This window comes from Luteimonas sp. TWI596 (genome assembly GCF_039674105.1).
Classification (GTDB): Bacteria; Pseudomonadota; Gammaproteobacteria; order Xanthomonadales; family Xanthomonadaceae; genus Luteimonas.
On record NZ_JBDJMU010000010.1, the window covers coordinates 54083 to 110089 of the forward strand.

At 69.8% G+C, this 56007-nt stretch carries 49 protein-coding genes and 1 riboswitch (1 of these 50 running past the window's edge); of the genes, 24 read left to right on the forward strand and 25 right to left on the reverse strand.

From position 1 onward, the window contains the following. Positions 1–879: the 3' portion of a pre-peptidase C-terminal domain-containing protein gene (locus ABE487_RS09495; RefSeq protein WP_346451162.1), read on the forward strand. The gene continues 1443 nt to the left of window position 1, outside the view; 879 of the gene's 2322 nt are visible here — the last part of the coding sequence; the start codon falls outside the window, past its left edge; its stop codon occupies positions 877–879. Between the two features lie 204 nt (positions 880–1083). Beyond that, positions 1084–1488: a hypothetical protein gene (locus ABE487_RS09500; protein WP_346446917.1), complete on the forward strand. Its 405-nt coding sequence runs from the start codon at positions 1084–1086 to the stop codon at positions 1486–1488. A gap of 15 nt (positions 1489–1503) precedes the next feature. Here ABE487_RS09500 and ABE487_RS09505 read toward each other — a convergent pair whose 3' ends face one another. The 3 genes from ABE487_RS09505 to wrbA form a co-directional block, all read right to left on the reverse strand. Beyond that, positions 1504–1992 carry an asparaginase domain-containing protein gene (locus tag ABE487_RS09505; RefSeq protein ID WP_183427466.1) on the reverse strand — a complete coding sequence of 163 codons (489 nt, stop codon included), beginning with the start codon at positions 1990–1992 and terminating at the stop codon, positions 1504–1506. Between the two features lie 109 nt (positions 1993–2101). Continuing rightward, positions 2102–2449 carry a DUF2069 domain-containing protein gene (locus ABE487_RS09510; RefSeq protein ID WP_346445060.1) on the reverse strand — a complete coding sequence of 116 codons (348 nt, stop codon included), beginning with the start codon at positions 2447–2449 and terminating at the stop codon, positions 2102–2104. After that, positions 2446–3039 (reverse strand): NAD(P)H:quinone oxidoreductase, encoded by a 594-nt coding sequence (wrbA, locus tag ABE487_RS09515; protein ID WP_346445062.1) that lies wholly within the window; start codon positions 3037–3039, stop codon positions 2446–2448. The genes ABE487_RS09510 and wrbA overlap by 4 nt, the downstream gene beginning before the upstream one ends. A gap of 109 nt (positions 3040–3148) precedes the next feature. On the opposite strand from wrbA, the gene ABE487_RS09520 reads away from it, so the two are divergent. Both ABE487_RS09520 and ABE487_RS09525 read left to right on the forward strand, forming a co-directional pair. After that, on the forward strand, positions 3149–4423 hold the full coding sequence (locus ABE487_RS09520) for a YihY family inner membrane protein (protein ID WP_346445064.1): 1275 nt from the start codon (positions 3149–3151) through the stop codon (positions 4421–4423). After that, on the forward strand, positions 4420–4974 hold the full coding sequence (locus tag ABE487_RS09525) for a TlpA disulfide reductase family protein (protein WP_346451163.1): 555 nt from the start codon (positions 4420–4422) through the stop codon (positions 4972–4974). The genes ABE487_RS09520 and ABE487_RS09525 overlap by 4 nt, the downstream gene beginning before the upstream one ends. Before the next feature lie 39 nt (positions 4975–5013). Here ABE487_RS09525 and ABE487_RS09530 read toward each other — a convergent pair whose 3' ends face one another. Beyond that, a complete protein-coding gene (locus ABE487_RS09530; RefSeq protein ID WP_346451164.1) occupies positions 5014–6429 on the reverse strand; it encodes a serine hydrolase domain-containing protein in 1416 nt (471 codons plus the stop codon). Positions 6430–6513: 84 nt separating this feature from the next. Here ABE487_RS09530 and ABE487_RS09535 point away from each other — a divergent pair, with 84 nt between their 5' ends. Together ABE487_RS09535 and ABE487_RS09540 are read left to right on the forward strand one after the other, a co-directional pair. Then, positions 6514–7116: a LemA family protein gene (locus tag ABE487_RS09535; RefSeq protein WP_346451165.1), complete on the forward strand. Its 603-nt coding sequence runs from the start codon at positions 6514–6516 to the stop codon at positions 7114–7116. A gap of 92 nt (positions 7117–7208) precedes the next feature. Next, the gene (locus ABE487_RS09540) at positions 7209–9119 is read left to right on the forward strand and encodes a M48 family metallopeptidase (protein WP_346451166.1); all 1911 of its coding nucleotides are present in this window, start codon (positions 7209–7211) and stop codon (positions 9117–9119) included. Here ABE487_RS09540 and ABE487_RS09545 read toward each other — a convergent pair whose 3' ends face one another. Then, a complete protein-coding gene (locus tag ABE487_RS09545; protein WP_346451168.1) occupies positions 9120–10712 on the reverse strand; it encodes a GMC family oxidoreductase N-terminal domain-containing protein in 1593 nt (530 codons plus the stop codon). Positions 10713–10828: 116 nt separating this feature from the next. Here ABE487_RS09545 and ABE487_RS09550 point away from each other — a divergent pair, with 116 nt between their 5' ends. Then, complete coding sequence (locus ABE487_RS09550; RefSeq protein ID WP_346451170.1) at positions 10829–12175, forward strand: MFS transporter; 1347 nt, start codon at positions 10829–10831, stop codon at positions 12173–12175. A gap of 31 nt (positions 12176–12206) precedes the next feature. Here the strand turns inward: ABE487_RS09550 and ABE487_RS09555 are convergent, their stop codons facing one another. Beyond that, entirely contained in the window at positions 12207–12620 is a 414-nt protein-coding gene (locus ABE487_RS09555) for a hypothetical protein (RefSeq protein WP_346451172.1), read from the reverse strand. A 73-nt stretch (positions 12621–12693) separates the two neighbouring features. Then, entirely contained in the window at positions 12694–15177 is a 2484-nt protein-coding gene (locus tag ABE487_RS09560; protein WP_346446900.1) for an acyl-CoA dehydrogenase, read from the reverse strand. Between the two features lie 180 nt (positions 15178–15357). On the opposite strand from ABE487_RS09560, the gene ABE487_RS09565 reads away from it, so the two are divergent. Then, positions 15358–15978: a TetR/AcrR family transcriptional regulator gene (locus ABE487_RS09565; protein ID WP_346451173.1), complete on the forward strand. Its 621-nt coding sequence runs from the start codon at positions 15358–15360 to the stop codon at positions 15976–15978. A gap of 447 nt (positions 15979–16425) precedes the next feature. On the opposite strand, the gene ABE487_RS09570 is transcribed toward ABE487_RS09565, so the two are convergent. From ABE487_RS09570 to ABE487_RS09580, 3 genes are all read right to left on the reverse strand, one after another. Next, positions 16426–19287: a TonB-dependent receptor gene (locus ABE487_RS09570; RefSeq protein WP_346451175.1), complete on the reverse strand. Its 2862-nt coding sequence runs from the start codon at positions 19285–19287 to the stop codon at positions 16426–16428. Between the two features lie 212 nt (positions 19288–19499). Further along, the gene (locus ABE487_RS09575; RefSeq protein ID WP_346445085.1) at positions 19500–20351 is read right to left on the reverse strand and encodes a hypothetical protein; all 852 of its coding nucleotides are present in this window, start codon (positions 20349–20351) and stop codon (positions 19500–19502) included. Between the two features lie 105 nt (positions 20352–20456). After that, positions 20457–21362 carry an Hsp33 family molecular chaperone HslO gene (locus ABE487_RS09580; protein WP_346445086.1) on the reverse strand — a complete coding sequence of 302 codons (906 nt, stop codon included), beginning with the start codon at positions 21360–21362 and terminating at the stop codon, positions 20457–20459. A 129-nt stretch (positions 21363–21491) separates the two neighbouring features. Here ABE487_RS09580 and mtgA point away from each other — a divergent pair, with 129 nt between their 5' ends. Together mtgA and ABE487_RS09590 are read left to right on the forward strand one after the other, a co-directional pair. Further along, positions 21492–22199, forward strand: coding sequence for a monofunctional biosynthetic peptidoglycan transglycosylase (mtgA, locus tag ABE487_RS09585; RefSeq protein WP_346445088.1), 708 nt, complete (start codon positions 21492–21494; stop codon positions 22197–22199). Between the two features lie 8 nt (positions 22200–22207). Further along, entirely contained in the window at positions 22208–23200 is a 993-nt protein-coding gene (locus tag ABE487_RS09590) for a glycosyltransferase family 2 protein (RefSeq protein ID WP_346445114.1), read from the forward strand. A gap of 3 nt (positions 23201–23203) precedes the next feature. Here ABE487_RS09590 and ABE487_RS09595 read toward each other — a convergent pair whose 3' ends face one another. The 4 genes from ABE487_RS09595 to ABE487_RS09610 all read right to left on the reverse strand — a co-directional run bounded on the left by ABE487_RS09595 (position 23204) and on the right by ABE487_RS09610 (position 28453). Then, positions 23204–25183: an AsmA family protein gene (locus ABE487_RS09595; RefSeq protein ID WP_346451176.1), complete on the reverse strand. Its 1980-nt coding sequence runs from the start codon at positions 25181–25183 to the stop codon at positions 23204–23206. Between the two features lie 115 nt (positions 25184–25298). Continuing rightward, positions 25299–25952, reverse strand: a complete 654-nt coding sequence (locus tag ABE487_RS09600) for a hemolysin III family protein (protein ID WP_346445092.1) — start codon at positions 25950–25952, stop codon at positions 25299–25301. Positions 25953–26036: 84 nt separating this feature from the next. Then, entirely contained in the window at positions 26037–27641 is a 1605-nt protein-coding gene (locus ABE487_RS09605; protein ID WP_346445093.1) for a peptide chain release factor 3, read from the reverse strand. A 71-nt stretch (positions 27642–27712) separates the two neighbouring features. Next, positions 27713–28453 (reverse strand): M23 family metallopeptidase, encoded by a 741-nt coding sequence (locus ABE487_RS09610; protein ID WP_346451178.1) that lies wholly within the window; start codon positions 28451–28453, stop codon positions 27713–27715. A 364-nt stretch (positions 28454–28817) separates the two neighbouring features. Next, positions 28818–28946: riboswitch (SAM riboswitch) on the forward strand. Between the two features lie 96 nt (positions 28947–29042). On the opposite strand from ABE487_RS09610, the gene ABE487_RS09615 reads away from it, so the two are divergent. From ABE487_RS09615 to ABE487_RS09630, 4 genes are all read left to right on the forward strand, one after another. Beyond that, complete coding sequence (locus ABE487_RS09615; protein ID WP_346451180.1) at positions 29043–30101, forward strand: homoserine O-succinyltransferase; 1059 nt, start codon at positions 29043–29045, stop codon at positions 30099–30101. Then, the gene (locus tag ABE487_RS09620; protein ID WP_346451181.1) at positions 30098–31333 is read left to right on the forward strand and encodes an O-succinylhomoserine (thiol)-lyase; all 1236 of its coding nucleotides are present in this window, start codon (positions 30098–30100) and stop codon (positions 31331–31333) included. The genes ABE487_RS09615 and ABE487_RS09620 overlap by 4 nt, the downstream gene beginning before the upstream one ends. Continuing rightward, on the forward strand, positions 31330–32418 hold the full coding sequence (locus ABE487_RS09625) for a homoserine dehydrogenase (RefSeq protein WP_346451183.1): 1089 nt from the start codon (positions 31330–31332) through the stop codon (positions 32416–32418). Before ABE487_RS09620 ends, ABE487_RS09625 begins: the two co-directional genes overlap by 4 nt. A gap of 139 nt (positions 32419–32557) precedes the next feature. Further along, on the forward strand, positions 32558–33292 hold the full coding sequence (locus ABE487_RS09630; protein WP_346445098.1) for a DUF1521 domain-containing protein: 735 nt from the start codon (positions 32558–32560) through the stop codon (positions 33290–33292). A gap of 81 nt (positions 33293–33373) precedes the next feature. On the opposite strand, the gene ABE487_RS09635 is transcribed toward ABE487_RS09630, so the two are convergent. Then, a complete protein-coding gene (locus tag ABE487_RS09635) occupies positions 33374–34756 on the reverse strand; it encodes an L-serine ammonia-lyase (protein ID WP_346445099.1) in 1383 nt (460 codons plus the stop codon). A gap of 49 nt (positions 34757–34805) precedes the next feature. Between ABE487_RS09635 and ABE487_RS09640 the strand changes: the two genes are divergently transcribed. After that, entirely contained in the window at positions 34806–35039 is a 234-nt protein-coding gene (locus ABE487_RS09640) for a glutaredoxin family protein (protein ID WP_346451184.1), read from the forward strand. Positions 35040–35056: 17 nt separating this feature from the next. Here the strand turns inward: ABE487_RS09640 and ABE487_RS09645 are convergent, their stop codons facing one another. From ABE487_RS09645 to ABE487_RS09655, 3 genes are read right to left on the reverse strand one after another with little or no spacing between them, the layout of a single operon-like run. After that, positions 35057–35617, reverse strand: a complete 561-nt coding sequence (locus ABE487_RS09645) for a YceI family protein (protein WP_346451186.1) — start codon at positions 35615–35617, stop codon at positions 35057–35059. A gap of 3 nt (positions 35618–35620) precedes the next feature. Then, on the reverse strand, positions 35621–36199 hold the full coding sequence (locus ABE487_RS09650; protein ID WP_346451187.1) for a cytochrome b: 579 nt from the start codon (positions 36197–36199) through the stop codon (positions 35621–35623). Then, entirely contained in the window at positions 36196–36861 is a 666-nt protein-coding gene (locus ABE487_RS09655) for a YceI family protein (protein WP_346446881.1), read from the reverse strand. Before ABE487_RS09655 ends, ABE487_RS09650 begins: the two co-directional genes overlap by 4 nt. A gap of 151 nt (positions 36862–37012) precedes the next feature. Here ABE487_RS09655 and ABE487_RS09660 point away from each other — a divergent pair, with 151 nt between their 5' ends. The 5 genes from ABE487_RS09660 to pdeM all read left to right on the forward strand — a co-directional run bounded on the left by ABE487_RS09660 (position 37013) and on the right by pdeM (position 46605). Further along, positions 37013–40564: an ATP-binding protein gene (locus ABE487_RS09660; protein ID WP_346451189.1), complete on the forward strand. Its 3552-nt coding sequence runs from the start codon at positions 37013–37015 to the stop codon at positions 40562–40564. Positions 40565–40644: 80 nt separating this feature from the next. Continuing rightward, a complete protein-coding gene (locus ABE487_RS09665; RefSeq protein ID WP_346445115.1) occupies positions 40645–41649 on the forward strand; it encodes a ligase-associated DNA damage response exonuclease in 1005 nt (334 codons plus the stop codon). Positions 41650–41674: 25 nt separating this feature from the next. After that, positions 41675–43381: an ATP-dependent DNA ligase gene (locus ABE487_RS09670; RefSeq protein ID WP_346445105.1), complete on the forward strand. Its 1707-nt coding sequence runs from the start codon at positions 41675–41677 to the stop codon at positions 43379–43381. A gap of 61 nt (positions 43382–43442) precedes the next feature. Further along, positions 43443–45941, forward strand: a complete 2499-nt coding sequence (locus ABE487_RS09675) for a ligase-associated DNA damage response DEXH box helicase (protein WP_346446217.1) — start codon at positions 43443–43445, stop codon at positions 45939–45941. Beyond that, a complete protein-coding gene (gene pdeM / locus ABE487_RS09680; RefSeq protein ID WP_346451190.1) occupies positions 45934–46605 on the forward strand; it encodes a ligase-associated DNA damage response endonuclease PdeM in 672 nt (223 codons plus the stop codon). Before ABE487_RS09675 ends, pdeM begins: the two co-directional genes overlap by 8 nt. Positions 46606–46608: 3 nt before the next feature. Here pdeM and hemE read toward each other — a convergent pair whose 3' ends face one another. From hemE to ABE487_RS09705, 5 genes are all read right to left on the reverse strand, one after another. Further along, positions 46609–47682 carry a uroporphyrinogen decarboxylase gene (gene hemE / locus ABE487_RS09685; RefSeq protein WP_346451192.1) on the reverse strand — a complete coding sequence of 358 codons (1074 nt, stop codon included), beginning with the start codon at positions 47680–47682 and terminating at the stop codon, positions 46609–46611. Between the two features lie 44 nt (positions 47683–47726). Then, on the reverse strand, positions 47727–47987 hold the full coding sequence (locus tag ABE487_RS09690) for a WGR domain-containing protein (protein ID WP_346446871.1): 261 nt from the start codon (positions 47985–47987) through the stop codon (positions 47727–47729). A 68-nt stretch (positions 47988–48055) separates the two neighbouring features. Beyond that, the gene (aroB, locus tag ABE487_RS09695; protein ID WP_346451193.1) at positions 48056–49150 is read right to left on the reverse strand and encodes a 3-dehydroquinate synthase; all 1095 of its coding nucleotides are present in this window, start codon (positions 49148–49150) and stop codon (positions 48056–48058) included. An 89-nt stretch (positions 49151–49239) separates the two neighbouring features. Then, positions 49240–49800, reverse strand: coding sequence for a shikimate kinase (locus tag ABE487_RS09700; RefSeq protein WP_346451195.1), 561 nt, complete (start codon positions 49798–49800; stop codon positions 49240–49242). Positions 49801–49868: 68 nt separating this feature from the next. After that, positions 49869–50678, reverse strand: a complete 810-nt coding sequence (locus ABE487_RS09705) for a kinase (RefSeq protein WP_346451196.1) — start codon at positions 50676–50678, stop codon at positions 49869–49871. 59 nt (positions 50679–50737) lie between these two features. On the opposite strand from ABE487_RS09705, the gene pdxH reads away from it, so the two are divergent. Further along, a complete protein-coding gene (pdxH, locus tag ABE487_RS09710) occupies positions 50738–51376 on the forward strand; it encodes a pyridoxamine 5'-phosphate oxidase (RefSeq protein ID WP_346451221.1) in 639 nt (212 codons plus the stop codon). A gap of 117 nt (positions 51377–51493) precedes the next feature. Then, positions 51494–52111, forward strand: coding sequence for an NAD(P)-dependent oxidoreductase (locus ABE487_RS09715; protein WP_346446867.1), 618 nt, complete (start codon positions 51494–51496; stop codon positions 52109–52111). 55 nt (positions 52112–52166) lie between these two features. On the opposite strand, the gene ABE487_RS09720 is transcribed toward ABE487_RS09715, so the two are convergent. Together ABE487_RS09720 and proC are read right to left on the reverse strand one after the other, a co-directional pair. Then, complete coding sequence (locus tag ABE487_RS09720; RefSeq protein ID WP_346451198.1) at positions 52167–52640, reverse strand: DUF4426 domain-containing protein; 474 nt, start codon at positions 52638–52640, stop codon at positions 52167–52169. Further along, complete coding sequence (proC, locus tag ABE487_RS09725; RefSeq protein ID WP_346451200.1) at positions 52633–53475, reverse strand: pyrroline-5-carboxylate reductase; 843 nt, start codon at positions 53473–53475, stop codon at positions 52633–52635. The genes ABE487_RS09720 and proC overlap by 8 nt, the downstream gene beginning before the upstream one ends. A gap of 170 nt (positions 53476–53645) precedes the next feature. Between proC and ABE487_RS09730 the strand changes: the two genes are divergently transcribed. Together ABE487_RS09730 and ABE487_RS09735 are read left to right on the forward strand one after the other, a co-directional pair. Then, positions 53646–54683, forward strand: a complete 1038-nt coding sequence (locus ABE487_RS09730) for a type IV pilus twitching motility protein PilT (protein ID WP_337244275.1) — start codon at positions 53646–53648, stop codon at positions 54681–54683. 106 nt (positions 54684–54789) lie between these two features. After that, positions 54790–55920, forward strand: coding sequence for a PilT/PilU family type 4a pilus ATPase (locus ABE487_RS09735; RefSeq protein ID WP_346451201.1), 1131 nt, complete (start codon positions 54790–54792; stop codon positions 55918–55920). The last annotated feature ends 87 nt before the right edge of the window (positions 55921–56007 follow it).

Here is a 56007-nt window from a genome sequence, read left to right on the forward strand (position 1 = left end):
TACGCGATCGATGCCGACACGCTGACCGTGACCTTCACTGACACCTCGAGCGCAGGCGAGGACGCAATCGACAGCCGCGCCTGGACGTTCGGCGACGGGGCCAGCTCGACCCAGGCCAGCCCGGTGCACACCTATGCCGAGGCCGGGACCTACACGGTCACGCTGACGGTCACCGACACCGAGGGCCGCAGCCACAGCCGCAGCGAGACGCTCGAGGTCGGCGACACCGGGCCGGACGCGATCGCGATCGAGAATGGCGTGGCGGTCCCGGGCCTGGGCGGCGCGGCGGGCAGCGAGCAGCTCTACAGCCTCGTCGTGCCCGAAGGCGTCAGTGGCCCGCTGCTGATCACGACCTCGGGCGGCACCGGCAACGTTTCGCTGTACGTCAGCCGCGACGCCGAACCTACGGTGGAGGCGTTCGACTTCCGTTCGCAGCGTCCGGGCAACAACGAGTCGGTCCGCATCGTCGACCCCGAGGCCGGCACCTACTACATCAAGCTGGTCGGCGCCGCGGCCTTCGCCAACGTCACGCTCCAGGCGCGCCATGCCGAGCCCAGCGACGGGGGCGGCCAGGGGTCGTTGCGCAATGGGGTGCCGGTGACCGGCATCTCGGGCGAGGCGGGCAGCGCGCAGTACTGGACGGTGCAGGTGCCGGCTGGCGCCACGAACCTGACCGTCACGATGACAGGCGGCACCGGCGATGGCGACCTGTACGTGCGCCGTGGCGAACAGCCCACCACCAGCGAGTACGACTGCCGGCCCTTTCGCTTCGGCAACGAGGAGACCTGTACGTTCGTCAATCCGCAGGCCGGCACGTGGCACGTGATGGTGCATGCGTACTCGGCGATCTCGGGCGTCACGCTGACGGCGACGTACTGAGTGAGGTCGGCGCCCGGTCGCGGTGGTCGCTGGCAGCCAGGCCTGCGCGCGATCGTCGATCGACCGGGCGATGCGGCCATTCGCGGCGGTCCAGCGGGGTCGTCCGGCATGTCGCACAACCGTCTTGCGGCCTTCATCCCGGCATCGCCGGGATGAGGGCATGCTTGATCCCGCCGCAGTCCGCGGTTTCGACAGGGCAGGGCCATGCGTCCGATTTCAATGGGCTACGCGATCCTCGCCGTGGCGGTGCTGTGCGCACCGGTCGCGGCGCTGATGGCCTCGCGTGGCCCCGACGCGCCCACGCCGCACAATGAGCCCGCCATGCAGCAGCGTTTCATCGTCAAGTACCGGGCCGGCACCGAGCCGGCGCGCGACCCGCATGCGGTGCAGGCGCACCTGGACCAGGTCGCCGAGGCGCTGCCGCGGAGCGGCAAGGCGGGCTCGACGCTCAAGCTGTCGTGGCTGCGGCGCCTGGCGGTCGGGGCGGATGTGTTCTCGGTCGATCCCGCGCTCGATGCGGACGGCACCCGGCGTCTGCTCGACGCGCTGCAGGCCGACCGCGAGGTCGACTACGCCGAACCCGACGGCATCATGACCATCCAGCGCTGAGGCGCGGCCGCTCGCTCAGGCCACCGGCTCGAAGCGATTGGCCTCGACATTCTTGCGGACCTTGAGCGGATCCCAGATCCGGCCGTTCATCGCCACATAGACCCCCGGCGGCTTGGACTGTACGGCGCCCACGGCGGTGCCGATATTGAACTCCGCATCCGAGCCGCGGAAGCGCGCCGGGCTCAGCGCCCCGGTCAGCACAATGGTCTTGTCGGTGATCGAGGCCAGTACCTTCGCGGTCTCGACCATCGAGTCGGTGCCGTGGGTCAGCAGCACATGGCGTGCGGGCTGCGCGGCGATCGTTGCGCGGATCAACTCGCGGTCGTCGTCGGTGATGTGCAGCGAGTCCTTGCGGATGATCGGGATGACCCGGAACCGAAACGCGACGCCCAACTCCTCGAGCATGCGTCCGATCTGCGGTTCGCCGACCTGGTAGTCCGACTTGTCGTCGAAGTAGATCTTGTCGATCGTGCCACCGGTGGTGACGATCAGCAGCTCGTCCATTGCCATGAAGTCTGTGTGGAGTAGTGGGAATGATAGCGGGGGCGATTGGTGCTGCGCGATCGGCGATGGAAAACCCAATGCGGCCGGCTCGGCTTCGCCCCGTCTGCGATCATGGATTGCCGCGCTTGCGCGAGAAGCGCGCGCGCATGCCCGGCAGGCTGGCCGAGAACACGACGATCAGCGACAGCGCGATGCCGGCCCAGGCCAAGCGCCCCTGCTCGGGCTGCGACCAGGCGTACATCACCCCGTGCGAGAACCAGAACAGCGCCGCAATGCCCGACCACAACGGCGCGCTGGGCGCGCCGCGCAGCACGCCGGCCAGCAGCAACAGCGGCGGCAGCACGAACACCAGCAAGGCCGCACCGAAATGGGCATCGCCCCAGTGCCAGGCCAGGTACAGCAACGCGATCGCGGCCAGGGCGCCGGCGAGCGCGGGACGCGAGCCTCCGACCCTCATGCCGCGAGCTTGCCGGCCAGCATCGCGATGCGCCGGCCCAGCGCCCGGGCGAGGACGGCCTCGTCCTCGCTTGGTTGCGGGTCGTCCTGCTGGCCGGCGACGTGGCTGGCGCCGTAGGGCGTGCCGCCGCTGCGCGTGCTGGTGAGCGCGGGCTCGGTGTAGGGAATGCCGGCGATCACGCAGCCGTGGTGCAGCAATGGCACGAGCATCGTCAATAGCGTTGCCTCCTGGCCGCCATGCTGGGTGGCGGTCGAGGTGAACACCCCGGCCGGCTTGCCGACCAGCGTGCCGCTCGCCCATTCGGCGCCCAGACCGTCGAGGAAGTGCTTGAGCGGGGCGGCCATGTTGCCGAACCGGGTCGGGCTGCCGAGCAGCAGGCCGGCGCACTCGGCCAGGTCGGCGCGTTCGACATACGGCGCGCCGTCCTCGGGCACCGGGGGCGCGGCAGTCTGGGTAACGGCGGCGACCGGCGGCACGGTACGCAGCCTTGCCTGCATGCCGTCGACTTCGCCGATGCCGCGCGCAATCTGGCGGGCAAGGCGGGCGACCGAGCCGTTGCGGCTGTAGTAGAGGACGAGGATCTCGGGCATCGATGCAATCTGCGGTCCAGGACGTTCAGTGTGACAGGCCGGGGCGGCGGTGTCCGGGCGCGGCCGGGCTTCGGTGCTGCCCGCGTCACCGCTTTGCTACGCTGCGTCGATGGAACCGCTCGACACCCTGAGCCGCTGGAGCGAGCGCATCACCGACCGCGCGCGGGCGCTGTCGTTCGCGCGTTTTCTGTGGCGGCGCTTTCTCGACGACCGGCTGTTCGAGGCCGCAGGCGCGCTGGCCTTCACGACCGTGTTCGCGCTGGTGCCGCTGTCGATGGTGGTGTTCGGCGTGCTGACCGCGTTCCCCGCATTCGGCCAGTGGCGCGACCAGCTCAGCGACTACATCTTCTCCAACTTCGTGCCCAGCAGCGCACGCGCGGTGGAAGCGGTGCTGCTGCAACTGTCGGCCAACACCGGGCAGCTGACGACCATCGGCGTCGTGGCGCTGGTGATCTCGGTGCTGGTGACGCTGCTCAGCGTCGAGGGCACCTTCAACCGGATCTGGCGGGTGAAGTCGGCGCGGCCGACGGTCGGCCGTTTCCTGGTGTACTGGACCGTGCTCACGCTCGGCGCGCTGATCGCGACCGCGAGCCTGGCGGTGTCGGCACGGTTCTTCGCGCTGGAGATCTTCAGCACCGATTCGGGGCGCTGGTTGCGCGGTGCGATGCTGTGGGCCGCGCCGATGCTGATCGAACTGGTCGCGTTCGCGACGATCTTCCGGGTCGTGCCGCATCGCACCGTGCAGTGGCGGCACGCGTTCGCCGGCGCCGCGCTGTCGGTGCTGCTGTCGGAACTGGTGAAGTGGGGGATCGGTCTGTATCTGGGCAGCTTCAGCGCCTACGAAAAGATCTACGGCCAGATCGCGTTCCTGCCGATCTTCCTGCTGTGGGTGTATCTGGGCTGGGTCGCGATCCTGCTCGGGGCCTCGTTCGCCTCGTCGATCTCGGCCTTCCGTTACCAGCCGGCGCACCTGCGGCTGCCGCGCGGCTATGAGCTCTACGGCCTGCTGCGCATGCTCGGCCGTTTCGCCGAGGCCCGTCCTGCCGGCCGCGGGCTGCACAGCGACGAGATCCAGACGCTCGAACCGATGCTGACCGACGCCCTGGTCCAGCAGATGCTCGCGCAACTGGAGGACATCCAGTTGTTGCGCCGCGCCGAGACCGGGGAGTGGCTGCTGGCCCGCGACCTCGATGGCCTGAGCCTGGCCGAGCTCTACGAAGCCTGTCATCTGCGCATCCCGATCGAGGAAGCGCATCTGCCGTGTCGCGACGACCGCCTGGGCGTGGCCGCATCGGCCGCTCTCGACGACCTGCGCATCCCCTTGCGCGACCTGCTCAAGCGCCGGGTTGCCGGCGTCTACGCCCCACCGGAGACTTCTGCATGATTCGCCGCCTCGTTCCTTGCCTCGCCCTCGCCGCCGCCCTTGCCGCCTGCCAGCGCGGCGAAGAGGCCGCCGCTCCGGTCGACGACCGCGCCGCGGCGACGCCTGCCGGCGACTCCGCGCCGGCGTCGTCGCACGAACGACCGGCACTCCGCGTCGAGACGATCGATGGCGGCACGTTCGATCTGGCCGAGCACCGCGGGCAGTGGGTCGTCGTCAATTTCTGGGCCACCTGGTGCGCGCCATGCCTGAAGGAGATGCCCGAACTGTCGGCGCTCGATGCGATGCGCGAGCACGTGCAGGTCGTAGGACTGGCCTACGAGGACACCACCGCCGAAGACTTGCGCACGTTCCTCGAGGCGCGTCCGGTGGTCTATCCGATCGCGATCGTCGACACCTTCGAGCCGCCGGCCGATTTCGAGACGCCCAAGGGCCTGCCGATGACCTATCTCATCGGGCCCGAGGGGCGGGTGGTCGAGAAGATCCTCGGGCCGGTCACCGCGGCGAGGCTCGAGGCACTGATCGCGCAGGCGGGCGGGCCCGCAGTCGGCTGAGCCGCGCGACGCGGCCCGGCGCGTGCCGGGCCGTCAGGATCATTCCGGCGTGGCCGCCGCGCGGTATGTGGTGCTGCCGCCGCTTGCCGTGTGCGTCGGTGCGGGGCCGCGCTGGGCGTGCAGCAACTCGATGTTGGGATCGACATCGAGCCAGCGCTGCGGCGGCAGGCCGATGGCGCGGTCGAGGATCGTCGGCATCAGCCCGGACGGCAGGCCGCTTTCGCTGTTCCACAGCACGACGATGCCCAGATCGCGCTCGGGCATCATCGCCATCAGGCCGCGGTAGCCCTGGACGGCGCCGCCGTGGAACACCACACGCTCGCCCGAGTAGTCGAACACGCGCCAGCCCAGCCCGTAGCCGGCGGCCTCGAGCCGGTCGCGGCGCCAGGATGAGTTGCGCATCTCCGGCGGGGTGCCGACGATCGGTGCCTGCAGCGTCGCCAGCAGGGGGGCCGGCAGCACGTCGGGGCGGTGCCCGGTCTGGCCGAGCATCCACTGCGCCATGTCGGCGATGCTGGCGTTGACGCCCGCGGCCGGCGCGAGTCGGTAATAGGTGGGCTTGGGCATCAACGAGGTCCAGCCTCCGCCCGCGCGCACGTGCGGCTTGGCCCAGCGCGGGCTGGCCTGGATGCCCTCCAAGCCGTAGCTGGCGTCGTTCATGCCCAGCGGCTTGAAGATCCGCCGCGACACCGCCTCGCTGAAGAACTGCCCGGAGGTCGCGAACACGACGTCGCCGATCAGGCTGAAGGCGACGTTCTGATAGGCATAGCAGTTGCCGGGCTGGCAGGTCATCGGTGCCGCCGAGAGTCGCTGTACCAGGTCGTGATAGTCGGCATTGCGCTCGATGTCACGGTCGTAGGTGTTGCGGCCCAGGCCGACGCGATGGCTCAGCACGTCGGCGACGGTGAGCTGCTGGGCGGCCGAAGGATCGGAAAAACGCAGCGACGGCATGTAATCGACCACATGACTGTCCCAGCGCAGCGCGCCTTCGGACACCAGCAGGCCGGTGATCGTGCCGGCGAAGGATTTCGACAGCGAAGCGAGCCGGAACACGGTGTGTGCATCGACCGGCTCGGCGGACTTGACGTCGGTGATGCCGTAGCCGCGCGCGCTCAGCACCTGGCCGTTGTGGACGATCGCCATCGCCAGGCCGGGCACGCGTTGATTGGCGACCAGGTCCTGCGCCATCGCCTCGAACAACGCGACATCGAAGCCGCTGGCCAGCGGCTTGGGCTGGCGTACCGGCATCAGCGGCTCGGGCTTGACCGCGTCCTCGCGACTGCGGGCCATCGGGCGCTCGTTCAACGGCACCACCGAGGCGACTTCGGCGATGTCGTCGGCCGCTTCGCTTTCCGCAGGCGGACTTTGCGCCGCCGAGCCGAGCGCGGCGGGCAACAGCAGGCCGATCAGACCGATCCGGGCCAGTGGGCGGCGAGCTGGATGTCGGCTTTTCATCGGGCCTTCCCCCTGCGTATGCTCCGGCGATGCGGGGATGATATAGCGCGTCAAATCCAATTTGCATGAACAAGGGGAAGTTTGATGGGTAGCCTGCTGATCCTGCTCGTTTTTGTCGGTGCGGTCGTTGCACTCGTGCTTGGGGGCATCGGGATCTACAACGCACTCATCACCGCCCGCAACGCCTACCGCAACGCGTTCTCGCAGATCGATGTACAGCTGCAGCGTCGGTTCGACCTGATTCCCAACCTCGTGGAGACCGCCAAGGGCTATCTGCAGCACGAGCGGCAGACGCTCGAGGCGGTCGTCGCCGCACGCGGCGCGGCGCAGGCCGGGCTCGCGGCCGCCAAGGCCGCGCCGGGCGACCCGGCCGCGATGGGCCGACTGGCGCAGTCCCAGGGGGCGCTCGATGGCGCGCTGGGCCGGTTGTTGGCGGTGTCGGAGGCCTATCCCGAGCTCAAGGCCAGCCAGACCATGCTGCAGCTGACCGAGGAACTGACCAGCACGGAGAACAAGGTGGCGTTCGCGCGGCAGGCCTACAACGATGCGGTCATGGCCTACAACAACCGGCGTGAGGTGTTCCCCTCGAGCTTGGTCGCCAACAACTTCCGCTTCCGGCCGGCGGCGCTGCTCGACATTCCCGCCGATCGCGCGGAAATTCGCGACGCGCCCAAGGTGCGCTTCTGAGCCACGGGGAACGGGACTCTTGCATCGGGGACGGGCGCGCGGCGCGCCGCCTGCTTGAGTTTCCGGTTCCGGTGTCCTGATCCCGGTCTGCCATGAACTTCTTCGAACGCCAGGCACGGGCCAGACGGCAATCGACACGGCTGGTGGTGCTGCTGTCGCTGGCCGTGATCGCGATCGTCGCAATCGTCGACGCCGCGGTGTGGTGGCTGCTCGGACCGCACGTCGTCGCGCTGGCCTGGGCGACGGCGCTGACCGCCGGCACGATCGCGCTCGGCTCGCTGTACCGCATCGCGACGCTGCGCGGCGGCGGCGACCGGGTCGCACGCCAGCTCGGCGGCATACCGGTCGCCGAGGACACCCGCGACCTGCATCTGCAGCGGCTTCGCAATGTCGTCGAAGAAATGGCCATCGCGTCCGGCGTCCCGGTGCCGCGCATCTATGTGCTCGAGCACGAACCGGGCATCAATGCGTTTGCCGCCGGTTACACCGCGTCCGACGCCGTGGTCGCGGTGACGCGCGGGACCCTCGACCGGCTCAATCGCGACGAACTGCAGGGCGTGGTCGCCCACGAGTTCAGCCATATCCTCAACGGCGACATGCGCTTGAACGTGCGACTGATGGGCGTGCTGTTCGGCATCCTGATGCTCGGGGTCGCCGGCCGCAAGGTGCTGGTATACGGCCGCCACGCACGCATCAGCCTGTTCGCCGCGCTGTTGGGCCTGGCCGCCGTGGCGATCATCGTAGGCAGCGTCGGCACGTTGTTCGCGCGCATGATCAAGGCTGGCGTGAGTCGCAGCCGCGAGGAACTGGCCGATGCCTCGGCCGTGCAGTTCACGCGCCAGACCGCCGGTCTTGCCGGTGCGCTGAAGAAGATCGCGGGCGTGACGGACGGATCGCGCCTCCAGCACCGCGGCGCGGCAGAGGAGGTCAGCCACATGCTGTTCGGCGACGGGCTGGGGCTGCGCGGGCTGTTCGCCACCCACCCGCCGTTGCTACAGCGCATCCAGGCGTTGGAACCGGGGTTCGATGCCGCGCAGCTCACGCGGCTGCAGGTGCAGTGGTGGCAGTCGCCGCCCGACGGATTGGGCGAGGACGCTGCGCTGGGCCTGCTGCCCGCGGTGCAGGCCTTGCCGCAGGCCGGCGGGTCGATGGCGCTGGACCCGCGCACGGTGTCGGCCCAGGTCGCGCAACCGCACCAGGACGATTACGCGCGGGCGCATGCCCTGGTGTCGGCGATCGGTGACGACCTGCGTGCGGTGGCCCTGCATCGAGACTCGGCCATGCCGCTGCTGCTGGGACTGTTGCTCGACGACGATGCGGGCGTGCGCGGCCTGCAGCACGAGGCGATCGCGAGCCGGCTCGGTCAGGCCTCGGCGATCGAGGCCGACCACCTGCGCCAGTCCCACCTGCGTACGCTCCATCCGATGTTGCGTCTGCCACTGGCCGCACTGGCCTTCCCGGTCCTGCGCCGGCAGACGCGGCTGGCGCTCGCGGCGTTCCTGGACACCGTCCATGCGGTCGTGCACGCCGACGAGCATGTCTCTCTGTTCGAGTACTGCCTGGCGCGACTGCTGAACACGCAGGTCCGTGAGGCGCTCGCGCCGGCGCGCCATGTCCGCTTCGGGCGTCGCAAGCCGGGCAACGTCAAGCACGAGTTCGCGACCTTGCTCGCGGTGGTCGCGCAGGCCGGCCATCCCGACGATCCGGCCGCGGCCCGGCGCGCCTATCTGGCCGGCATGCAGCGGGTATTGCCGCGCGATCATCTTCCCTACGCGCCGCCGATCGCGGGCGTGCAGGCGCTCGATGCGGTCTGGGCGCCGCTCGACGCCCTCGACCCGCTGGCCAAGCAGGTGATGGTGGAGGCCATCACCGCAGCCGCCAGCCATGACGGCCGCATCGGCGTCGCCGAATCCGAGCTGCTGCGCACGATCTGCGGCGTGCTGCAGTGTCCGTTGCCCGCCGCGCTCGAGCCGGCCCCGGAGCGCCTGCTCGGCGCGGCGTGATCAGGCCTTCAGGATCAGTGCGGCGGCGCGCTCGGCGAGCATGACGACCGGTGCATTGAGATCGCCACCAGGCAGCGTGGGCATGACTGAGGTATCGACCACGCGCAGGGCGGCGACACCGCGGACCCGCAGCTGCGGATCGACGACGGCCTGCGCGTCGTCGCCCATGCGGCAGGTGCCGACCGCGCGATGGACCGATTCGGCCTGGTCGCGCACGAATGTGGCCAGGGCGGCCTCCGAGGTGCCGTCGCCCGGCGGCAGCGGTGCGCTGCGGATGCCGTCGAAGGCGGGCTGCGCCAGGATCGTACGCGCAATGCGTGCGCATTCGAACAGCATTCGCAGGTCGAAGCCCGCCGGATCGGTGAGGTAGCCGGGGTCGATCCGCGGTCGGTCGGCGATCCGGTTGCCGGTCAGCTGGACATGGCCGCGGCTGCGCGGTCGCAGGACGCAGGCGCGCAGGCTGCAGCCCGCACCAAGCGTCGCGTCATGTGCCTCGAGCTGCGCCGGCGCGAAGTGGAGCTGGATGTCGGCGCGGTCGTCGCTGGCGAGTGATGAACGGAAGAAGCCGCCTGCCTCGAACCCATTGCTGGTCCCCGCGCCGCGCCGGCCGCGCACGAAGTAGTCCCAGGCCATCGCCATCTCGCGCAGGCGGCGATGGCGCGCGGCACTGTCGCTCCGGAGCGCGATGCGGATGCCGAGCGCGTCGCGCAGGTGGCGACCGACATCCGGTGCGTCGTGCACCACCGGCAGCCCATGCCGACGCAGCGCCATCGCCGGGCCGATGCCCGAGAGCATCAGCAATTGCGGCGAGTTGATCGCGCCGCCGCACAGCAGCACCTCGCGCGTCGCGGGTTGGTGGAACGCGCCACGCGCGCTCGCGTAGACCACGCCCGTCGCGCGGCCGTGCTCGAAGGTCACCCGGTTGACCCGCGCCCCAGTCACGATCGTGAGGTTGGGGCGTGCCCTGGTCGCTCGGTCGAGATACGCGGTCGCCGCCGAGCAGCGTGCGCCCTCGCGCTGGGTCACCTGGTACAGGCCCACGCCAAGCTGGTCGGGGCCATTGAAATCGGTCGTGGCCGGCAGCCCGGCCTGGCGCGCTGCTTCGATGAACATCCGCGTGCGTGGGTCGACATGGCGCAGGTCGGAGACCGTCAGCGGCCCATCGCCGCCGTGCAACATGTCGCCGCCGCGGATGTTGCCTTCGGCCCGTCGGAACCACGGCAGCACGTCGCGCCAGGCCCAGCCCTCGGCGCCGTGGGCGGCCCAGTCGTCGTAGTCGGCCGGGGCGCCGCGGGTGTAGCACATCGCGTCGATCGCGCTCGAGCCGCCCAGCACCCGCCCGTGCGGCCATCGCAGGGTGCGTCCGGCGAGCTGCGGCTGTGGCGCGGTGGTGTCGTCCCAGGTCACGCCCCGGCCGCGGAGCTTGCCCGCCGCCGCGGGCATGTGCAGGAACGGGTGGGTGTCGTTCGGGCCGGCTTCGAGCAGCAGCACCTGGATCTGCGGATCGGCGCTGAGCCGGTGCGCGAGTACGCAACCGGCGGCGCCGGCGCCAACGATGATGTAGTCGTAGACGGGCGGGGGCGTTGGGGGCATCGGATGCGTGGGCAGGGCGGGGCGACAAGGATAGGCGGGCGCGGTGCACAGCGCTGGCGGTAGCCGGGGTCATCGGCTAACGTGCGCGTCGACAGCCGCCTCCCGCACGTGTCCCGATGACCGACGTTGACGCCGATGCTCCCCACGGGCGCGGCCAGTTCCGGCGTGCGCTGCGCGAGTCGCCGCCGCTGTGGTGGGCGCTGCTGTACTTCTTCTGCCTGCTGTGCGGCTACTACGTGCTGCGCCCGGTGCGTGATGCGATGGGCGCCTCGACCGACGCGGTCGCCATCTTCCCGGGCTTCATGCTCGACTGGGCCGCCTCGCGCGGGATCGCACTGGGCGAGTTCACGCTCCAGGTGCTGTTCACCGGCACGTTCTTCGTGATGCTGGTGTTGCAGCCGCTCTACGGCGCACTGGTGTCGCGTTTTCCCAGGCGGGTCTTCCTGCCTGTGGTCTATCTGATCTTCATCGCGTGTCTCATGGCGTTCCGATGGGCGTTCGACAGCGCCTTGCCCGGGCGCGGCGCGCTGTTCTTCATCTGGATCGCGGTGTTCAACCTGTTCGCGGTCAGCGTGTTCTGGAGCTTCATGGCCGACGTGTTCGATGATGCGCACGCCAAACGCTGCTACGGCTACATCGGCGCGGGCGGGACGATCGGTGCGTTTCTCGGGCCCCTGATCACGACATTGCTGGTCGGACGCATCGGGGTCGGGAACCTGCCGCTGATCAGCGCAGGCTTTCTGGCCGTCTGCCTGCTGTGCATCCTCAAGCTGCGGGCCTGGGCACGCCGCAACGAGGCGCGCCGCGCCGCGCAGGACGAGCGTGCGATCGGCGGCTCGGTCTGGGCCGGGCTGAAGTTGATCGTCCGCGATCCGCTGCTGCGTGGGCTGGCGCTGCTGATGTTCTTCGGTGTCGGCGTCGGCACGCTGCTCTACAACGAACAGGCGGCGATCGTGCGCGCGTCGTACGCGACTGCCGAGGCGGCCACGCGCTATTACTCGACGATCGACTGGGCCGTGAACGGGCTGACGATCCTCGTCCAGTTGCTGCTCACCCGCTGGTTGCTGCGCCGCTACGGTGTGGCGCCGCTGCTGCTGTTGCCGGCCTGCGCAATTCTGGTCGGCTTCTCGCTCCTCGCGGCCTCGCCGTATCCGCTGCTGGTGGCGGTGGTCCAGGTCGCGACCCGGGCCAGCGAGTTCTCGCTGTCGAAGCCGGCACGCGAGACGCTCTATACCCGCGTGGACCGCGAGTCGCGCTACAAGGCCAAGGCGGTCATCGACACCGCGGTCTATCGCGGCGGCGATGTCACCTTCGTCTGGGTACACAAGGCCTTGGCCGCACTGGGCTCGCAGGTGGTGTTCCTGGCCGGCGTGGGCATCGCCGCGGGCATGCTGGCCGGCGCCTGGCGCGTGGTCCGTGCCGAGCGCCGGCTGCCCGGTCGCGAGCGCGATCCGATCATCTAGCTTCGCCTGTGCAGTGGCGCGCGACCGGTGTTCAACCCGATGCGAACCCACGCACCGCCAGGGCGATGAACATCAGCGCGCCGAGCAGGAACAGCGCGCTGAGCAGGTGCACCAGCGGATGGTGCACACGGAGCCGGACGAACTGCAGCACCAGCCGCAGCCACCAGAACGCCGCCACGCCGGCGAGCACGGTATGGCCCAGCGACGTGCCGGCGAGTGCGCCCGGCATCGCCAGGCACAGACACGCGACACCGAAGAACACCAGCACGAGCTGCGCATTGGCGATCTGCACGATCGCGCGGTTGGCGACCGTCGTGGCCTGCAGCGTGCGCGGCCACCCGAACAAGCGCCAGAACGCAAGGTGGAAGACCGCAAAGGCCAGGCTGTGCACGCCGCAGGCGATGAGCAGGGCGGCGTCGAAAGCAGCAAGGCTGCTCGATGGCATGCCGGGCTCCAGAGACGAAAACGGGCACGGCCTGCAGGAGGACCGTGCCCGTTGGGGAACGCAGATCGCAGCCTCAGGCTGCTTCGCGTGACCCGTCTTCCCGGCGGCGTGCGACCAGGTCGCGATAGCCGGCCGAGCGCAGTTCCTCGGGGTCGAAGTCGTCGACGGTGATCGTGTCGAGCGTCAGCGCGCGCAGCTCCTCGAGCAGCCCACGCTCCTCGGCACTGATATGGCCTTCGCGCACGGCCTCATCCAACTGGGCGTCGTAGTCCAGCGCCTCGATGCCCTTGCTCTTGAGCGCCTTGAGGAACTTGCGCTCCACCGGCTCGGCCGCGACCGCCTTGGCGAGGTAGCTGGCGATGCGGCCGCCGGGATTGCGCTCGGTCGGCTGCAGGAACACGCCATCGGCCAGGCGCTCGCGCGCATCGTTGAGACTCATCAGCAAGGCCGCCACACGGTGCCCCAAGCGGTCGCCCGGCGCCTCGGCGCGGCGGCCGAGCGGGAAGATCAGTGCCCACATCAGCCAGCCGACCGGACGGATCGGGAAGTTGCGCAGCGCCGCCGACAGCGCGGTCTCGATCTTGTGCACGCTGTCGTGGAACGCCCAGGCCAGCAGCGGCTTGTCCGCTTCGGGTGCGCCCTCGTCGTGATAACGCTTGAGGATGGCGCTGGTCATATAGATGTGGCTGAGTACGTCGCCCAGCCGGCCCGACAGCGACTCCTTGAACTTCAGCTTGCCGCCGAGCATCAGCATCGACACGTCGGCCATCAGCGCAAGATTGGCCGAGTAGCGGTCGAGCTTGCGGAAGTAGCGCCGGGTGTAGGCATCTCCGGGTGCCGCGCCGATCCGTGCGCCGGTCAGGCCGAACCAGAACGAGCGCACCGCATTGGAGATTGCAAAGCCGATGTGGCCGAACAGGCTGCGATCGAACGCTTCCAGGCCCGCCGCGGTATCCGGGTCCTGCGCGGCCTTCATCTCCTTCATGACCCACGGATGGCACAGGATCGCGCCCTGGCCGAAGATCAACAGGCTGCGCGTCATGATGTTCGCGCCCTCGACGGTGATCGCGATCGGCGCGGCCTGCCAGTTGCGGCCGGCGAAGTTGCGCGGCCCCAGGATGATGCCCTTGCCGCCGATCACGTCCATGACGTCGCTGATGACCTCGCGGCTCATCGTCGTGCAGTGATACTTGGCGATCGCCGACGGCACCGACGGCACATCGCCGCGGTCCACCGCGGCTGCCGTGGCCTGCGACAGCGCGCTGATCGCATAGGCCTTGGCGCCGATGCGCGCCAGCGCTTCCTCGACCCCCTCGAAGCGTCCGACCGACAGCCCGAACTGCTTGCGGATGCGCGCATAGGCGCCGGTGATCACCGCGCCGGCCTTCGCACCGCCGCTCGCCGTCGACGGCAGCGTGATCGAACGGCCGACCGCCAGGCACTCGTTGAGCATGTTCCAGCCCTTGCCGGCCATCTCGGCGCCGCCGATCAACTGGCTCAGCGGAATGAAGACATCCGTGCCGCGGATCGGGCCGTTCTGGAACGGCGAGTTGAGCGGGAAATGGCGGCGGCCGATCTCAACGCCAGGGGTGTCGCGCGGCAGCAGCGCCAGCGTGATGCCGATGTCCTGGGTATCGCCGATCAGACCCTCGGGGTCGTACATGCGGAAGGCCAGACCGATCAAGGTGGCGACCGGCGCCAGCGTGATGTAGCGCTTGTCGAACGTCAGCCGCACACCAAGCACGTTGGCGCCGTTCCACTCGCCCTTGCAGACGATGCCGTAGTCGGGGATCGAGGTCGCGTCCGAGCCGGCGAACGGACCGGTCAGGCCGAAGCAGGGCACCTCCTGGCCGACCGCCAGGCGCGGCAGGTAGTAGTCCTTCTGCTCCTGGGTGCCGTAATGGTTGAGCAGCTCGCCCGGACCGAGCGAGTTCGGCACGCCGACCGTGGAGCTGACCACACTCGAGACCGACGCCAGCTTCTGGATGACCTTGTGGTGCGCGAGCGCCGAGAAGCCCAGACCGCCGTAGGCCTTGGGGATGATCATCCCGAAGAAGCGGTTCTCCTTGATGTAGGCCCACAACTCGGGCGGCAGGTCGGCATGGACATGGGTCAGCTCCCAGTCGTCGACCATCGCGCACAGCGTCTCGACCGGCCCATCGAGGAAGGCCTGTTCCTCGGCGGTGAGCTGCGGCTTGGGATAGTTCAGCAGAATGTTCCAGTCCGGATCGCCGGTGAACAGCTCGCCCTCGAAGCCGACCGAGCCGGTTTCCAGCGCGATGCGTTCGGTCTTCGACAGCGGCGGCAGTACCTTGCGAAAGAACGTCAGCAGCGGCGCGGTGATCAGCGCCTTGCGCACCGGCGCGATCAACAGCGGCACCGCGATCAGCGCGACGACGACGGCGGCGACGACGGTCGCCGTGGCATTGGCGCCAAGCAGCCAGCAGGCCAGCAACAACGTGATCGTGATCGCGGCCCAGTAGGCGAGTCGCAGCCGGTGGTAGGCGGCGAACGCGCCGGCAAGGAGAAAGGCGAGGAAGGGGATCGCGACACTCATCATGGACTCCGACAGTCGGCGAGGCAGGCGGGAGGGCGACGGAGACGTCGCCCCAATGGGCCGATCTTGACCGTACGGTCGAGTATGGTAATGCGAACGACCGAAGTCAATGCTGCGCCGCGGCGCGTCTTCGCAGCGTCGATACTGTTGCCGACGCAGGCGTATGGATAGACTGTCGCGATGAGCAAATCCGCTTCACCGCCCGCCGCGGGCACCGCCCGGACCGGCACCACTGCGCCCGAGCGCCAGGGACGCCTGAGCGCCGACGACTGGGCCCAGGCGGCGCTGGACCTGATCGCCGAAGCTGGCGTGCAGGCCGTCGCCGTCGAACCCCTGGCCCGCCGCCTCGGCGTGACCAAGGGCAGCTTCTACTGGCATTTTCCGTCCCGAGACGCCTTGCTGCAGGCCGCGCTCGAGCGCTGGGAGAACGTCGAGCAGGAGGCGCTGTTCGGCGCGCTCGAGTCGATGCCCGACGCCCGCGAGCGCCTGCGCGCGCTGTTCCACATGGTCGCGCGCGAGTACAAATCGCATGTCATCTACAGCGCGCTGCTCAAGGCGCAGGATCACGTCACAGTGCAGCCGGTCATCGAGCGCGTGTCCAAGCGCCGCCTGGACTACCTGACCGCGTCGTTCCGCCAGGCCGGACTCGCCCGCGAGGACGCCCAGCACCGCGCGCGCCTGACCTACGCCGCCTACGTCGGCTTCCTGCAGCTGAACCTGCAATTGCACCAGGCTCGCATGCAGCAGGAGGAGTTCGACGCCTATGTCGAGCATTTGGCGAGGACGCTAGTGCCGAGGTGATTCGTCGGATATCGATCGTTGCGATCAGGAAGGCCACCGGCAAATTGCAGCCGAGCGAGTGACGCCGTTTTTGCTGTCGGCGTCGAAGTTCCAGTTGGCGCACCATCGCATCGACCACGAGCAGGAGTGCGGTTTCTACTGTGATTGCAGCATGGTATCCGCATCGTTGAAAGCGCGATAAGAGCTCGCCTTCATTCATGACGCTTGCGCCATTAGGGCGGACAGCCATGCTTGTTGCGATGTCATGGCATGCGTGCTCGCGTGCTCGCGTGATCGCAGCCAGCCTGTCCGGCTGGTGCAGTGCTCTTAGATCGATGCGATGCATCGACGTGCAAGACAAAGTCGTTGCCGCGAATGCTCACGCTCGGAGGGCGACGCGTGCTTGCTGCGCACAAAAAACTGCGGCCCTTTCGGGCCGCAGTCGTTTGTTGCTGTCAATGCCTTCGGTCAGAAGTTCTGCTGATACTTCATGAACACGAAGCGTCCCAGATCGAAGCCGCCGTAGTACGAGAAGTTGGACTGTGCTTGTCCGTACCAAGGTGCGGAGTAGTGATCGAACACATTGTTGGCACCCACCGAGATCCTTGCCTTCCACGGCGCCTTGTAGGTCACCTGGACATCGTGGAACGTGTTGGAACCCAGTTCGTTCATCGGCGTGATCAGGCCGCGGGTGTCAGGCGCTGCATAGTTCGGCAGGCTGCAGAGCGAGGGAATGTCTTTCTCGTAGCACGATTCCTTGGAGCCCGAGAAGTAGCGGACGCCCCAATTGACAGACCAATCGTCGAGGGTCCAGCTGAGGCTCAGATTGGAGCGGATACGGAAGTAACTTGAGAACCCGTTGTTCTGCGAGGGAATCACGCCTGCATCATTGGATGTCGTGGTTTCGTACTTGCTTACATAAGTCGTCATCCACTTTGCGCCAAACTGGCCGTAGTCGGTCGCCAGGTTGTAGAGCACATCCAGATCGTAGCCTTCGGTCTGGGTGTAGCCCGCGTTGCGCTGACCGTAGAGCAGCTTGTTGACAATGCCGGTTACCGGGTCGCGCGAGAAGCCAGCACACCGCGATTCGACCAAGTTGATGTAGCAATCGCGAAGCATCTGGTTCGGGCTGTCAGGCAGAACGGTGTCGTCGATGCGAATCTTCCACCAGTCCAGCGCGAGGCTCAGGCCGGAAACGTAATTCGGGCTGTAGACCAATCCCAGCGTCTTCGACACCGAGGTCTCCGGCTGTAGATTCGGATTGGAGCCGCTACGGAACGGCACCGGGGTCGCATTGGCGGTCGCGCTCGTGGTGGGCACGAAATCGCGCTGCAACTGGCGGTAGTTCGCCGCGACGTCCTGGAGACAACGGGGCGTGCCACGTGCTGCGCCGTAGATGCTGTCGCAGGGGTCCTGGAATCCGGTAGAGAAGGTCTCCGAACCACCGCCATACAGGTTACCGATGGTCGGTGCACGGAAGCCTTGCGACCATGTGCCGCGCACCAGCAAGTCGTCGATCGGACGCCACTTGAAGCCAGCCTTGCTGTTGGTCGTGTCGCCGAACGTGTCGTAGTCGGAGTACCGGCTTGCCACGTTCAGGCTGAGCTCCTTTGCGCCCGGCAATTCTGCGAGCAACGGAATGTTGAGCTCTGCGTAGACCTCATCGAGCGAGTACGAGCCGTAGGTCGGACCACTCGCGAGGTTCGTCGAGTTGCCGGACTGGGCGATGGCATCGGGGTAGTAGCCGCCTTCCTCCTTGCGGTGCTCCAGGCCCACGGCGAAGCCGAGGTCGCCTGCCGGCAGGCTGAACAGCGAGCCCGACAGATTGGCGAAGTAGTTATTGGTCTCGGTCTTGCCAATCGCATGTTCCTCACGGAACATCAATGCGCGAAGCGCCGGGTCGTCGAGCGAATTGGCGACCGAACCGGTGCCGAAGCCTGCGAAGGGGTTCCACGGCACGCACGAGGTCAATGCGATCGGCGCATCGGGGGTACCGCACTGGACCACGCCCTGCGAGTTGAGGAACGACGGGCCGACGGCTGCGCGAATGGCGGGGATATAGAAGTTCCCGTTGTTGACCGTCGTCTGTTCGTTCTCGGAGAACATGTAGCCGACGTCCCAGTCGAAGAACCGATCGCCGATGTCGAACGAGCCCTCAAGCGCGGCAGTGAAGCGCCAGCTGGTGAGCCTGGTATCGGTGGTGCGAGGGACTTCCCAGCCACGACGGCGCCAGGTCACAGCACGCTCGCCCCCGGTCGGGTTGAAGTAGCTGTCGGCCGACATCGGCGCATTGATCGCGGCCGCGTTGGACTGAACTGGGTAACCGGCGATCTGACGGTTCGACTCGCGGCGGATGTAGCCCAGGTCAGTGGTGAAACGGATCGAATCGGTGATGTCGTAATTGCCGTTCACATACAGCGCTCGGCGCTCGAGCGGCGTCTGGACGTGCATCTGGTCACTGGGCCGGCTCGTGTCGTCCGCAGTCTGCCGATGGAAGTTCTCGCTTCCAATCGCGCTGCTGCCTCGGTTGGGCGCAAACCAAAGCTCCTTGCCTGGGGCGCTGTTTACGCCGGCGTCGTAGTTGCCCCACTGACCATGGGTGGTAAGGCTGCGATCGGGAAATCCAGGCGCCGAGTCGCGGGAGAACCAGCGATCCTTTGCCCATACTGCCTCTTCTTTGTGGCTCTCGGCGCCAATGGTGAGGGATCCCCGCTCGCCCGAGAAACCGATCAGGAAGTCGAAGGTGGTCTCTTCGCCGTCACCCTGGCTGTACTGTCCGTAGTAGGCATTTGCCTGCGCACCATCGAAGTTCTTGCGGGTGATGATGTTGATCACGCCCGCCATTGCGTCGGAGCCGTAGACGGCCGAGGCGCCGTCCTTGAGGATCTCCATGCGCTCGACCATCACCATCGGAATGGCGGAGACGTCTTGGTAGCCGTTCGGGCTGATGCCCAGGCGCTTGCCGTTCACCAGGACGAGCGTGCGCTGCGCGCCGAGATTGCGCAGCGAGATGTACTGCCCGCCGGCCTCCTGATTCGCAGTCAGCGGCGATGCACGGCTGAATGTCGGGGCGCCCGCTGCGGAGATGTTCTGCAGCACGTCGGCGATAGTGCTGAAACCCTGCGCTTCAAGATCCTGCCGCGTGACAGATAGAACGGGCTGCGCTGTCTCGACATCCACCTGGCGGATGCGCGAACCGGTGACCTCGATCCGATCGAGGGTCGTCGTGCTGTCGCCGGATTGCGCAAAGGCGGTACCACCGAACGTCGTCGCGCCGGCGACGATGGCAAGGCTGATCGCGTCGCGCAGCCTGTTGGTCTTCAAGATCATACTTCTCTCTCTCCAAGTGAGTCTTGGGATTGCCCCCGTGAGAACCTGCAGATGACGTCAAGTGAGACGCCAAATTCTGCAAGGCTTCGGCCGATACTAGCGAGGGTGAAAGAGAAATTAAAGAGGCGTTAACGAAATGCGTGCGCTTTGTGAAATTGCGCTGCAAGCGCCAAATGACCTTGCTTAAGCTGAATGCGCGATTCAGCAGCGGGCTACAGATCCTGCTGGTACCGGATGTACGGCACGGCACCGTCATCGTCGGGCAGGTCGGCCATGCGCGAGAACGGGTTCTTTCCGCGGGTGACGACGTTCTCGGCGCCGACGGTGAGCTGCCCGCTCCAGGGCGTGCGCCAGCTGACGCCTACGCCCAGGCCTTCCCACTTCGGAAGCCCCGGGGTGTCGACCACCTGGCCGACGATGTTGGCGCTGAAGCGCCCGATGCCGCCGCCGACGCTGACGCTGCTGCTGGTCCAATGTCCGCTGAGGTCGGCCGGGGCGGTCGCCGACGGGATCAGGGTGGCCTTGGCGAGTGTCCCGGCCAGCGAGACATACGCGTCGTCGCCGATGTTCTTCCTGGCAAACACGGTCAGGTCGTGGACGTCGACCCGGCCGGCGGAGCCGCCTCGTGCCGGGGTCAGCCAGCCGGGAAGGGTGTCGCGGCCTTCGCCGAGCGTCACGCCGGCGCCGCCACTGGGGCGGCTGAAGGACGCGGTCGCGGTCGCCCGACGGTTGCCGGGGGCCGGGTCGTCGAGCGAAGCGAGTTGGCAGTTGCGCGCCAGGCTGCTCACGGCGCCGTTGAAGCTGCTGCCCGGGCTGCACAGCAAGGCCAGCGAGCTGCCGGGTTCCAGGCCGAAGGCGGCGTCGAATCGGTTTTCGCCCATGCGCCAGCGTCCGCCCGCCTGGTGCGGCGTGGCCGGTTCGAGGACGAGGAAGGCTTCGACCTTGCCGGAAGTGTCGAGGACCGGCAGCACGGTCTGGTTGCGCCTTTCCTGCGCATGCGCACCCGTCGCCATGCACAGCGCGAGGGACGAGGCGAGCAGCAGTGGCGTCAAGGACAGTCGCATGGCCGATGTGACCCGGTCGTTGCCGGGAAGTTCCCCAGATTCACCGACCCTACTCTAGAGGGTTTATGTTTATTTAACAATCCTGCCGCTGTTCCGGCAGGGCCCCTACTGCAACCGGTCCGAGACCTCGCCGCTGGCCACCGGGGCCGCGAGCAAGCGCTCGATCTCGTCCTCGGAGAATCGGTAGACACGACCGCAGAACTCGCAAGTCACTGACGCCTCGCCATCGATGGCCGCCGCGCGGGCCTCCGTTTCGCCCAGCGAGACCAGCATCGCCTCCACGCGCTCGCGCGAACACGAGCAGGCGAAGGCCAGCGGGCGTTCGCCGAGCAACTGCGGATCGTCGTCGGGAAACAAGCGCGCCAACAGCGTCTCGACGGGCCATCGAAGCAGTTCGCCGGTCGAGAGCGTGTCAAACAGGATGCTCGCCCGGTTCCAGCCGTCCTCGTCGCCCTCGTCGCCCGGCAGCTTCTGCAGCATCAGCCCGGCGGCGTGGTCGCCTTCGACCGCGAGCAGCACGCGCGTGGGCAGTTGTTCGGACTGGCGGAAGTAGTCTTCGAACGCACCCGACAGCGATTCGGATTGCAGGCCGACCAGGCCCTGGTAGCGCATCGGGTCGCGGCCCTGGGCGGGGTTTTCGATCGTCAGCGCCAGGATCGCGTCGTCGCCGAGCGCGCGCAGGTCGCGCGAGATGGTCGCAGCGCCCGTCTCGGCGATCCGCGCGATGCCGCGGATGGTGCCGGCGGCAGTGCATTCGGCAAACAGCGCGCGCAGCGGGCCGGATGCGCGCAGTTGCACCGACAGCCGCCCATCGACCTTGGCATGGCCGGTGAACAGTGCGGCGGCCGCGCAGGCCTCGCCCAGCAGGACTTCGACCGAGGCGGGATAGCGGGCGTTCGCCAGGACCCGGCGCCAGGTCTCGGTCAGGTGCACGCGGACGCCGCGCACGCCGGCGCGCTGGAGCAGGAAGCGGGACAGCCGGTCGCTGTCGGGAGCGGAGGTTTCGGTCATGGGTTCGTCGGAAAGCGGCGGCGATTGGCGGCATCGGGCGTGCCCGATACAGTGGCCGCCATGATGCAGTCGGTTCGAGAAGATGGGGGCGAGGGCAACGCGGCGCAAGCAGGCGTTGGACATCGGGATGTGGCACCGCGTCGGCGCCGGTGGCTGCGCCGGCTGCTGTGGCTGCCGGTGCTGGCGATCGGGTTCACCGTGCTGCAGGTCCTGGTGCTGCGCGTGATCGATCCGCCGTTCTCGACGGTCATGGCGCTCCGCCAGGTCGAGGCCTGGACCGGCGGCGAGGCCGATTTCGTGCTCTACCACCAGTGGCGCGATCTGGATCAGATCGCGCCGTCGCTCGCGGTCTCGGTGATCGCCGCCGAGGACCAGAACTTCGCGCGGCACCGCGGCTTCGATCTCGAGGCGATCGAGCGTGCACGCGCGCACAACGCGCGTGGCCGCTCGACCCGGGGCGCGAGCACGATCAGCCAGCAGACGGCGAAGAACCTGTTTCTGTGGAGCGGGCGCAGTTGGGTGCGCAAGGGGCTGGAGGCCTGGTACACGGTGCTGATCGAACTGCTCTGGCCCAAGACCCGGATCTTGGAGGTCTACTTGAACGTCGCCGAGTTCGGCGACGGCATCTACGGCGCCCAGGCGGCCGCGCGCGCGCATTTCGGCAAGGACGCGGCGCAACTATCGCGTGCGCAGAGTGCGCGGCTGGCGGCGGTACTGCCGAGTCCGCGGCGCTACAACGCCGCGCGTCCGGGTCCGTATGTGCAGCGCCGGGCACAGTGGATTGAACGCAATGCGCGCCAGATCGGCGGCGAGGGCTATCTGGAGGCGCTGCGATGAGCGCCGGCGTGCAGGCCGAGCGGCTGACGATCGTCATCGCCGCGTTCGACGAGGCGCGGTCGCTACCGCTGTTGCACCCCAGGATCGCGGCGGTCATGGACACGCTCGCCGACGACGGGATCGATGTCGGCGTGCTGTATGTCGACGACGGCAGTACCGACGGAACCTGGGAGGTGCTGCAGGGGCTGGCGGTATCGGATCGCCGCGTGTCGCTGCTACGGCTGTCGCGCAACTTCGGCAAGGAGATCGCGCTGACCGCCGGCCTGGACCTGGTCACGGAGGGGGCGGCGATGATCCTCGATGCCGACGGCCAGGATCCGCCGGAACTGATCCCGCGCTTCGTCGCGCTGTGGCGCCAGGGCTACGACGATGTCCACGGGACCCGGGTCAGCCGCGAGGGCGAGCGGTGGATCAAGAAGCTCACCGCGCACGTGTTCTATCGGGTGATGCAGCGGCTCGCCAAGACACCCGTGCCGGCCGATACGGGCGACTACCGGTTGCTCTCGCCGCGTGCGCTGGCCGCGCTGCGCCAGTTGCGCGAGCGGCACCGCTTTATGAAGGGGCTGTTCGGCTGGATCGGATTCAACCGCGTCGCGTTGCCTTACCAGCGGCATGCGCGTCTGGCGGGGCGCACGAAGTTCGGCTTCTGGCGGCTGTGGAACTTCGCGCTCGAAGGCGTGACCAGTTTCTCGACCGCGCCGTTGCGCCTGGCGACCTACGTGGGTGTGTTCACCGCGTTCGGGGCCTTCGCGTTCGCGCTGTGGGTCATCGCCAAGGCGATGCTGTTCGGCGACCGCGTGGCCGGTTGGCCGACGATGATGGCCGTGATCCTGTTCCTGGGCGCCGTGCAACTGGTGGCGCTGGGCGTGATCGGGGAGTACTTGGGCCGCCTGTACGAGGAGTCCAAGCAGCGTCCGCTCTACTTCATCCGCGACTGGCACCCGGCGGGGGCTGCCGCGCCGGCGGTCGACAATCCAGGCGACGACCGCCACGGCCGCTGAGGCTCACTTGGCGTAGGCGCCGCCGCAGTCGCTGTCCTCGCCGCCGCCCAACTCCAGGGTCGCCAGCAGTGCTGCAGGCGGCGCGATCGAGCCGAGCGCAAGGGCGATCGCGCCACGCAGGCCCAGGCGGGCCATGTCGGGGCGGAAACTGGGATCGGCGAAGGTGCCGCCGATCACCAGCGGCGAGCGCAGCGCGAGGATGCTGCGGTCCTTGGGCCGCGGGCGCAGTTCCAGGTCCAGCGTCTCCTGGCCGAGATCGATGCGGCCGTCGCCGACGATGAGCGTGTCGGTGGTGTCGAATGCTAGCGCGCGACTTTGCATGACGCCCTTCTGTACGCCGAAATCAGCGAATGCGCAGCGCACCGGAATCTGCTTGTCCTTGCCGATCAGGTACTTCAGGGTTTCGTAGATGTCGATCCCCGCCAATTCGACGAGCATGTTGCTGACCCGGCCCTTGCCCATTCCGACGGCGATGTCGCCATTGGCGCTGCCCAGCATCGCGGCAACCGAGTTGCCGGTGCCGGCGAGGTTGAAATCGCCGCCGATCTTGCCCACTGCCTGGCTGGCGAGGGCGGTGTCGGGGAACAGGCCGCCCAGGTCGACGCGGCGGACGCTGGCCTGGAGCCGGGTGTCGATGGTGTCGTTGCGCGCATCCATCCGGATGGTCGAGCGGATGTTGCCGCCCGCGACGCCGAAGTTCAGCGGATCGAGCCGGAGCAGCCCGGCCTCGAGCTTGAGGTGGGCATCCATGTCGTCGATCGGCAGTTTGGGGGCATTGATGCGTTGCGCACGCAAACGCACGTCGGCGTCCATCGAGCGCAACTTGCCCAGTTCATAGGGGGTGTCGGGAATCACCTTGCCCTTTGCGGCCAGCGCCTGTTCGCGCTGGACGAGTTCGGGATCCAGTGGGGTATCGCCTTCGGCGTCCGGGGTGCCGCCGATGAAGCCGGCCAGATCATCGAAATCCAGGCGCCTGGACACCAGGTCGGCCTTCAGGAACGGTCGCTCGCCGCCGACGGTGAAAGCGGCCGACCCGCCGAGGTCGCTCTGGCCGACCTTGCCGGTGAAGCCATCGTAATGCCAGGTCTGGCCGTCGCGAGTCAGGCGCCCGTCGAGGGCGTAGGGCGGGGTGTCGGGCAACGCGACGCCGACCAGTGGGTACAGATGGTCCAGGTTGCGGCCCGACAGCGCGAACTGCAGGTCGAAGTCGCGCAGTTCGAACGGCGCGGTAAGGCTGCCGCGCGCGTGTGCGTGGGTCGTGCCCGCCGACGCGCGCAGGTCGAGGTGGTAGGGCTTGTCTTCGTCCTGCAGCGCGAGCGGCGACTCGGCCACGCCTTCGAGCGTGAAGCGGTTGCCGCTCCACTGGCCGTCACCCTCGATCGCAATCGCCGGCGCGGCGTCGGCGCCCGCGCGCGAGGGCCGGCTGGCCAGGCGTACATCGACGCGGGTCTTGCTCGGTGCGTCGACGAAGCGCAGGCGCCCATCGTCGACCCAGAGACGGCGGATCTGCATCGGCTCGCCGTCGCCATCGCCCATGTCGAGCGTCCAGTTGCCGCCACCGCCGTCGGGATTGGTCTCGAGCAGCAGGACCGGGCGCGCCAGCCGAATCTCGGGCAGTCGAATACGGCCACGCAGCAGCGGGAAGACCTCGACCTGCAGCTCCAGCCGGTCTGCCGCGGCCATGGTCCTGTCCTTGGCCCAGTCGGCGTTGGCGAAACGCAGACGGTCCGCACGCACGGTGGTCACCCGACCCAGGTCGACATCGAGGTCGCCGCCGATCTGCAGCACGCGTCCTGTCTGCGCGTGGACGATGCGCTCGACCGGGCGTTTGAACCAGTTCCAGTCCCAGAAGATGATCAGCAGCAGCACCAGGACTGCGATCACCCCCAGCACGATGCGCCCTGGGTGTCCGGAGAACGCGCCGCGCAGGCGTGCGGCGGGCGGACGCTGCGGCGGTACGGCAGTGGGCGTGGAATCGGTCATCGCGGCTCGCATCCTGTTTGCGAGGCACCATCCCGCCGGATCGATCAAGCCCGGGTGAATCCGTTGCGGCGCGTTCAGCGCCCGGCTGCGCGGTCGGCGCCGCCAGCCATTGGCTTCAGCGTGCCGGGACGACCTGCGCCAGCACCGCGACGTAGTGGCAGACGCTGCCGGCGATGCAGAACAGGTGCCAGATCGCATGCGCGTAGGGAATCGACTCGCGCATATAGAAGAACGTGCCCAGGGTGTAGAACACGCCGCCGGCGATGATCCAGCTCAGCGTCCAGGTATCGAGCGCAGCGGCGACCGGGCCGATCGCAATCACCACCAGCCAGCCCATCGCCACATAGATCGCGGTCGACAGGCCACGGAAGCGGCCGGTGTAGAACAGCTTGAAGACCACGCCGGCCAATGCCAGCGTCCAGATGGTGCCAAACAGCCACCAGCCCAGTGTGCCGCGCAGCCCGATCAGCGTGAACGGGGTGTAGGTGCCGGCGATCAGCAGGTAGATCGCGCAATGGTCGAACACCTTCAGCCGGCCCTTGAGGACCGGATGGTGGACGGCGTGATAGAGCGTCGAGGCCAGGTAGAGCAGCAGCAGCGTGACGCCGAAGACGATCGAGGCGCCGAGCTGCCAGCCGTTGCCGAACAGCGCGGCGAGCGTGATCAGCACTGCGCTCGCCGCCAGTGCGGCGGTCGCGCCGAGGCCGTGGGTCAGCGCGCTGGCGAATTCCTCGCGCTTCTCGCGGAGCGACAGGGCGGGGGAGGGCATGATGGGTGTCCGGCGGGGGAGGGACCGACCGGATTATGACCCCCGCGGCGCGGTCCTGTCAGACCGCGCCGGTCGAGCCGGCCGTCAGACGGCCGGCATCGCGTGCGCATGCTCGCGCGTGGCCAGGAACTCGACACCCGGTGCGCGCTCTTCGGCCAGTTGCAGGTTCACCCGGGTCGGCGCCAGATAGACCAATTGGTCGGCCGCGTCGATCGCGAGATTGCCTGCGTGCTTGTCGCGGAAGTCCTCGAGCGTCTTGGGGTCCGCGCAGCGGATCCAGCGCGCAGTCGAGACCTGCACCTGCTCGAAGATCGCGTCCACGCCGTACTCGTCCTTGAGCCGGTAGGCGACCACGTCGAACTGCAGCACGCCGACCGCGCCCAGGATCAGGTCGTTGCTCATCAGCGGCTTGAAGAACTGGGTCGCGCCTTCCTCGCTGAGCTGCGCCAGGCCCTTCTGCAACTGCTTGAGCTTGAGCGGGTCACGCAGGCGCGCACGGCGGAACAGCTCGGGCGCGAAGTTGGGGATGCCGGTGAAGGCGATCGGTTCGCCTTCGGTGAACGTGTCGCCGATCGAGATCGTGCCGTGGTTGTGGATGCCGATCACATCGCCCGGATAGGCCTCGGCGGCGATTTCGCGGTCGCTGGCCATGAACGTCAGCGCATTGGCGAGCTTGAGCTCCTTGCCGCTGCGCGCGTGGAAGGCCTTCATGCCGGCGGCGAACCGACCCGAGCACACGCGCATGAACGCGACCCGGTCGCGGTGCTGCGGGTCCATGTTGGCCTGGATCTTGAACACGAAGCCGGTTAGCTTGTCTTCCTGCGGCGCCACCGTACGCGTGGTGGTCGGCCGCGGTTGCGGCGGCGGTGCGTGTTCGACGAAGAAATCGAGCAGCGGCTGCACACCGAAGTTGTTGACGCCCGAGCCGAAGAACACCGGCGTCTGCCGCCCGGCGCGATAGGCCGCAAGGTCGAACGGATGGCTGGCGCCCTGCACCAGCTCCAGTTCGTCGCGCAGGTCGGCCAGCATCGCCTCGCCGATCCGCGCGGCCAGGCCGGGCGCGTCCAGCGACGGGAAGATCGTCGAGTCCTGGCGGGTGAAGTTGCGTCCCTGCTCGTAGAGGTGCACCTCGCCGGTGAGCAGGTGCACGACGCCCTTCAGGCGCTGGCCCATGCCGATCGGCCAGGTCACCGGGGCGCACTGGATGCCGAGCACCCGCTCGACCTCGTCGAGCAGGTCGACCGGGTCCTTGCCCTCGCGGTCGAGCTTGTTGATGAAGGTCATGATCGGTGTGTCGCGCATGCGGCACACCTCCATCAGCTTGATCGTGCGCTCCTCGACGCCCTTGGCGACGTCGATGACCATCAAGGCCGAATCGACCGCGGTCAACACGCGATAGGTGTCTTCGCCGAAGTCGGCGTGGCCGGGCGTGTCGAGCAGATTGACGATGCGGCCCTCGTAGGGGAACTGCATCACCGAACTGGTGACCGAGATGCCGCGCTCCTTCTCCAGCGCCATCCAGTCGGATGTCGCATGGCGGGCGGCCTTGCGCCCTTTGACCGAGCCGGCCATCTGGATCGCACCGCCGAACAGCAGCAGTTTCTCGGTGAGGGTGGTCTTGCCGGCGTCGGGATGCGAGATGATCGCGAAGGTACGGCGGCGGGCGGCTTCGGTGGCGACGTCGGGCATGCAGGCGGCGCACGCGCGCGCGTGCGGTCTCGAGGCTTCAGGGAGCCGGCGATTATACGCGGCGGGTCGGTTCAGTCCGGTGGAGGCGCGGAGAAGCGCAGGATTCCGCCGGGGCCGAACATGCGGAACGGCAGCGATTCCAGGCGCAGGCCGCGGTTGGCCTGGACCGCGAAATGCAGGTGCGGGCCGGTGCTGGCGCCGGTGTCGCCGGAAAAGCCGAGGATCTGGCCGCGGCGCACGCGCTCGCCCGGCGCGACGATTACGCCGCCGCGCTGCAGGTGCGCGTACAGCGCCATCGTGCCGTCGTCGTGCAGCACCCGCACGAAGTTCGCGCGGGCCGGGTCGTCGTGCGCCGTGCCGATGCGCGTATTGCCCCCGATCGCGACCTCGGTCTGCATGACGGCGCCGTCGCGCGCGGCCAGGACCGGCGTGCCTGCGTCGACCGCGAAATCCACGGCGTAGGCGTGCTCGGGGGCGCGATGGCTGAAGCCACCGCCGAAGCCCTGGGCGACCCGCAGCGGGGCGCCGCGCAGCGGGTAGCCGTACTCGACATCGCGCGGGCGCGCGCCGGGATGGCCGGGCACGGCGGTGAGTGCGAGAGTGACCGCACTGTCGGCGGCATCGGGCAGCCAGGCCACGAGCGTGCGGCCATACGCCGGGACGGTCGCCCGGGCCGGCAGCGGCGGATCGCTGCCCGGCGTCGCGCCGTCGGCGGTCAGCAGCACTTCCACCGGGCCGGCCAGGGTGTTCTCCGCGACGATGCCCACGCGCCTGCCAACGGGCTGCCGCTGCAGCCGGACAACTGGCGGCACGGCGGTTCCCGGCGACCACTGGGTGGGCGCGGGCGGCGATGCCGGCCATGCGCCACTGGACGGCGTCTGGGCCGAAACGACGGCCGGTGGCAGCGCAAGCGCCAGGCCCGCAAGGCCGCTGGCGAGCGCGGCACCGACTCTCGGGCCGCGGGGGCTCGCGCGCCGGGCCTGACCGGGAGGAGGGAAGCGGCGCATGCACTCGATTATGCCGGGCCATCGCCCGTCGGCTATTGGCCTGGTGTTCCTGGGCGCCGGCGGCATCGGTGGCGCAGCGGCCGATCCGCGGCATCGCTCCGTACAAATTCCATCTCTGCATCCGGATGAAGCGATTGACATCGTGAGTGGACGCTGGCAACCTGCGCGACATCCATCGAGACCGGCGGAGGGACAGGCCCTTTGATGCCGGGGCAACCTGATGGGATCCGCGCGCTGCGCGGGCCCCGTCGCGGTGCCAAGTCCTGCGGGGACCTGTGCGTCCACCGGAAGATGGTCGTGTGTCGCTTCGACATCGAGGCAACGCATCCGCCGAGTCGGCGGCTTCCGGCATCCCCCGCAAGACGCGATGGTCCGTTCCCACCTGGACATCGCCATGAGTCTTGTCGACACCGCGCCCCGCTATTTCGATGCCGGTCCCGATCCGGCCTTCTTGCCCACGTCGCCGCCCTCCAACGCCGCGACCGAAGACCGCGCCGTGCGCGGCCGCATCGATATCGCGCTGCCGATGCGCCACGCTGGGCTGCGCCACGTCGGCCTGCGCTACGAACTGCGCGGCAGGCCAGGTGCGCCGGTGGTGTTCGTGGCCGGCGGGATCTCCGCGCATCGCCATGTCGCCTCGAGCGCTTCGTATTCCGAGCCGGGCTGGTCCGAGACGCTGGTCGGGAAGGGACGTGCGCTCGACCCGGCGCGTGCGCAGGTGCTGGCCTTCGATTTCATCGGCGCCGACGGCGCGCTCGATGCGCCGATCGACACCACCGACCAGGCCGATGCGATCGCTGCGCTGCTCGACGCGCTCGACATCCCGGTGCTGCACGCCTTTGTCGGCTATTCCTACGGTGCGCTGGTCGGACTGCAGTTCGCGGTGCGCCACGGCGGCCGGCTGCAGCGGCTGGTCGCGGTCAGCGGCGCGCACCGCGCCCATCCCTATGCCGCCGCGTGGCGTGCGCTGCAGCGCCAGACCGTCGCGCTGGGGCAGTTGCAGTGCGCCGACGCGCAAGGCCTGTCGCTGGCCCGGCAGTTCGCGATGCTCAGCTACCGCACGCCCGAGGAGTTCGCCGAGCGCTTCGACGCTGCGCCCGAGGTCGTCAACGGCCGCGTGCGCGTGGCGGCCGAGGACTATCTCGACGCCGCCGGTGCGCGCTACGTCGCTCGCACACCGGTCGCCGCGTGGCTGCGGTTGTCCGAATCGATCGACCTGCATCGGATCGAGCCGGCGCAGATCCGAGTGCCGACGACCGTCGTCGCGGTCGAGGGTGACCGGCTGGTACCGCTGGCCGACGCGGTGACGCTGCTCGAGGGCCTTGGCCCGCACGGCCGGCTGCGCGTGCTGCGCTCGCCCTATGGCCATGACGCCTTCCTCAAGGAAACCGATCGCATCGACGCCATCCTGGCCGTCGCCCTGCGCGACACCGACCACGGAGATCCCGCATGAGCATCCAGAGCCCGTCCTTCGATCCGGCCGCGTGCCGCCCCGGCACACGCGCGGTGCGCGCCGGCATCGACCGCGATCCGGCCTACGGCGCGGTGACACCGCCGATCGTGCTGTCGAGCAACTTCAGCTTCGAGGGCTTCGAGCGCAAGCGCGAGTACGACTACACGCGCAGCGGCAACCCCACCCGCGACCTGCTCGGCGAGGCGCTGGCCGCGCTCGAGGGCGGCGCCGGCGCGGTGGTCACACCGACCGGCATGGCCGCGATCACGCTGGTGCTCAATACGCTGTTGCAGCCCGGTGACCGGCTGGTGGTGCCGCACGACGCCTACGGCGGCAGCTGGCGGCTGTTCGATGCGCTGGCACGCAAGGGGCATTTCGAACTGGTCACCGCCGATCTCACCGACCCGCGCGCGCTGGCCGATGCGCTGGCCCGCGGGCCGAAGCTGGTGCTGATCGAGACGCCCTCCAATCCCTTGCTGCGCATCACCGACCTGCGTTTCGTCATCGAGGCCGCGCAGCGCGCCGGTGCGCTGACCGTGGTCGACAACACCTTCCTGTCGCCGGCGCTGCAGCGGCCGATCGCGTTCGGCGCCGACGTGGTGCTGCATTCGACCACCAAGTACATCAACGGGCACAGCGACGTCGTCGGCGGCGCGGTGGTCGCGCGCGATGCCGAGGTGCACGCGCAACTGGCGTGGTGGGCGAATGCGCTGGGCATCACCGGCTCGCCGTTCGACAGCTTCCTGACCCTGCGCGGGCTGCGCACGCTCGATGCGCGGCTGCGCGTGCACCAGGAGAACACCGCCGGCATCGTCGACTTGCTGGACGCGCATCCGACGGTGGCGAAGGTGCACTACCCGGGCTTGGCCTCGCATCCCGGGCACGCGGTCGCCGCGCGCCAGCAGTCGGGATTCGGCGCGATGCTGTCGTTCGAATTGTCGGGTCCCGATCCGCGCGCGGCGGTGCGCGCGTTCGTCGACGGTCTGCAGTACTTCACGCTGGCCGAGTCGCTGGGCGGCGTCGAGAGCCTGGTCGCGCATCCGGCGACGATGACCCATGCCGCGATGAGCGCGCAGGCGCGCGAGGCGGCCGGCATTTCCGAGGGCCTGTTGCGGCTGTCGGTCGGCATCGAGGCGCTCGACGATCTGCTCGCCGACTTGCAGGCAGCGCTGGCGCGCGCGGCCAAGGTCGCCGGCCAGGCGCCGGCGATCCGCGCCGGAGCCGACGCATGAGCACGGTCGTGGCCCTGCGCCGTGCGCGCCGGACGCAGCCGCAGCCCGCCCGGCTCGCATTGCTGGGCACCGGCACCGTCGGCAGTGCCTTCGTCGCGCGCTATCAGCGGCTGGCCGCGCAGGGCGTGGCGCTGCCGGCCGTGGCGCGGATCTGCAATTCGCGCACGCAGATCGCCTGCGGCGACGATCCGGTGGCGGTGCTCGAACAGGCGCGCACCGCGGCGAGTCGGCGCAACGGCTTTCCGCCCTGGGCCGAGGGTGAGAGCCCGCGGCCGGGCGATATCGTCGTCGATGCGACTGCCAGCGAGACCGTCGCCGACTGGCATCCCGAGTGGCTGGCGCGCGGCGTGCACGTGGTCACCGCCAACAAGCTCGGCACCGGCGGCGAGCTCGGCCGGGCGCAGGCGATTGCCGAGGCGGTCGGCAGTGAAGGCGGCGGCCGCTACGGCGACAGTGCCACGGTCGGCGCGGGGCTGCCGTTGCTGCGCAGCCTGCGCGCGCTGGTCGCCGGCGGCGACCGCATCCACGCGGTCGAGGGGGTGCTGTCGGGGTCGCTGGCCTGGTTGTTCGCCCGGTTCGACGGTAGCCGCCCGTTTTCGACGTGGGTGCAGGAGGCCCGCGCCGCCGGCTTCACCGAGCCCGATCCGCGCATCGATCTGTCGGGCGAGGACGTGCGCCGCAAGCTGCTGATTCTCGCGAGGGCGTCGGGCCTGCCGCTGTCCGCGCACCAGGTGGCGGTCGAATCGCTGGTGCCGCCGGCGTTGGCCCGATGCGCTGCCGCAGCGCTCGATGACGGCTTCGCCGAGCTCGATGCCGCGCTCGAGGCGCGCTGGACCGCCGCGTCCGCTGAAGGGCTGCGGCTGTGCGTGGTGGGGCGTTTCGATGCGGTTGGCGGTGCCAGCGTCGGCCTGCGTGCGCTGCCCGCACTGCACCCCCTGTGCGCAGGCGGCGGGACCGACAACCGTGTGGCGATCCACAGCGACCGCTACCGCGAACAGCCACTGGTGATCCAGGGCCCGGGCGCTGGCGCGGAGGTCACCGCGGCCGCGCTGCTCGACGATGTCCTGGCCTGCACGCGGCGCTGACCCGCGACAAGGGTGGGGCAAGCCCTAGATGGGGTTGGCCCGGATGGCGGCAGGCTGAACGGCGCGCTGGAATGGCGTCATTCAGTTTCCATGTCGATCACAGGGGTATCCCATCATGTCCAATCCATCCTCCTTGAGCATGTCCGTCTCGTTGAGCGTCAGCGGCCAGTTGCCGTCGACGCAGAGCTCGGCCAGCACCCAGCGCACCGCCGACGGCCGTGTGCAGTTCGAGAACGACAACTACCGCATCACCGCCGGCGACAACGACGAGGTGGTGGTGTTCAACAAGAACACGGGTGAGAACTACCGGATCTGGGGCGATCCCCACGTCGAGATCGACGGCAAGCACGCCTTCGATTTCTGGGGCCAGACCACCTTCCTGCTCGACGACGGGACCAAGGTCACGATCGAGACCACGCCGTGGGAGCAGGGCGGCAATGGCGCGACAGTGGCCTCGGTGGTGACGATCACCGACGGCGACTACGGCGTGCAGATCTCCGGCGTCGACAGCAACACCTACGGCGACCTGTCGTTCCAGGAATTCGCCGGCGGCGGCCGGCTGCTCGATGCCGCCGTGCGCGACGGCAACGTGCTGCTGGAGAACGAGAACGGCAGTGGCTTCATCGCCGTCGACCAGAACGGCAACATCCAGAACGTCGACCAGGCCTTCATCAATGCCACCGACGAGCTGAAGAACGGCGGCCCGAACTTCCTGGCCCATTTTGCCGAGATCTTCTCGTTCTTCACCGGCCTGATGTCGATCGGTTTCAACGGCGGCCTGGCACTGGGCAGCGACAACCCCGACCGTGCGCCCGAGCCGAACGCCCAGCCGGTGCCGTGGCAGTTCAGCCTGACGCTGTCGATCCGCGCCTGATCCACGCGTCTCCCAAAACGGCGTGCCGCGACCGCGGCGCGCCGTTTCCGTTTGCGGTAGGCGAGGCGCCGCGCAGGCGGCTCAGCACTCGATGACGTTCACCGCCAGACCGCCGCGCGAGGTTTCCTTGTACTTGTCGCGCATGTCGCGGCCGGTCTCGCGCATCGTGCGGATGACCTTGTCCAGGCTGACCTTGTGCTTGCCGTCGCCGCGGAAGGCCATGCGCGAGGCGTTGATCGCCTTCACCGCCCCCATCGCATTGCGCTCGATGCACGGAATCTGCACCAGGCCGCCGATCGGATCGCAGGTCAGGCCCAGGTTGTGTTCCATGCCGATCTCGGCGGCGTTCTCGATCTGGCTCGGCGTGCCGCCCAGCGCCGCGGTCAGTCCGGCGGCCGCCATCGAGCAGGCCACGCCGACCTCGCCCTGGCAGCCGACTTCGGCGCCGGAGATCGAGGCGTTCTCCTTGTAGAGGATGCCCACCGCGGCCGCGGTCAGCAGGAAGTCGAACACGCCCTGCTCATTGGCATTGGGGATGAAGCGGTCGTAGTAGTGCAGCACCGCCGGCAGGATGCCGGCCGCACCGTTGGTCGGCGCGGTGACCACGCGCCCGCCCGCGGCGTTCTCCTCGTTGACCGCGAGCGCATAGAGATTGACCCAGTCGAGTACGGTCAGCGGGTCGCGCATCGCCGCTTCGGGCTTGGCGGCGAGCTCGGCATGCAGCGCCGGCGCGCGGCGGGTGACGTGCAGCCCCCCTGGCAGGGTGCCGCCCTCGCGGATGCCGCGCGCGACACACGACTGCATCGCCGCCCACAGTTCGCGCAGGCCATCGAGGATCTCGGTCTCGCTGCGCCAGACCTTTTCGTTCTCCAGCATCAGCCGGGCGATGCCCAGACCGCTGTCCTGCGCCTGGCGGATCAGCTCGTCGCCGCTGGCGAACGGGTAGGGCACCTGGGTGGTGTCGGCGACGATGCGGTCTTCGGCCGCCTCGTCCTGGTTGACGACGAAGCCGCCGCCGACCGAGTAGTAATCGCGCGTGGCGATCACCGCATCGTCGGCGCCGTAGGCGGTGAAGCGCATGCCGTTGGTGTGGAACGGCAGCTTCTGGCGCTTGTTCATCACCAGATCGCGCTTCTCGTCGAAGTCGATCTCGTGGGTGCCGCCCAGCCGCAGCCGGCGTTCGCCGCGGATGCGTGCCAGCGCATCGGGGATGATGTCCGGGTCGATGCGGTTGGGCATGTGCCCTTCCAGCCCCATCATCAGCGCCTTGTCGGTGCCGTGGCCGCGGCCGGTCAGCGCCAGCGAGCCGAAGACCTCCGCGCGCACGCGCACGACCTCGTGCAGGCGGCCGGGCTCGGTGAGCCAGCGCGCGACGAAGCGGGCACCGGCGCGCATCGGCCCGACGGTGTGCGAGGAACTCGGCCCGATGCCGATCTTGTAGAGGTCGAAGGTGCTGACGGCCATCGCGCTATTCTACGGCCCGCTTCCCGTTTTATGCCTGACGCGACGCCGCATGACGACCCCGGCCCTGATCCTGTACCAGCGCGACGACTGTCATCTGTGCGATCTCGCGCTCGAGGTGCTGGCGCAGGCGCGCGCGCCTGCGTTCGACAGCGTCTTCATCGATGACGACGACGCGCTTGAGACGCGCTACGGCACCCGGGTGCCCGTACTGCACGATGCCACGCGCGGCGTCGAACTGGACTGGCCGTTCGACGCCGACGCGGTGCGGCGGACGCTGGCCTGACGGCGGGCGGCGCGACGTCAGTTCGCAGGCTTGAGGTAGACCCGGGTGGCGACCGCGATTTCGTCGGGGATCGTGCCGGTGTCGGCCCATTCGCCGCCGCCGACGCCGAAATCCAGGCGACGCACGGTCGCCCGGCCCGAGAGCAGCGGGCGCGGGCCCGGGGTCCAGGTGAAGGTCAGCGTGACCGGCTTGCGCACGCCGCGCAGCGCGAGCTCGCCGTCGGCGGCGTATCGGCCGTTGCCCAGGTCGCGGAACCGGGTCGCGGTGTAGGTCGCCTGGGCGAAGCGGGCGGCATCGAAGAACGACGCGCCGCGCATTTCGCCGTCGTAGTCGTCGTTGCGGGTGGTCGCGGTCGCGATCGGGATCGTCACGTCAAGCTTGGCGCCGGTCAGGTCGGCCGGATCGAACGCGAGCGTCGTGCGAAAGTCGGGGAACGTGCCGGTGAACACCTCGCCCTGGTACTTGCCGGCGAAGGCCAACGACGAGCCGGCGGCCTGCACGTAATCGGCGGCGGAGGCGGAGAGCGGCATCGCGACGGCGAGCGCGGCCGCGAACAGGAAGCGGGGAGCGAGGGGCATCGGTCAGTCCTGGGGTGAGGGTGGGGAGGCAGAGCGTAACCAGCCACGCGGCAGCATCCGCGCCAGCGTGGCATCGCGCAGGAACAGGTGGTGATACAGCGCGGCTGCCGCATGCAGCAGCGCCAATGCCACCAGCGTCCAGAACAGCAGCTCGTGCGCCTGGCCGGCCAGGCCGCGTAAGTCCCGGCTGCGCGCGACCAGCGCCGGCAGGTTGAACAGGCCGAACCACTGCAGCGGGTAGCCGGCGGCCGAATTGAACGTCCAGCCGCTGAGCGGGATCGCCAGCAGCAGCGCGTACAGCAGCCAATGCGTGAGCGTGGCGAGGCGGTCCTGCCAGCGCGGGGTGCCGGGGACCGGGCGTGGCGCGCCGGCGAACAGCCGCCAGGCCAGCCGCAGTGCCGCGAGTGCGAGGATCGTCAGGCCCAGCGATTTGTGCAGCGCATAGACCTGGACCTTGGTCGGGCTGGGCCGCATGTCGCCCATCGTCAGGCCGATGATGCCGACCGCCAGGATCAGCACCACGACGGTCCAATGCAGCAGTTGACTGACCGCGCCCCAGCGCTCGACATTCTTCAGGGTCATGGGGTGTCGTCTCCAGGCGAGTGGGTGCCCGCCGCGGCGTCGTCCGCATCCGCGTCGGCATCGTCGCGGCCCGCGCCCCGCTCGCGCACTGCTTCGAGTTCGATGCGCAGGCCGACCGTGTCGCCGATCATCGACGGCCAGGCGTCGATCCCGAAGTCCGCCCGCGACAGCTGTGCGGTCGCCGAGAATCCGACCATGCGTCGGAACGGCGGCATCGGGTGGCGACGTGCGGCGTTGAACGTCGCATCGAGCGCGACCTCGCGGGACACGCCGCGCAACGTCAGCGTGCCGTGGACGATGGCATGCGTGGCATCGCGCGGCTCGATGCGGCTGGAGACGAACGTGGCGGACGGATGCTGCTCGGTGTCGAGCAGATTGCGCGCACGGACGGCGCGGTTCCAGCGGTCGTCGCCGAAGTCGACGCGCTCGAGCGGCACCGAGACCTCGACCCGCGCGCTCGACCAGTCCGCAGGATCGAAGATCAGCGTGCCCTGGCTGCCCGACACCGTGCCGATCGCCTTCGACAGGCCGGCGTGTTCGATGTCGAGCATCACCCGGGTGTGCACCGGGTCGAGCGCGTACTGCACCGGTCGCGCGGCCGCTGGGGCGCAGCTCAGCGCCAGCAGCAGGCAGGGGACAAACAGGCGCCGCGGCAGTCGCATCGTCTCAGGCTCCGGTCGCCGCGGGCGGCATGCGTGGATTCTAGGCACGAATCGCACGGTCGCGCAGCTGCGGCGCCGCTTGCATCCGGGACGATGCGTTGCGAGCATCGCGCGTTGCGGGCAAGGCCGCGGGGAAAGGGATGTCGGGCCCATGTGGAAGCGTGTCGCCGCTCTGGCGCTGATCTGGACGTTCGCCTGCGGTGTCCTGGCCGCGACGCCGGAGATGCCGCGCCTGCGGGTGCTCGGCGTCGCCGACGGCCTGCCCACGTCAGACGTCACCGGCATCGCCCAGGACAGCGACGGCTTCGTCTGGATCGCCACCGCAGATGGCCTGGCCCGCTACGACGGCGCCGGGTTCGTGGTCTGGCAGCATGATCCCGAAGCGGCGGACGCCTTCCCCGGCAACAATCTGCAGGCGCTGCACGTCGACCACGAGGACCGCGTCTGGGTGGCCGCCCAGGAAGGCGGCGTGGCGGTGATGGATCGCGACCGCTCGGCGGGCTTTCGACCCTATCGGATCGACGCCCATCCCGAAGCGCGGCTCGGCGATGTCTGGGATTTCGCCAGCCGCCCGGGCGAGATCTGGATGGGCCTGGGCACCGATGGTGTCTACGGCCTGCGCGCCGACGGCAGCTTCGTGCATCTGCGTCATGATCCCGGCGACCCGCGCACGCTGCCCAGCGACAACGTCGTCAGTCTGTCATTCGACAGCGACGGCATGCTGTGGATCGCGACGATGGCGGGCCTGGCCCGTTACGACGGTCGCCGCGTCTGGCGCGAGCCGCTGCCGGGCGGCGACATGCCGCTGACGGTCACCGACGTCCAGGCGATGGGCGACGAAGTCTGGGCCTCGAGCGCGCGCGGGCTGTTTGTGCGCACGCGCGATGGTCAGTGGCACTGGCGTCCGTGGTCGGGCATGTTCGCCCGCCCCAACAGCGTGCTGTCGATGCTTGCCGATCCGCGCGGCGGCTACTGGCTGGGCACGCGTCGCGGCCTGTGGCGGTTGTCGGAGGATGGGATCCCGACCCCGGTGCCGGTCGGCAGGGACGCCTCGCGGCCGTTTCCGGCGCGGGCGATGTTCCTGCAGCCCGACGGCGCGCTGTGGGCATCGGCGCCGGGCGAGGGCGTCGGCTTCCTGCGCTCGGACTGGCGGCACGTCGCCGAACTGGTACGCGGAGAGCGCGGCCTGCAGGGCCACGGGTACGCGACGATCGCGCCGGCCAACGACGGTGGGCTGTGGCTGGGATCGGAAACCGGCGTCGTGGAGCACGTCGACCAGGCGCTGCAGGTCTCCCGGCTCGACGGCACAGCACGCGCGCGCCTGGCCAACCAGCGCATCCTCGGCATGGCCGAGACGCGCAGCGGCGTGTTGTGGATCGGGCATGTCGGCGGGCTGTTCCGGCACGGACCCGACGGCACGCTGAGCGAGTGGGAGGGCGAGCCGGGCACCTCGGTCGCGCACGGCGTGGGCTACAACATCGTGCGCGCCGCCCCCGATGGCACGTTGTGGACCGGCAGCATGGGCGGCTACGGGGTCGAGCACCGCGACGGCGACACCGGCCGCATGCTGTGGCAGGCCGGCGACGATCCGCTGGTCCATGAGGGCGTCTACGGCTTCGACGTCGCGCCCGACAACACCGCCTGGGCGGCGTCCGTTCCGGGACTGGGCTACTTCGACCCGCAGGCCGGTCGGTTCGTGATCGTCAGCGGCGAGCAGCCGTACTACGCGGTCGCGGTGCAGGGCGAGGACACCGTCTGGGCGGCCGGGCGCGACGGCCTGGAGCGCTGGCAGCGCGCGGGCGGGAGCTGGGCGAGGCAGGAGCGGATCGGCACGCGCGAGGGGCTGCCGTCGGTGATGCCGATGGGGCTGGCGGTCGACGTGCGCGGACGGGTCTGGGTCTCCACCCGGCGCGGGCTCTACCGTTGGGATCCGCAGGCCCGGCGCATGCGCCGCTACGGCAGCGAGCACGGCCTGTCGTCGCAAGAGATGCTGTTCCGCTCGATCGCGGTCAGCAGCAGCGGCCTGCTCGCGGCCGGCACCGCGGTCGACTCGGTGGCCATCATCAACACCGCCTCGGAGGAGACCGGTCGGGTGAACGAGCCGAAGCTGCGCGTCCTGGGTCTGGACGTGCGCCGCGACGGGCTGTGGCAACCGCTGGATGGCACCAACCCCGAACTGTTCCCCGACGACCGCGAACTGCGCGTTTCGGCCCGGCTGCTGTCCTACGACGACCCGGGGTCGAACCACTACTGGACCTGGCTCCAGGGGCTGGACACTGGCTGGATCGACCAGGGCGCAAACGGCGACCGGGTGTTCTCGAGCCTGCGGCCCGGCAACTACGTGCTGCGCATCCGCGCCAGCGACGCCTATGGCAACGCCGCGCCGATGCAGGAACTGCGGTTCCGGGTGTTGCCGCCGTGGTGGCAGACCTGGTGGGCGCTTACCTTGTTGATCTGCGCGATGGGAGTGTTCGCACTGTGGGGCGCATCGATCTATCGCCGGCGTGTGCGGCGGCGCGCGGAACTGCAACTGGCCGGACGCCAGCGCGAACTCGCCGAGCAGGCGTCGCTGGCCAAGAGCCGGTTTCTGGCCACGCTCGGCCACGAGGTTCGCACGCCGATGACCGGTGTGCTGGGCATGAGCGAGTTGTTGCTCGACACGCCGCTCGATGCCCGGCAGCGCGGCTACACCGAATCCATCCGCCGCGCCGGCGACCACCTGATGCGCCTGGTCAACGATGCGCTGGATCTGGCGCGGATCGAAGCGGGCAAGCTCGAACTCGATCCACAGCCATTCGAGCTGCGCGCGCTGATCGAGGACATCGTCTCGCTCTCCGCGCCGATGGCCCGGCACAAGGCGCTGGGCTTTGAGGTCGTCTTCGACGATGGCGTGCCGGCCTGGGTGCACGGCGATGCGGTGCGTGTGCGGCAGATCCTGCTGAACCTGATCGGCAATGCGATCAAGTTCACCGACGATGGGCGGGTGGGGCTGCGAATCGCGCGTCCGCCCGAGGGCCTGCGCTTCCAGATCAGCGATACCGGGCCGGGACTCAGCCCCGAGCAATGCCAGCGGCTGTTCCGGCGCTTCGAGCAGGCCGACGGTGCGCGGACCGCGGCGCGCTACGGCGGCAGCGGCCTGGGGCTGGCGATCAGCCAGGAGCTGTCGCTGGCGATGGGCGGCCGGATCGATGTCGAGAGCACCCTCGGCGAAGGCACCCGGTTCACGGTCGTGCTGCCGCTGGCCGAGGTCGCCACGCCGCCGCGGCGCACGCGCTTCGAAGGCCACGAGCGCATCACTGCGGCGGTCGGGCTGGTGGTCCTGCTGGTCGAGGACGACCAGACCGTGGCCGACGTGATCCGGGGCCTGCTCGAGGCGCAGGGCCACCGGGTCGCGCATGCGATGCACGGGCTCGCCGCGCTGACCGAAGTGCGGACCCAGGTGTTCGACATCGCGCTGCTCGACCTGGACCTGCCCGGCATCGACGGCCTGACGCTGGCCGGCATGCTGCGTGCCCAGGGCTTCGACCGCCCGCTGGTCGCGGTGACCGCGCGCGCCGATGCCGAGGCCGAGCCGGCGGCGCGTGCGGCCGGTTTCGACGGCTTTTTGCGCAAGCCGCTGACCGGCGAGATGCTGGCCGACGCCCTGGCCCAGAGTTGGCGGCCGATCCACGAAGGCGGCGGCCTGGACGACCTCGAGGACTGAGCGGCGGCTTGGCATCGCCTGCACGGCGGCGTCGCCAGACTGCCGCCATGGCCGCTTCCCGTCCGCCGTCCACCGCCCGCATGCCGAAAGCGCGGCGCGACGACCTCATCCAGTTGCGCCCCGAGGGCCTGTACTGCCCGGCCGGCGATTTCCATATCGATCCGTGGCGTCCGGTGCCGCGGGCGGTGATCACCCATGGCCACGGCGACCATGCGCGCACTGGCATGGGCGCCTACCACACCGCGCGCGCCGGGCTGCCAATCCTGGAGTGGCGCCTGGGCGAGCAGATCTACGTCGCGCACGACTACGGCGCGCCGTTCCAGATGGGCGCGGCGATGGTCTCGCTGCATCCGGCCGGCCACGTGCTGGGCTCGGCCCAGGTGCGGGTGGAGGTCGATGGCGAGGTGTGGGTCGCCTCGGGCGACTACAAGCGCCAGCACGACCCGACCTGCGCACCGTTCGAGATCGTGCGCTGCGACACCTTCATCACCGAGGCCACGTTCGGCCTGCCGGTGTACCGCTGGCCCGACACCGCGGAGGTTGCCGGTGAGATCGAGGCCTGGCGCGCGCAATGCGAGACGCGGGGCGAAGCGGCGGTGCTGTTCTGCTATGCGCTGGGCAAGGCGCAACGCGTGCTGGCCGAACTGGCCGCGCACACCGATCGGCCGGCGCTGCTGCACGGTGCGGTCGCGGCCGGCGTCGAAGTCTACAGGCGCGCCGGCATCGCGATGCTCGACACGCTGCCGGTCGCCGAGACCGACCGGGGCGCGGACCTCGCTGGCCGGTTGATCATCGCGCCGCCATCGGCGGCTGGCAGCGCGTGGATGCGCCGGTTCCGGCGCGCGCAGCAGGGCTTCGCATCGGGTTGGATGCGCATCCGCGGCAACCGGCGCCGCCGCAACTACGATCGCGGCTTCGTGGTGTCCGATCACGCCGACTGGCCCGATCTGATGCGGACCGTGCGCGAGACCGGCGCCGCGCGGGTGATCGCGACCCACGGCAACACCGATGCGATCATCCGCGCGCTGCGCGAAGACGGCATCGCGGCCGAAGCCTTCCGCACCGATTTCGGGGACGAAGAATGAGCGTCGGGCGCAGGAGGGCGGGCGTATGAGGCGTTTCGCCCGTCTGTACCGGGAGCTCGACCGCAGCACCGCCACGCTCGACAAGCGCGCGGCACTGGTCGACTACTTCCGCGACACGCCACCGCACGACGCGGCCTGGGCGTTGTTTCTGCTGGCCGGCGGCAAGGTGGCCGGGGCGGGCCGGCGCATCGCCAACACCCGCGAATTGCGCGAGTGGATCGGCCAGGTCGCAGGGCTGCCCGATTGGCTGGTCGACGACAGCTACGACCAGGTCGGCGACCTGGCCGAGACGTTGGCGCTGCTGCTCGATGACCCCACGGCGCCGGCCGAGGACGTGTCGTTGGCAGACTGGATCGAACGGCGGCTGATTCCGGTCGCCAATCGCGATCTCGAAGTCCGGCGCACGCTGGTGGTCGAGGCCTGGGCCTCGCTGGCCTTCGATGAGCGACTGGTGTTCAACAAATTGCTGACCGGTGCGCTGCGCGTGGGCGTCTCGCAGCGACTGGTGCAGCAGGCGCTGGCGGAGATGAGCGGGTTGGACATCGCGCGCATCGCCCAGCGCATGCTCGGCAGCTGGACGCCAAGCGCGCAGTTCCTGCGTGACCTGCTTTCGCCCGACGAACTGCCCGGCGATCGGCGCCAGCCGTATCCGTTCTTCCTCGCCTCGCCGCTGGAGCAGGCGCTGCGTCCCGACGCGGCGGGCGAGGACGCGGGCACCGATGTCGAGGCGGCTCCCGATACGGATGCTGCGGCACCGGCGCTGGCGAACGATCCCGATGCGGTCGCGCGCGCACTCGGTCCGATCGACGACTGGCTGCTGGAATGGAAGTGGGATGGCATCCGCCTGCAGCTGATCCGCCGCGGCGCGGACATCGCGCTGTGGTCGCGCGGCGAGGAACGCCTCGACGGGCGCTTCCCCGAGATCGAGGCGGCGGCACTGACGCTGCCGCGCGATTGCGTTTTCGACGGCGAACTCCTCGCCTGGCGGCCGGGCGAACCCGCGCCGATGCCATTCACCGCGCTGCAGACCCGCATCCAGCGCCGCAAGCCCGGGCCCAAGACGCTGGCCGACACGCCGGTCCGCGTGCAGGTCTACGATCTGCTTGAACTCGACGGCGAGGACTGGCGCGACCGGCCGCAGGCCGAGCGTCGGGCGATGCTCGAGGCCCTGGTCGCCGCGCACGACGATCCGCGCATCGTGATCTCGCCGCGCGTGGACGCCGCCGACTGGGCGCAGGCCGCCGCGCTGCGCGCCGATGCCCGCGCGCGCGGCGTCGAGGGCTTGATGCTCAAGCGCGCCGACGCCCGCTACCAGGCCGGCCGGCGTCGCGGCGACTGGTGGAAGTGGAAGATCGACCCGCTGACCATCGACGCGGTGCTGATCTACGCACAGGCCGGCCACGGCCGGCGCAGCACGCTCTACACCGACTACACCTTCGCGCTGTGGGACGGCGACGCGCTGGTGCCGGTCGCCAAGGCCTACTCGGGGCTGGACGACCGCGAAATCCTCGCGCTCGACAAGTGGATCCGCGCCCATACCCTGGAGCGCTTCGGCCCGGTGCGTTCGGTCACCGCGCACCACGTCTTCGAGCTCGGCTTCGAGGCGGTCAACCGTTCGAGCCGGCACAAATCCGGCATCGCCGTGCGCTTTCCGCGCATCCTGCGCTGGCGCCGCGACAAGCCGATCGCCGAGGCCGATCGGCTCGAGACCTTGCGGGCGCTCGCGCGGTGACGGCGTCGTCCGGCGATCGCGCTCGGGCTTGGCGCCTGTGGCTGCGTCGTGGTGCGGGCCAATGACGCGGCTGCGCGGCCCCGATGCGCCGCTGCGCGCCTGGTTCGCCGCCCAGGGTTGGCGTCCGGCGCCGTTCCAGCGTGAGGTCTGGCGCCGGTATCTCGCTGGCGAGTCGGGCCTGTTGCAGACCCCGACCGGCAGCGGCAAGACGCTGGCGGCTTTCGGCGGGCCGTTGCTCGAAGCGCTGGCCGCGCGTCGGCGCGCGTCCGGCCGAGCACCGGCGGCCCCGGTGAAGCGCCCTGCGCGCGGTGGCAAGGACGCGGCGCGCAGGCTGCAGGTGCTGTGGATCACGCCGCTGCGCGCGCTTGCCGTCGACACCGTGCGCGCGTTGCGCGCGCCGATCGAGGCGGTCGGCCTGGACTGGACGGTCGCCATGCGCACTGGAGACGCCAGCGCGCGCGACCGTCGGCTGGCGCGCAGCGGCCAGGCCGAGGTGCTGGTGACCACCCCCGAATCGCTGTCGCTGCTGCTGTCCTATGCCGACACCGCGCCGCTGCTGGCGTCCGTGCGCTGCGTGATCGTCGACGAATGGCACGAACTGCTCGGCAACAAGCGCGGCGTGCTGCTGCAGCTGGCGCTGGCGCGGCTGCGTCGGCTCGAACCGGCGCTGCGCATCTGGGGCGTGTCGGCGACGCTCGGCAATCTGGAGCAGGCGCGCGATGCGTTGCTGCCGCATTGTCCGCAGGCCCAGGTGGTCGCGGGCGTGGCGCCCAAGCGTTTCACGCTCGACACGCTGCTGCCCGGCGAAGACGAGCGCTTTCCGTGGGCCGGCCATCTGGGCCTGGCGCAGCTGCCGCGCGTGCTCGAGCGCTTGATGGCCGAGCGCACCAGCCTGCTGTTCGCCAACACCCGATCGCAGGCCGAACTGTGGCACCGCGCGCTGTCGGCGGTATGGCCGGAGGCGCCCGAGACACTGGCGCTGCATCACGGCTCGCTCGACCCGAAGCTGCGGGCGGCCGCCGAGCAGGGCCTGCGCGCCGGCAGCGTGCGCTGCGTGGTCGCCACCTCCAGCCTCGATCTGGGCGTCGACTTTCCCGCCGTCGACCAGGTGCTGCAGATCGGCAGCCCGAAAGGCGTGTCGCGGTTGCTGCAGCGTGCCGGGCGTGCGCGCCACCGCCCGGGCGAGGCCGGCCACGTGGTCTGTGTGCCCACGCATGCACTGGAGCTAGTCGAGTACGCCGCCGCCCGCGCCGCCGTTGCCGCGGGCACCATCGAATCGCGTCCGCCGCCGGTGCTCAGCCTCGATGTGCTGGCCCAGCATTGCGTGACGCTGGCACTGGGGGGCGGCTTCGAGGCCGATGCACTTTACGAGGAGGTCCGCAGGACCCATGCATTTCGCACGCTCGACCCGCTGGCCTGGCGCGCGGTGCTCGATTTCATCGTCCAGGGCGGCGCGGCGCTGGCGCATTACCCCGACTTCCGCCGCGTGGTGCGCGGCGAGGACGGGGTCTATCGGGTCGAGGACCGGCGCATCGCGCTGCGCCATCGGCTGTCGATCGGCACGATCGCCAGCGACGGCGCGGTGCGTGTGAAGCTGCTGCGCGGTGGTGGACTGGGCTCGGTCGAGGAAAGTTTCGTCGGTCGGTTGCGACCGCACGACCGGTTCCAGTTCGCCGGCCGCACGCTGGAGCTGGTGCGGCTGGAGGACATGACCGCGTACGTGCGCGTGGCCAAGGCGGGCAGCGGCACGGTGCCCAAGTGGCAGGGCGGACGGATGTCGTTGTCGGGCACGCTGGCGCACGAGGTCGAGCGTCTGTTCGCCGGCCCGCGCGATGCGCCGGAGTTGCGCGCGATCGGTCGGCTGCTGGACCTGCAGCAGCGGCTGTCGGCGCTGCCGGCGCCGGGCCGCCTGCTGGTGGAATGGATCCGCGCGCGCGGTGCGCGGCACCTGTTCGTGTTCCCGTTTGCCGGGCGTCAGGTGCATGAGGGCCTGGCCGCGCTGCTGGCGCTGCGCTGGGGGCGCCTGCACGCCAACAGCTTCTCGTTCGCCGCCAACGATTACGGGTTGGTGCTCTCGCCGGCGCAGGAGGTCGAGTTGGACGCGCTCGATGTCGAGACGATGCTCTCGCCCGAGGCGCTGATCGACGACCTGCGCGAAAGCCTGAATCTGGCCGAGCTCGCCCGCCGCCAGTTCCGCGACATCGCCCGCGTCGCCGGTCTGCTGCCGCCGTCGCTGCCCGGACGCGCGCCGCGCTCGATGCGCCAACTGCAGGCCTCCAGCGGCCTGCTGTTCGACGTGCTGCGCCGGCACGACCCCGATCACATGCTGCTGGCGCTGGCCGAGCGCGAGGTGTTTGCCGCGCAACTGGACGTGGTGCATCTGCGCACCACGCTCGAGGACTGCAGTGCCCGCAGGCTCGACCTGCACCCGCTGCGGACGTTCACCCCGCTGTCGTTCCCGCTATGGGCCGAGTCGATGCGCGGCCAGCTCAGCACCGAGGACTGGCGCACACGCGTGCAGCGCGCCGCCGCACAACTGGAGCGGCGCAACCGTGGCTGACGGCACTCTGGAGATCGAGATCGGCGGCGAACCGCTGCGGCTGTTCGCCGAGCGTGCGCTGCTGTGGCCGCGGCGGCGCACGCTGGTCGTGGCCGACGTGCATCTGGGCAAGGCGCAGCACTTTCGCGAGGCCGGCATCGCGCTGCCGCGGGGCGGGACCGAGCACGACCTCGAACGGCTCGACAGGCTGATCGAAGCCAGCGGCGCGACGCGACTGCTGGTGCTCGGCGACCTGCTGCACGCGGGTGCGCGCGACGCGCCATGGCGCGCAGCCTGGCAGGCCTGGCGCGCCGGCCATCCCGCGCTGTCGGTCGACCTGGTCGGCGGCAATCACGATCGCGCCTTGCGCGCCGCGCCCGAGCTGGCGCGCACGCTCGGCCTGCGCCTGCACGGCGCGCTGTTGCACGAGCCGCCGTTCGCGTTCGTGCATGACGTCGACGACGCGGTTGCGGCCGATGTCGCGGGCTACCGCCTCGGCGGACACCTGCATCCGGTGGTGCGTCTGCCGGGCCTGCCCCGCTTGCCGGCCTTCGTATTCGCGCACGATGCCGGCCTGCTGCCGGCGTTCACCGCGTTTGCCGGCGGCCTGCCGATCGCACCATCGCCGGGCCTGCGTCTTTATCCCTGCGCGCCGGGGGCGGTGGTGGCGCTGCCGGTGGGTTGACCGTCAGCGCGCGCTGTAGGCGTGCACCTCGTCGACGAGCACCGCGACGTGGTCGGGGTTCATGTCCGGCGACATGCCGTGGCCGAGGTTGAACACGTGGCCGTCGCGCGAGCCCTGGTTGCCGGCGGCGTAGCTGTCGAGCGCTCGCCGCACTTCGCTGCGGATCGCATCGGGCGCGCCGTACAGCGTCGCCGGGTCGAGGTTGCCCTGCAGGGCGACGCGGCCGCCGGTGCGGCGCGCGGCATCGCCGAGCTCGATCAGCCAGTCCACGCCGACACCGTCGGCGCCGGTCTGTGCGAGGTCTTCGAGGTAGGCGGCGGTGCCCTTGCCGAACAGGATCAGCGGTGCGCGGTCGGCGCCGTCGCCGCGCTCGAGCTCCTTGGCGATGCGTGCCAGGTACGGCAGCGAGAACTCGCGGTACATCGCCGGGCTCAGCACGCCGCCCCAGGTGTCGAACACCTGCAGCGCCTGCGCACCGGCGGCGCGTTGTGCGGCCAGGTAGGCGATCACCGCGTCGGTGTTGACCGACAGCAGCGCGTGCAGCGCCTGCGGGTCGTTGAGCGCCATCGCCTTGATGCGCGCGAAGTCCTTGCTGCCACCGCCCTCGACCATGTAGCAGGCCAGCGTCCACGGGCTGCCCGAGAAGCCGATCAGCGGCACCGCACCGTCGAGCTCACGACGGATCAGCCGCACCGCGTCCATCACATAGCGCAGCTCGGTCTCCATGTCCGGCACACCGAGCCGGGCGATCGCCGCGGCGTCGCGCACCGGGTGGCGGAACTTGGGGCCTTCGCCTTCGACGAAGTACAGCTCCAGGCCCATCGCATCGGGGATGGTCAGGATGTCGGAGAACAGGATCGCCGCGTCGAGCGGGAAGCGGCGCAACGGCTGCAGCGTGACTTCGCAGGCGATGTCCGGCTGCTTGGCCATGCCCAGGAAGCTGCCGGCCTGGCGACGGGTCTCGCGGTACTCGGGCAGGTAGCGCCCGGCCTGGCGCATCAGCCAGACCGGCGTGCGGTCCACGGGCTCGCGGCGCAGTGCGCGCAGGAAGCGGTCGTTCTTCAGGGGTGCGGACAAGGCGTTCTTCCTTACTCGGTGCGTCGGCGTGCGCCGCGCGGGCATCAGGGGGCGGGCGGCACCGTCGTTGCGTGTGTGCCGACCAGATGGAAACCGCGCCGCAGCTGGGTGTCGCGCGCACGTTGGAGTGCGCTCAGCGCACTGGGCTCGTCGGCGTACTGCTGGCTGCGCAACTGGCTGCGACCGCCGATCTGCCCCGACTCGCGCACCAGCGTCCAGCCGCCGAGCAGGTCGGGCTGCAGCATCAGCTGGACGAAACGCGCGGCCTCGTGGCCCTGGGCCGGTTGTTGCAGCAGCAGTCGCATGGGCGGCATTGTACGGGGCGCAGGCAAGGCGCGGGCCGCGTTGCGGGGAACGCGTTGTCGCAACGGCGTCAGCCGGTGCGCAGCACGCCGATCACTGCGCTTTCGGGCACGTCGGCCAGCACCTGCGCGCGGCCGGCGCCGGACCAGACGATGAAACGCAGGCCGCCGGCCTGGGCCTTCTTGTCGAGCCGCATGTGCGCCAGCAGCCGTTCGGGATCGAGGCCTGCCGGCAGCGCGACCGGCAGGTCCAGGCGGGACAGCAACGCGGAAAGGCGTGCGGTGTCGTCGGCCGGCGCCAGGCCCAGCGCTTCGGACAGGCGCGCGGCGAGCACCATGCCGACCGCGACCGCCTCGCCGTGGTTGAGTCCGTCGTAGCCCTGCTCGGTCTCGATCGCGTGGCCGAAGGTGTGGCCAAGGTTGAGCAGCGCGCGTTCGCCGTGCTCGAAGGGATCGCGCGCGACGATCGCGGCCTTGTGCGCGCAACTGCGCGCGACCGCCTCGCTCAGCACGGCCTCGTCCATGGCCAGCAGCGCTGGTGCTTGGGCATCGAGCCAGTCGAGAAAGGGCGCATCGGCGATCGCGCCGTACTTGACCACTTCGGCCAGGCCGGCGCGCAACTCGCGCGCAGGCAGGGTGTGCAGCGCCCCGGTATCGGCAATCACCGCGCGCGGCGGATGGAAGGCGCCGACCAGATTCTTGCCTTGCGGCAGGTCGACCGCGGTCTTGCCGCCGACCGACGAATCGACCATGGCCAGCAGCGTGGTCGGCAGTTGCACGCAGTCGATGCCGCGCATCCAGCACGCCGCGGCGAAGCCGGCCAGGTCGCCGATCACGCCGCCGCCCAGGGCGAACAGGGTCGCATCGCGGCGCAACCGCGCCTGCGCCATCGCGTCGATGACCTGGGTGAAATGGGCCAGGGTCTTGGCCGACTCGCCGGCCGGCAAGACATGGCGATGCACGCGCAGGTCCGGGCGGGCGGCCTGCAGCGCGGCGGCGACCCGGTCGGCGTAGAGCGGGGCGACGTGGCGATCACTGACCAGCATCGCCTCGCCGCCGCGCACGTGACGGGCGAGCAGCGCGCCGTCGTCGAGCAGCGCAGGGCCGATGTGGATGGTGTAGGGGCGTTCGCCGGCGACGGCGACTTCACGAAGCGATGGGGGCATGGGGGATGACTCGGTTGCGCGTGGGGCCTGGCCCGTGGCATCGACGTGGCGCACGCCAGGCGGGGGACGTGGGGATGGCGCGGCGGCGCTCATGCGGCCGGCCGATCCGGTGTCGGGGATGTGGCGGGTCGCCAGTGGGTCTCGACCAGATGGCCGAGCGCGACCGCGGCTTCCGCGCAGCCGTAGACGCCGGTATCGAAGCGCAGATGGGCCGCCTGCGCATACAGCGGTGCGCGCACTTGTGCCAGCCGATGCAGCACGTCGCTGCGATCGTCACCGGCGATCAGCGGCCGTGCCCGGTCGCGGGCCAGGCGGGCGAGCTGGGTGTCGACATCGGCGTGCATATGGACCACGAAGCCGCGCGCGCGCATGCACCGCCGGTTCTCGGCGTCGAGGACCGCGCCGCCGCCGGTCGCGACGATCTGGCGCGTGCCCTCGAGCACCGCGGCCAGCGTCGCCTGTTCGCGCGCGCGGAAGCCCGCTTCGCCCTCGCAGTCGAAGATCGTGGCGATCGTCGCGCCGGTGCGGACCTCGACCTCGTGGTCGACGTCGACGAACGCCAGCCCGAAGCGGGCCGCCAGACGGCGGCCGATTGACGACTTGCCGGCACCCATCGGACCGACGAGCACGAGATTGGGGGCGGAATGCATGGCCGAATCCTAGCAGCGGTGCGCCTCGCATCGGTGCCGGTCGCACGTCGTTGCGGGCGCGGGGCCGATCAGTCGGGCGGGCATACGCGCCGCTGCGCGTCCAGAGCGATCACGACATCGGCCGCGTCCGGCAACGTGCGCAGCAGGCGCCGGCTGACGCGCTCGTAGTGCTGCACGAAGCGTTCGACCTGGGCGCGGTCCATGCCGGCCCGGTCGGGCGTCGCGCGGCGCAGCGCCTGTTCCTGCTGCCAGCGCCAGCTCGGTACCACCTCGAAGCCGGGCGGTTGCAGGAACAGCAGCCGGTCCATGCGCTGCCACAGCGCGGGGTAGTCGCGGGCGAGCGCGGTATTGCACCAGCGGCGCCACGTGCCGTCGGGATCTTCGTCGCGCTCCAGCGCGTTGATCGGCGTGGCGAGCGCGTCCGCAGGTTCAGGCGTCGCGCCCAGGCACCAGCCCTCGAATACGGTCAATGCGACCGGTCCGGCGCTCGCCCCGTCGGCCGGCGGCCGACGGTCGTCGCAGCCCTTGTCGAAGCGTGGCAGCCGGGCGATGCCGCCGGCGCGCAGCGTGTCGAGCAGCGCGCAGCCCAGTGCGACCGCATGCGTGCCTGGCGGGCCACGGGTGGCGAGCAGCGGATGCACGGTGCGGGCCAGGGTCTGCCGGGCATCACGATCGAGATAGAGGTCGTCGAGCGAGAGCACCGCGATCGCGAGGCCGCGTGCCCGACCGGCGGCGGCGAGTTGGGCGGCCAGCGTCGACTTGCCCGTGCCTTGCAGGCCGCTGATGCCGAGCACGCGCGTGTCGTGCCGCAGGGCATCGTCGAGCACGCGCGCGACGAGCGCGTCGGGCCATTGCGTGGGCGAGGGCGGGGTGACCATCGCGGCACGATACCCGAGCGTCGCGCTCGCCAGTGACGAGATGCAAACCGGCGTTCGACATCGCGGCGCGTCGGCGCGATGATCGGCACATGACCACGCCCTGCGCCGCCCTGCTGACCGAAGCCCTGTCCACGTTTTCCGTGCTGTTCGACGAGGCCGCCGCGGCCGGCGAGCCCGACCGCACCGCGATGACCGTCGCCACCGCCGCCCTCGACGGGCGCCCGTCGGCGCGCGTCGTGCTGCTCAAAGCCTGGGACGAACGTGGTTTCGTGTTCTACACCCATCTCGACGGCCGCAAGGGCCGCGAGCTGCAGGACAACCCGCAGGCGGCGTTGCTGTTCCATTGGCCGCGCGTGCGCCACGGCGTGCAGGTCCGCATCGAGGGGCCGGTGGTGATCGTCGGCGACGAGGAGGCCGACGCCTACTTCGCGTCGCGGCCGCGCGGCAGCCAGCTCGGGGCCTGGGCTTCGCGGCAGTCTGAAGAACTCGACGATCGCGCGACCTTCGAGCAGCGGCTCGACGATGTGGCCCGCGAGTTCGAGGGGCGCGAGGTGCCGCGCCCGCCGCGCTGGTCGGGCCTGCGTGTCCGTCCCGACCGCATGGAGTTCTGGTACGGCGCCGATTATCGCCTGCACGAGCGCTGGCTCTATGAGTGCGACGCCGCTGGCAATTGCCGCAAGCGGATGCTCTATCCCTAGAGCGCTCGCCGGCCCGACGCGGCCGGTGCGGGAACGGAACGCTGCTTTGCGCTGCCGGTGGCCCACCGCGGCGGCCTGCGCACTAGCATGCAGGCCCCCCGCTTCGAGAATCCCTCCATGCAACGCATCGCCATTATCGGCGTGACCGGTCGGGTCGGGGCGCGCCTGGCGCGCGAACTGCTCGCGCGTGGCCACCGGGTGACCGGCATCGCCCGCAACACCGCCGATGTTCCCCCGCAGGCGGGGCTGAGCCTGCAGTCGGCCGATGCCTCGCGCAGCGCGTCGCTCGCGCCGGTGCTGGCCGGGCACGATGTCGTGGTCAGCGCCGCCCGCTTCGATGGGGGGCCGAGTGCGCAGGTCGTCGTCGACGCGGTCCGCGCGGCCGGTGTGCCGCGGCTGCTGGTCGTCGGCGGCGCGGGCAGCCTGGAGGTCGCGCCGGGCGTCGCCTTGATCGACACCCCGGAGTTTCCCGAGGCCTATCGCGCCGAGGCCGCTGCCGGCCGTGCGTTCCTGCAGGCCTTGCGTGACGTCGCCGACCTCGACTGGACCTTCGTCTCACCGGCGGCCGTGTTCGAGCCCGGCGAGCGCACGGGCGTTTTCCGGGTTGGCGGCGACAGCCTGCCGGTCGATGCCCAGGGCCGCAGCGCGATCTCGATGGAGGATTACGCCATCGCGTTCGCCGACGAGATCGAGCGTCCGGCGCATCCGCGCCAGCGCATCAGCGTCGGCTACTGAGGCAGCTGCACGGCGTCGCGGGCGTGCCGCGGCGCCTGGAGGCCCTTGCGCGTGGTCAGCGCGGGATCTCGCGGTTGAAACGCAGCACGGTGCGGGCGCCGTCGACGCCCGCGACCTCGAGCGCCAGCCGCAGGGTGTCGGGGCCGAACGCCCGGGCCGTGGCGACATGTTCGACCTGTCCATCGACGGTCACCGGTGCGAACGCCAGCGACTGACGCACACCGCGCAGGTCGCGCGCATGGCCGGTCACCGTCACCGGCGGCGCGGCATCGCCGTCGCGCACACTGACCAGCACGAGCACGCGGTCATCGCCGCGGTCGATGCCGTACTGGCGCGCGGCGGCCTCCGAAATGCGCGCAGTCGGCACGACGCTGGCCTCGATCTCGGCCGTGCCGAGCATGGCGCGTTCGGGCATCGCGAGGGTGTTGCCGCCGCTGCTGGTGCCTGGCGATGGCGTCGACGGCTCGGCGCCACAGGCGGCGAGCGCCAGCGCCAGCATGGCCACGAGCGGTCGCCCGCGTTCAGTCATTGGCGGCCGACAGTTCGGCGCCGCGCCGCGCCGCGCTGGCGATCGCCTCGGCCACCAATGCGCGCAGCCCGCCGGCCTCGAAGGCCTCGATTGCCGCCTGGGTGGTGCCGCCGGGCGAGGTCACCCGCTGGCGCAGCGCGGCGGGCGCCTCGTCGCTCTCGGTGAGCATGCGCGCCGCGCCGAGCACCGTCTGCAGCACGAGTGTGCGCGCATCGGCCGGCGGCAGGCCCTGGGCGACGGCTGCCGCTTCCATGGCTTCGGCGAGCAGAAAGACGTAGGCCGGGCCGCTGCCCGAGACCGCGGTGACCGCGTCCATGCGCGCTTCGTCCTCGATCCACACCGTGGGTCCGGCGCTGCGCAGCAAGGCATCGGCGCGCTGGCGCCCGGTCGGATCGACCTGTGCGTTGGCGAACAGGCCGGTCACGCCGGCGCCGAGCAGGGCAGGGGTGTTGGGCATCGTGCGCACGACCGCGACCCCGCCGCCGAGCCAGCGCTCGAGCTGTGCGGCGGTGATGCCCGCCGCGATCGACAGCACCAGCGGACGCGCTTCGGCGGCCCGCGGCGCGAGCGCCTCGCAGACCTCGCGCAACACCTGCGGCTTGGTCGCCAGCACCCAGGTCCCGGCGCCGGCGACCGCTTCGGCGGCGGTCTCGAACGTCAGGATGCCGAAGTCGCGGGCGAGCGCCTCGCGGGTACCGGCGTTCGGGTCGGCGACGCGGATCGTGCGCGGGTCGGCATCGCGCGCGAGCAGCCCGCCAATCAGGCTGCGCGCCATGTTGCCGCCGCCCACGAAGGCGGTCGCGGTGTCGGTGTCGGAGACGGAGGCTGGAGGCATGAGAAGTCCGGAAAATGGCAGGAAGGGCGCCGTCCCGGATGCCGTGCCGCGCAGTCCGGCGACGCGGCCGCATCGGGGCTGCGACGGCGGGGTCTATACTGCCGCCGGACACCGGGCGGCGCCAGCCGCCGCTGGCCTGCGCCGTCGCCGGACCACCAACGAGGAACCCCATGGACATCGCCGAACTGCTGGCGTTCTCGGTCAAGAACAAGGCCTCCGACCTGCACCTGTCAGCCGGCCTGCCGCCGATGATCCGCGTCGACGGCGACGTGCGGCGCATCAACATTCCCGCGCTCGACCACAAGCAGGTGCACGCGCTGATCTACGACATCATGTCGGACAAGCAGCGGCGCGACTACGAAGAGTTCCTCGAGGTCGACTTCTCGTTCGAAATCCCGGGCCTGGCGCGCTTCCGCGTCAACGCGTTCAACCAGAACCGCGGCGCTGGTGCGGTGTTCCGCACGATTCCGTCCGAGGTGCTGACCCTCGACGACCTCAACTGCCCGCCGATCTTCCGCCAGCTCATCGACCAGCCGCAGGGCCTGATCCTGGTGACCGGGCCGACCGGCTCGGGCAAGTCGACCACGCTGGCGGCGATGCTCGACCACATCAACAAGAACGAATACGCGCACATCCTGTCGGTCGAGGATCCGATCGAGTTCGTGCACACCTCGCACAAGTGCCTGGTCAACCAGCGCGAAGTCCACCGCGATACCCACGGCTTCAACGAGGCGCTGCGCTCGGCGCTGCGCGAGGACCCCGACTACATCCTGGTCGGCGAGTTGCGCGACCTGGAGACGATCCGCCTGGCACTGACCGCCGCCGAGACCGGCCACCTGGTGTTCGGCACCCTGCACACCAGCTCGGCGGCCAAGACCATCGACCGGATCATCGATGTCTTCCCGGCCGGCGAAAAAGCGATGGTGCGCTCGATGCTGTCGGAAAGCTTGCGCGCGGTGATCTCCCAGGCGCTGCTCAAAAAGGTCGGCGGCGGCCGCACTGCGGCCTGGGAGATCATGGTCGGCATTCCGGCGATCCGGAACCTGATCCGCGAGGACAAGGTCGCGCAGATGTACTCGGCGATCCAGACCGGCCAGCAGTCGGGCATGATGACCCTCGACCAGCATCTCCAGGACCTGGTCAGGCGTGGCGTCGTCGCACGCGCCCAGGCCAAGGAACATGCGAAGGACAAGCGACTTTTCGAGTGAGCCCGTGATTTGGGGGTCGGTGAACAGTGGTCCGTGACGGCGACGCGCGGCGGCTCGTTCCAATCACGAATTGCCCATGATCGATCACGGCGCCGCAGGAGCACTGATGAGCAGCCTCGACTTCACTTCGTTCCTCAAGCTGATGGCCCACCAGCGGGCCTCGGATCTGTTCATCACCGCCGGCCTGCCGCCGTCGATGAAGGTGCACGGCAAGATCTCGCCGATCACGCAGACACCGCTCACGCCGCAGCAGGCGCGCGACATGGTGCTCAATGTGATGACGCCGCCGCAGCGCGAGGAGTTCGAGCGCACGCACGAATGCAACTTCGCGATCGGGGTTTCCGGCGTGGGGCGGTTCCGCATCTCGTGCTTCTACCAGCGCAACCAGGTCGGCATGGTGCTGCGGCGCATCGAGACGCACATCCCGACGATCGAGGAACTGAACCTGCCGGCGGTGGTCAAGACGCTGGCGATGACCAAGCGCGGCATCGTGATCATGGTCGGCGGCACCGGTGCCGGCAAGTCGACATCGCTGGCGGCGATGATCGGCTACCGCAATCAGAACTCGACCGGCCACATCATCACGATCGAGGATCCGATCGAGTTCGTGCATCGGCACGCCGGCTGCATCATCACCCAGCGCGAGGTCGGCATCGACACCGACAGCTGGGAGGCCGCGCTCAAGAACACCCTGCGCCAGGCGCCGGACGTGATCATGATCGGCGAGGTGCGCACGCGCGAGGGCATGAACCACGCGATCGCGTTCGCCGAGACCGGCCACTTGGTGCTGTGCACGCTGCACGCCAACAACGCCAACCAGGCGATGGACCGGGTCATCAATTTCTTCCCCGAGGACCGGCGCAGTCAGTTGCTGATGGACCTGTCGCTCAACCTCAAGGGCGTCATCGCCCAGCAGCTGATCCCCACGCCCGACGGCAAGGGCCGGCGCGCGGCGATGGAAATCCTGCTCGGAACCCCGCTGGTGCAGGACTACATCCGCGAAGGCGAGATTCCCAAGCTCAAGGAGATCATGAAAGAGTCGACCAACCTGGGCATGAAGACCTTCGACCAGTCGTTGTTCGAGCTCTACCAGGCCGGCGAGATCTCCTACGAGGACGCGCTGCGCTACGCCGATTCGGCCAACGAGGTGCGCCTGCGCATCAAGCTGGCGCAGGGGGGCGATGCGCGCACGCTGGCCCAGGGCCTGGACGGGGTGGAAGTCGCCGAGGTCCGCTGAGAGCGGGGAGCCGGACGCTTGATCGGCGAGGCGCGTGCGGCTGAAAATCCGCGCGCGGCGACGGGCCCGGTGCGCGTCGCCGATCCG

What these genes read in the sequence shown, in the direction of transcription:
- ABE487_RS09570 (WP_346451175.1), bottom strand. Translation starts at nt 19,287, where the DNA reads ATGATCTTGAAGACCAACAGGCTGCGCGACGCGATCAGCCTTGCCATC.
- ABE487_RS09715 (WP_346446867.1), top strand. Translation starts at nt 51,494, where the DNA reads ATGCAACGCATCGCCATTATCGGCGTGACCGGTCGGGTCGGGGCGCGC.
- ABE487_RS09520 (WP_346445064.1), top strand. Translation starts at nt 3,149, where the DNA reads ATGGAACCGCTCGACACCCTGAGCCGCTGGAGCGAGCGCATCACCGAC.
- ABE487_RS09630 (WP_346445098.1), top strand. Translation starts at nt 32,558, where the DNA reads ATGTCCGTCTCGTTGAGCGTCAGCGGCCAGTTGCCGTCGACGCAGAGC.
- ABE487_RS09510 (WP_346445060.1), bottom strand. Translation starts at nt 2,449, where the DNA reads ATGAGGGTCGGAGGCTCGCGTCCCGCGCTCGCCGGCGCCCTGGCCGCG.
- ABE487_RS09720 (WP_346451198.1), bottom strand. Translation starts at nt 52,640, where the DNA reads ATGACTGAACGCGGGCGACCGCTCGTGGCCATGCTGGCGCTGGCGCTC.
- wrbA (WP_346445062.1), bottom strand. Translation starts at nt 3,039, where the DNA reads ATGCCCGAGATCCTCGTCCTCTACTACAGCCGCAACGGCTCGGTCGCC.
- ABE487_RS09705 (WP_346451196.1), bottom strand. Translation starts at nt 50,678, where the DNA reads ATGGTCACCCCGCCCTCGCCCACGCAATGGCCCGACGCGCTCGTCGCG.
- ABE487_RS09555 (WP_346451172.1), bottom strand. Translation starts at nt 12,620, where the DNA reads ATGCCATCGAGCAGCCTTGCTGCTTTCGACGCCGCCCTGCTCATCGCC.
- ABE487_RS09650 (WP_346451187.1), bottom strand. Translation starts at nt 36,199, where the DNA reads ATGACCCTGAAGAATGTCGAGCGCTGGGGCGCGGTCAGTCAACTGCTG.
- ABE487_RS09550 (WP_346451170.1), top strand. Translation starts at nt 10,829, where the DNA reads ATGACCGACGTTGACGCCGATGCTCCCCACGGGCGCGGCCAGTTCCGG.
- ABE487_RS09580 (WP_346445086.1), bottom strand. Translation starts at nt 21,362, where the DNA reads ATGACCGAAACCTCCGCTCCCGACAGCGACCGGCTGTCCCGCTTCCTG.
- ABE487_RS09575 (WP_346445085.1), bottom strand. Translation starts at nt 20,351, where the DNA reads ATGCGACTGTCCTTGACGCCACTGCTGCTCGCCTCGTCCCTCGCGCTG.
- ABE487_RS09600 (WP_346445092.1), bottom strand. Translation starts at nt 25,952, where the DNA reads ATGCCCTCCCCCGCCCTGTCGCTCCGCGAGAAGCGCGAGGAATTCGCC.
- ABE487_RS09690 (WP_346446871.1), bottom strand. Translation starts at nt 47,987, where the DNA reads ATGCGACTGCTGCTGCAACAACCGGCCCAGGGCCACGAGGCCGCGCGT.
- ABE487_RS09530 (WP_346451164.1), bottom strand. Translation starts at nt 6,429, where the DNA reads ATGAAAAGCCGACATCCAGCTCGCCGCCCACTGGCCCGGATCGGTCTG.
- ABE487_RS09540 (WP_346451166.1), top strand. Translation starts at nt 7,209, where the DNA reads ATGAACTTCTTCGAACGCCAGGCACGGGCCAGACGGCAATCGACACGG.
- ABE487_RS09640 (WP_346451184.1), top strand. Translation starts at nt 34,806, where the DNA reads ATGACGACCCCGGCCCTGATCCTGTACCAGCGCGACGACTGTCATCTG.
- ABE487_RS09660 (WP_346451189.1), top strand. Translation starts at nt 37,013, where the DNA reads ATGTGGAAGCGTGTCGCCGCTCTGGCGCTGATCTGGACGTTCGCCTGC.
- ABE487_RS09620 (WP_346451181.1), top strand. Translation starts at nt 30,098, where the DNA reads ATGAGCATCCAGAGCCCGTCCTTCGATCCGGCCGCGTGCCGCCCCGGC.
- ABE487_RS09665 (WP_346445115.1), top strand. Translation starts at nt 40,645, where the DNA reads ATGCCGAAAGCGCGGCGCGACGACCTCATCCAGTTGCGCCCCGAGGGC.
- ABE487_RS09560 (WP_346446900.1), bottom strand. Translation starts at nt 15,177, where the DNA reads ATGAGTGTCGCGATCCCCTTCCTCGCCTTTCTCCTTGCCGGCGCGTTC.
- ABE487_RS09655 (WP_346446881.1), bottom strand. Translation starts at nt 36,861, where the DNA reads ATGCGACTGCCGCGGCGCCTGTTTGTCCCCTGCCTGCTGCTGGCGCTG.
- ABE487_RS09675 (WP_346446217.1), top strand. Translation starts at nt 43,443, where the DNA reads ATGACGCGGCTGCGCGGCCCCGATGCGCCGCTGCGCGCCTGGTTCGCC.
- ABE487_RS09700 (WP_346451195.1), bottom strand. Translation starts at nt 49,800, where the DNA reads ATGCATTCCGCCCCCAATCTCGTGCTCGTCGGTCCGATGGGTGCCGGC.
- ABE487_RS09500 (WP_346446917.1), top strand. Translation starts at nt 1,084, where the DNA reads ATGCGTCCGATTTCAATGGGCTACGCGATCCTCGCCGTGGCGGTGCTG.
- ABE487_RS09645 (WP_346451186.1), bottom strand. Translation starts at nt 35,617, where the DNA reads ATGCCCCTCGCTCCCCGCTTCCTGTTCGCGGCCGCGCTCGCCGTCGCG.
- ABE487_RS09565 (WP_346451173.1), top strand. Translation starts at nt 15,358, where the DNA reads ATGAGCAAATCCGCTTCACCGCCCGCCGCGGGCACCGCCCGGACCGGC.
- proC (WP_346451200.1), bottom strand. Translation starts at nt 53,475, where the DNA reads ATGCCTCCAGCCTCCGTCTCCGACACCGACACCGCGACCGCCTTCGTG.
- ABE487_RS09545 (WP_346451168.1), bottom strand. Translation starts at nt 10,712, where the DNA reads ATGCCCCCAACGCCCCCGCCCGTCTACGACTACATCATCGTTGGCGCC.
- aroB (WP_346451193.1), bottom strand. Translation starts at nt 49,150, where the DNA reads ATGCCCCCATCGCTTCGTGAAGTCGCCGTCGCCGGCGAACGCCCCTAC.
- ABE487_RS09605 (WP_346445093.1), bottom strand. Translation starts at nt 27,641, where the DNA reads ATGCCCGACGTCGCCACCGAAGCCGCCCGCCGCCGTACCTTCGCGATC.
- ABE487_RS09670 (WP_346445105.1), top strand. Translation starts at nt 41,675, where the DNA reads ATGAGGCGTTTCGCCCGTCTGTACCGGGAGCTCGACCGCAGCACCGCC.
- ABE487_RS09635 (WP_346445099.1), bottom strand. Translation starts at nt 34,756, where the DNA reads ATGGCCGTCAGCACCTTCGACCTCTACAAGATCGGCATCGGGCCGAGT.
- ABE487_RS09505 (WP_183427466.1), bottom strand. Translation starts at nt 1,992, where the DNA reads ATGGACGAGCTGCTGATCGTCACCACCGGTGGCACGATCGACAAGATC.
- ABE487_RS09625 (WP_346451183.1), top strand. Translation starts at nt 31,330, where the DNA reads ATGAGCACGGTCGTGGCCCTGCGCCGTGCGCGCCGGACGCAGCCGCAG.
- ABE487_RS09525 (WP_346451163.1), top strand. Translation starts at nt 4,420, where the DNA reads ATGATTCGCCGCCTCGTTCCTTGCCTCGCCCTCGCCGCCGCCCTTGCC.
- ABE487_RS09735 (WP_346451201.1), top strand. Translation starts at nt 54,790, where the DNA reads ATGAGCAGCCTCGACTTCACTTCGTTCCTCAAGCTGATGGCCCACCAG.
- ABE487_RS09615 (WP_346451180.1), top strand. Translation starts at nt 29,043, where the DNA reads ATGAGTCTTGTCGACACCGCGCCCCGCTATTTCGATGCCGGTCCCGAT.
- ABE487_RS09535 (WP_346451165.1), top strand. Translation starts at nt 6,514, where the DNA reads ATGGGTAGCCTGCTGATCCTGCTCGTTTTTGTCGGTGCGGTCGTTGCA.
- ABE487_RS09730 (WP_337244275.1), top strand. Translation starts at nt 53,646, where the DNA reads ATGGACATCGCCGAACTGCTGGCGTTCTCGGTCAAGAACAAGGCCTCC.
- ABE487_RS09595 (WP_346451176.1), bottom strand. Translation starts at nt 25,183, where the DNA reads ATGACCGATTCCACGCCCACTGCCGTACCGCCGCAGCGTCCGCCCGCC.